The 57671-nt window shown below is 38.3% G+C and carries 50 protein-coding genes and 1 pseudogene (2 of these 51 cut by a window edge); 18 read left to right on the top strand and 33 right to left on the bottom strand.

Translation table 11 applies throughout. From position 1 onward, the window contains the following. The 3 genes from ABJH90_RS07730 to ABJH90_RS07720 form a co-directional block, all read left to right on the top strand. Positions 1-1367, top strand: the 3' portion of a protein-coding gene (locus ABJH90_RS07730) for an aryl-sulfate sulfotransferase (RefSeq protein WP_348143085.1). 196 nt of this gene lie to the left of the window's left edge; the window shows 1367 of its 1563 coding nt (coding positions 197-1563); its start codon lies off the left edge, out of view; its stop codon occupies positions 1365-1367. A 136-nt stretch (positions 1368-1503) separates the two neighbouring features. Continuing rightward, the gene (locus tag ABJH90_RS07725) at positions 1504-1632 is read left to right on the top strand and encodes a hypothetical protein (RefSeq protein ID WP_348143082.1); all 129 of its coding nucleotides are present in this window, start codon (positions 1504-1506) and stop codon (positions 1630-1632) included. Positions 1633-1658: 26 nt separating this feature from the next. Beyond that, positions 1659-1850: a hypothetical protein gene (locus tag ABJH90_RS07720; RefSeq protein ID WP_348143079.1), complete on the top strand. Its 192-nt coding sequence runs from the start codon at positions 1659-1661 to the stop codon at positions 1848-1850. A gap of 31 nt (positions 1851-1881) precedes the next feature. On the opposite strand, the gene ABJH90_RS07715 is transcribed toward ABJH90_RS07720, so the two are convergent. The 9 genes from ABJH90_RS07715 to ABJH90_RS07675 form a co-directional block, all read right to left on the bottom strand. Further along, on the bottom strand, positions 1882-2544 hold the full coding sequence (locus tag ABJH90_RS07715; RefSeq protein WP_348143076.1) for an ABC transporter ATP-binding protein: 663 nt from the start codon (positions 2542-2544) through the stop codon (positions 1882-1884). Positions 2545-2579: 35 nt separating this feature from the next. Beyond that, on the bottom strand, positions 2580-4985 hold the full coding sequence (locus ABJH90_RS07710) for an ABC transporter permease (protein ID WP_348143073.1): 2406 nt from the start codon (positions 4983-4985) through the stop codon (positions 2580-2582). Between the two features lie 24 nt (positions 4986-5009). Further along, complete coding sequence (locus tag ABJH90_RS07705) at positions 5010-7442, bottom strand: ABC transporter permease (RefSeq protein WP_348143070.1); 2433 nt, start codon at positions 7440-7442, stop codon at positions 5010-5012. 10 nt (positions 7443-7452) lie between these two features. Beyond that, on the bottom strand, positions 7453-9885 hold the full coding sequence (locus ABJH90_RS07700; protein WP_348143067.1) for an FtsX-like permease family protein: 2433 nt from the start codon (positions 9883-9885) through the stop codon (positions 7453-7455). A gap of 70 nt (positions 9886-9955) precedes the next feature. Further along, positions 9956-12355: an ABC transporter permease gene (locus ABJH90_RS07695; RefSeq protein ID WP_348143064.1), complete on the bottom strand. Its 2400-nt coding sequence runs from the start codon at positions 12353-12355 to the stop codon at positions 9956-9958. A gap of 45 nt (positions 12356-12400) precedes the next feature. Further along, entirely contained in the window at positions 12401-13096 is a 696-nt protein-coding gene (locus ABJH90_RS07690) for an ABC transporter ATP-binding protein (protein WP_348143061.1), read from the bottom strand. Between the two features lie 85 nt (positions 13097-13181). Continuing rightward, on the bottom strand, positions 13182-13958 hold the full coding sequence (locus ABJH90_RS07685; RefSeq protein ID WP_348143058.1) for a type II CAAX endopeptidase family protein: 777 nt from the start codon (positions 13956-13958) through the stop codon (positions 13182-13184). Between the two features lie 124 nt (positions 13959-14082). Next, the gene (locus tag ABJH90_RS07680; RefSeq protein ID WP_348143055.1) at positions 14083-15333 is read right to left on the bottom strand and encodes an efflux RND transporter periplasmic adaptor subunit; all 1251 of its coding nucleotides are present in this window, start codon (positions 15331-15333) and stop codon (positions 14083-14085) included. 6 nt (positions 15334-15339) lie between these two features. Further along, positions 15340-16698 (bottom strand): TolC family protein, encoded by a 1359-nt coding sequence (locus tag ABJH90_RS07675; protein WP_348143052.1) that lies wholly within the window; start codon positions 16696-16698, stop codon positions 15340-15342. Between the two features lie 203 nt (positions 16699-16901). Between ABJH90_RS07675 and ABJH90_RS07670 the strand changes: the two genes are divergently transcribed. The 3 genes from ABJH90_RS07670 (at position 16902) to ABJH90_RS07660 (ending at position 21196) form a co-directional block, all read left to right on the top strand. Then, a complete protein-coding gene (locus ABJH90_RS07670) occupies positions 16902-18266 on the top strand; it encodes a sigma-54 dependent transcriptional regulator (RefSeq protein WP_348143049.1) in 1365 nt (454 codons plus the stop codon). 68 nt (positions 18267-18334) lie between these two features. Next, positions 18335-19615 (top strand): ATP-binding protein, encoded by a 1281-nt coding sequence (locus tag ABJH90_RS07665; RefSeq protein ID WP_348143047.1) that lies wholly within the window; start codon positions 18335-18337, stop codon positions 19613-19615. A 165-nt stretch (positions 19616-19780) separates the two neighbouring features. Further along, positions 19781-21196: a transporter substrate-binding domain-containing protein gene (locus ABJH90_RS07660; protein WP_348143045.1), complete on the top strand. Its 1416-nt coding sequence runs from the start codon at positions 19781-19783 to the stop codon at positions 21194-21196. A gap of 50 nt (positions 21197-21246) precedes the next feature. Here the strand turns inward: ABJH90_RS07660 and ABJH90_RS07655 are convergent, their stop codons facing one another. From ABJH90_RS07655 to ABJH90_RS07635, 5 genes are all read right to left on the bottom strand, one after another. After that, positions 21247-21891: a hypothetical protein gene (locus ABJH90_RS07655; protein WP_348143042.1), complete on the bottom strand. Its 645-nt coding sequence runs from the start codon at positions 21889-21891 to the stop codon at positions 21247-21249. A gap of 233 nt (positions 21892-22124) precedes the next feature. Beyond that, positions 22125-23993: an adenylate/guanylate cyclase domain-containing protein gene (locus ABJH90_RS07650; protein ID WP_348143039.1), complete on the bottom strand. Its 1869-nt coding sequence runs from the start codon at positions 23991-23993 to the stop codon at positions 22125-22127. Positions 23994-24017: 24 nt separating this feature from the next. After that, positions 24018-24512, bottom strand: coding sequence for a hypothetical protein (locus ABJH90_RS07645; RefSeq protein WP_348143036.1), 495 nt, complete (start codon positions 24510-24512; stop codon positions 24018-24020). Positions 24513-24802: 290 nt separating this feature from the next. Then, on the bottom strand, positions 24803-25636 hold the full coding sequence (locus tag ABJH90_RS07640) for an MBL fold metallo-hydrolase (protein WP_348143034.1): 834 nt from the start codon (positions 25634-25636) through the stop codon (positions 24803-24805). Continuing rightward, the gene (locus ABJH90_RS07635) at positions 25633-26031 is read right to left on the bottom strand and encodes a PAS domain-containing protein (protein WP_348143032.1); all 399 of its coding nucleotides are present in this window, start codon (positions 26029-26031) and stop codon (positions 25633-25635) included. The genes ABJH90_RS07640 and ABJH90_RS07635 overlap by 4 nt, the downstream gene beginning before the upstream one ends. Positions 26032-26387: 356 nt before the next feature. Between ABJH90_RS07635 and ABJH90_RS07630 the strand changes: the two genes are divergently transcribed. Together ABJH90_RS07630 and ABJH90_RS07625 are read left to right on the top strand one after the other, a co-directional pair. Next, positions 26388-27137 carry an SGNH/GDSL hydrolase family protein gene (locus ABJH90_RS07630; RefSeq protein WP_348143029.1) on the top strand — a complete coding sequence of 250 codons (750 nt, stop codon included), beginning with the start codon at positions 26388-26390 and terminating at the stop codon, positions 27135-27137. A 203-nt stretch (positions 27138-27340) separates the two neighbouring features. Further along, positions 27341-29578 carry a M1 family metallopeptidase gene (locus tag ABJH90_RS07625; protein WP_348143026.1) on the top strand — a complete coding sequence of 746 codons (2238 nt, stop codon included), beginning with the start codon at positions 27341-27343 and terminating at the stop codon, positions 29576-29578. 111 nt (positions 29579-29689) lie between these two features. Here ABJH90_RS07625 and ABJH90_RS07620 read toward each other — a convergent pair whose 3' ends face one another. The 8 genes from ABJH90_RS07620 to ABJH90_RS07585 form a co-directional block, all read right to left on the bottom strand. Beyond that, entirely contained in the window at positions 29690-30019 is a 330-nt protein-coding gene (locus tag ABJH90_RS07620; protein WP_348143023.1) for a YegP family protein, read from the bottom strand. Between the two features lie 238 nt (positions 30020-30257). Further along, the gene (locus ABJH90_RS07615; protein ID WP_348143020.1) at positions 30258-30995 is read right to left on the bottom strand and encodes an outer membrane lipoprotein-sorting protein; all 738 of its coding nucleotides are present in this window, start codon (positions 30993-30995) and stop codon (positions 30258-30260) included. 44 nt (positions 30996-31039) lie between these two features. Then, positions 31040-32314 (bottom strand): FtsX-like permease family protein, encoded by a 1275-nt coding sequence (locus ABJH90_RS07610; RefSeq protein ID WP_348143017.1) that lies wholly within the window; start codon positions 32312-32314, stop codon positions 31040-31042. Beyond that, a complete protein-coding gene (locus tag ABJH90_RS07605) occupies positions 32311-33471 on the bottom strand; it encodes an FtsX-like permease family protein (RefSeq protein ID WP_348143014.1) in 1161 nt (386 codons plus the stop codon). The genes ABJH90_RS07610 and ABJH90_RS07605 overlap by 4 nt, the downstream gene beginning before the upstream one ends. A 110-nt stretch (positions 33472-33581) precedes the next feature. Then, complete coding sequence (locus ABJH90_RS07600) at positions 33582-34739, bottom strand: FtsX-like permease family protein (RefSeq protein ID WP_348143011.1); 1158 nt, start codon at positions 34737-34739, stop codon at positions 33582-33584. Positions 34740-34770: 31 nt separating this feature from the next. Beyond that, positions 34771-35487 (bottom strand): ABC transporter ATP-binding protein, encoded by a 717-nt coding sequence (locus tag ABJH90_RS07595; RefSeq protein WP_348143008.1) that lies wholly within the window; start codon positions 35485-35487, stop codon positions 34771-34773. Between the two features lie 11 nt (positions 35488-35498). After that, positions 35499-36632, bottom strand: a complete 1134-nt coding sequence (locus ABJH90_RS07590; RefSeq protein ID WP_348143005.1) for a hypothetical protein — start codon at positions 36630-36632, stop codon at positions 35499-35501. Continuing rightward, on the bottom strand, positions 36629-37225 hold the full coding sequence (locus ABJH90_RS07585; protein WP_348143002.1) for a TetR/AcrR family transcriptional regulator: 597 nt from the start codon (positions 37223-37225) through the stop codon (positions 36629-36631). The genes ABJH90_RS07590 and ABJH90_RS07585 overlap by 4 nt, the downstream gene beginning before the upstream one ends. A gap of 473 nt (positions 37226-37698) precedes the next feature. On the opposite strand from ABJH90_RS07585, the gene ABJH90_RS07580 reads away from it, so the two are divergent. Further along, positions 37699-39159: a YiiX/YebB-like N1pC/P60 family cysteine hydrolase gene (locus ABJH90_RS07580; protein ID WP_348142999.1), complete on the top strand. Its 1461-nt coding sequence runs from the start codon at positions 37699-37701 to the stop codon at positions 39157-39159. A 126-nt stretch (positions 39160-39285) separates the two neighbouring features. Here ABJH90_RS07580 and ABJH90_RS07575 read toward each other — a convergent pair whose 3' ends face one another. Further along, positions 39286-40734, bottom strand: a complete 1449-nt coding sequence (locus tag ABJH90_RS07575) for an adenylate/guanylate cyclase domain-containing protein (protein ID WP_348142996.1) — start codon at positions 40732-40734, stop codon at positions 39286-39288. Positions 40735-40983: 249 nt separating this feature from the next. Between ABJH90_RS07575 and ABJH90_RS07570 the strand changes: the two genes are divergently transcribed. Together ABJH90_RS07570 and ABJH90_RS07565 are read left to right on the top strand one after the other, a co-directional pair. Continuing rightward, positions 40984-41169, top strand: a complete 186-nt coding sequence (locus ABJH90_RS07570; RefSeq protein WP_348142993.1) for a hypothetical protein — start codon at positions 40984-40986, stop codon at positions 41167-41169. 150 nt (positions 41170-41319) lie between these two features. Continuing rightward, entirely contained in the window at positions 41320-41448 is a 129-nt protein-coding gene (locus ABJH90_RS07565; protein ID WP_348142990.1) for a hypothetical protein, read from the top strand. A 67-nt stretch (positions 41449-41515) separates the two neighbouring features. Here the strand turns inward: ABJH90_RS07565 and ABJH90_RS07560 are convergent, their stop codons facing one another. Continuing rightward, positions 41516-41659, bottom strand: coding sequence for a hypothetical protein (locus ABJH90_RS07560; RefSeq protein ID WP_348319796.1), 144 nt, complete (start codon positions 41657-41659; stop codon positions 41516-41518). A gap of 292 nt (positions 41660-41951) precedes the next feature. Here ABJH90_RS07560 and ABJH90_RS07555 point away from each other — a divergent pair, with 292 nt between their 5' ends. From ABJH90_RS07555 to ABJH90_RS07535, 5 genes are all read left to right on the top strand, one after another. Beyond that, complete coding sequence (locus ABJH90_RS07555; RefSeq protein ID WP_348142988.1) at positions 41952-42698, top strand: DUF6090 family protein; 747 nt, start codon at positions 41952-41954, stop codon at positions 42696-42698. 53 nt (positions 42699-42751) lie between these two features. After that, positions 42752-43639: a LytTR family DNA-binding domain-containing protein gene (locus tag ABJH90_RS07550; protein WP_348142985.1), complete on the top strand. Its 888-nt coding sequence runs from the start codon at positions 42752-42754 to the stop codon at positions 43637-43639. Between the two features lie 114 nt (positions 43640-43753). After that, positions 43754-44701, top strand: coding sequence for a hypothetical protein (locus tag ABJH90_RS07545; RefSeq protein ID WP_348142982.1), 948 nt, complete (start codon positions 43754-43756; stop codon positions 44699-44701). Between the two features lie 70 nt (positions 44702-44771). Continuing rightward, on the top strand, positions 44772-44903 hold the full coding sequence (locus tag ABJH90_RS07540) for a hypothetical protein (RefSeq protein WP_348142979.1): 132 nt from the start codon (positions 44772-44774) through the stop codon (positions 44901-44903). A gap of 239 nt (positions 44904-45142) precedes the next feature. Further along, on the top strand, positions 45143-45958 hold the full coding sequence (locus ABJH90_RS07535; protein ID WP_348142976.1) for a hypothetical protein: 816 nt from the start codon (positions 45143-45145) through the stop codon (positions 45956-45958). 345 nt (positions 45959-46303) lie between these two features. On the opposite strand, the gene ABJH90_RS07530 is transcribed toward ABJH90_RS07535, so the two are convergent. The 7 genes and pseudogenes from ABJH90_RS07530 to ABJH90_RS07500 all read right to left on the bottom strand — a co-directional run bounded on the left by ABJH90_RS07530 (position 46304) and on the right by ABJH90_RS07500 (position 53674). Then, entirely contained in the window at positions 46304-48079 is a 1776-nt protein-coding gene (locus tag ABJH90_RS07530) for a tetratricopeptide repeat protein (protein ID WP_348142974.1), read from the bottom strand. A 319-nt stretch (positions 48080-48398) separates the two neighbouring features. Beyond that, positions 48399-49277, bottom strand: coding sequence for an MBL fold metallo-hydrolase (locus ABJH90_RS07525; protein WP_348142971.1), 879 nt, complete (start codon positions 49275-49277; stop codon positions 48399-48401). Positions 49278-49374: 97 nt separating this feature from the next. After that, positions 49375-50496, bottom strand: a complete 1122-nt coding sequence (locus ABJH90_RS07520; RefSeq protein ID WP_348142968.1) for a VCBS repeat-containing protein — start codon at positions 50494-50496, stop codon at positions 49375-49377. Between the two features lie 39 nt (positions 50497-50535). Continuing rightward, a pseudogene (locus ABJH90_RS07515) lies at positions 50536-50616 on the bottom strand (hypothetical protein); the annotation flags it as partial. Between the two features lie 156 nt (positions 50617-50772). Next, positions 50773-51048, bottom strand: a complete 276-nt coding sequence (locus tag ABJH90_RS07510; RefSeq protein ID WP_348142966.1) for a hypothetical protein — start codon at positions 51046-51048, stop codon at positions 50773-50775. Positions 51049-51502: 454 nt separating this feature from the next. Further along, positions 51503-52234, bottom strand: a complete 732-nt coding sequence (locus tag ABJH90_RS07505) for a DUF6090 family protein (RefSeq protein ID WP_348142963.1) — start codon at positions 52232-52234, stop codon at positions 51503-51505. A gap of 216 nt (positions 52235-52450) precedes the next feature. Continuing rightward, positions 52451-53674: an acetamidase/formamidase family protein gene (locus tag ABJH90_RS07500; protein WP_348142961.1), complete on the bottom strand. Its 1224-nt coding sequence runs from the start codon at positions 53672-53674 to the stop codon at positions 52451-52453. 475 nt (positions 53675-54149) lie between these two features. Between ABJH90_RS07500 and ABJH90_RS07495 the strand changes: the two genes are divergently transcribed. Together ABJH90_RS07495 and ABJH90_RS07490 are read left to right on the top strand one after the other, a co-directional pair. Then, positions 54150-54560, top strand: coding sequence for a nuclear transport factor 2 family protein (locus ABJH90_RS07495; RefSeq protein ID WP_348142958.1), 411 nt, complete (start codon positions 54150-54152; stop codon positions 54558-54560). A gap of 95 nt (positions 54561-54655) precedes the next feature. After that, entirely contained in the window at positions 54656-56353 is a 1698-nt protein-coding gene (locus ABJH90_RS07490) for a TIR domain-containing protein (protein WP_348142955.1), read from the top strand. Between the two features lie 269 nt (positions 56354-56622). Here ABJH90_RS07490 and ABJH90_RS07485 read toward each other — a convergent pair whose 3' ends face one another. Both ABJH90_RS07485 and ABJH90_RS07480 read right to left on the bottom strand, forming a co-directional pair. Beyond that, positions 56623-57645: a hypothetical protein gene (locus ABJH90_RS07485; protein WP_348142953.1), complete on the bottom strand. Its 1023-nt coding sequence runs from the start codon at positions 57643-57645 to the stop codon at positions 56623-56625. After that, a protein-coding gene (locus tag ABJH90_RS07480) for an ATP-binding protein (protein WP_348142950.1) crosses the window boundary here: on the bottom strand, positions 57642-57671 show its final stretch. The gene runs 480 nt beyond the window's last position; only the last 30 of its 510 coding nucleotides appear in the window; the start codon falls outside the window, past its right edge — the gene reads right to left on this strand; its stop codon occupies positions 57642-57644. The genes ABJH90_RS07485 and ABJH90_RS07480 overlap by 4 nt, the downstream gene beginning before the upstream one ends.

The raw sequence follows: 57671 nt of genomic DNA, 5'->3' as shown, positions 1-57671 counted from the left end.
CCTTCACCTACCTTGTAAACAGAAATGGGGAAGTAGTACATGAATGGAAGGGGAATTATGCCGCCTTTAATGCCTATCTCATGGATGACGGCTCTATACTACAAGGCGCTAATGATCCCGATTATCCGGTTTTTGGTTTTGGTGGACCCTATGGGAGGATACAGAAAATTACCTGGGAAGGAAAAATTTTATGGAACTTTGAATACGCAGATACTACGCAAATTATACATCATGATTTTGCTGTAATGCCCAATGGCAATATCCTGGCGATTGCCTATGAAACCTCTACCTATGAATATGCTCTTGACCTGGGCCGTAAACCAGAACTGATTCCAAGATCCGGGCCATGGATGGAGAAAATTATAGAAATAGAACCTAAAGGTTTCAGCGGGGGTAAAATTGTTTGGGAGTGGCGTGTGGAAGATCATTTGATTCAGGATTACGATGAAAACAAGCCCAATTATGGCAACCCGCAAGAACATCCTGAATTATTCAATTTTAATCTCGGTGATTCCATACCAGCTCGTATAACCCAGGACAGTTTGGACATATTAAAAGCCATGGGACGGGGTGGAAGAAACCTTACCCTTGATAATCCTCATTCGGATATTTATCATTTTAACGCTATAAATTACAATGCAGAGCTGGATCTGATTGCTTTTAGTTCTCCTGAATTGAGTGAAGTTTATATAATTGATCACAGTGTTTCCACCGAAGAAGCTGCGGGTCACCAGGGTGGAAAAAGTGGAAAAGGAGGAGATTTACTGTTCAGATGGGGTAATCCTGAAAATTATATGCAAGGCGACTCTACGGATAGGAAGCTATATTACCAGCACGATATTCGCTGGAATGAAAAAGGGAAACCCGGTGCCGGAAATCTTACCCTCTATAATAATGATGTCCCCATGGGACCCGATAGCCTGAATTATTCCGCTATATATGAAATTAACCCTGTATTAAAGGAAGATGGTACATATGAAATGATGTCCAACAACCGTTTTGCTCCAGAGGAACCTGTATGGAGCTATGTGGCCAAAGATACCATCTCATTTTACGGGAGTTTTATTTCAGGGGCACATCGTATGGAAAATGGTAATACGTTCATTAACGAGGGCCCTAAAGGCCGTTTATTTGAAGTGACTCCGGACAGGGAAGTTGTTTGGGAATATTTAGTCCCATATCGCGGTAACATTCATAAACCAAATGGGGATCCAACAGATATGATGCCCATGACCTATAGTACGTTCCGGGCCACTTTTATTCCGGCGGATCATCCTGCTTTGGAAGGAAAGGATTTAAAACCCTTGGACCCTCAACCCGAGCCATTTGTGATGCCACCGCCATCTGAAGAGGACAAGAAAGAATGATTAAATGCCTTTTAAAGAAGTTAAGGTATTTCTTAAATGAAAAAGGTTTGGCAGGTCCTGCTAAATTTAATAATTGTAGTGTTTATGCTAACACCCAAGCTTAATTAAAAGGTTCAAAATATTTTAAACTTAGACTATGAATGGATTTGATATAGTGATGGTAATTGCAATAATCCTTTTCGCAAGACTGGGGGTGCGTTTACTTATGGGCTATCAAAAAATGAAGAAAGACAAAAATAAGGATTCCAATAAAGAGGATTCCTAAAAATCAGTTAACTATATAAAAAAAACATGGGGATATTTTGGGATTTACTGCAACAGGAAGAACTCGATAAACAACAGGCACAGGCCGATAGCGTTGAAGACCGGGTGGCTATTCTAGAGACTGAATTGGAGAACACACGACTACTCTTGAGAAAAACTCTGGAAGCACTTGAGACTCATCTCAACCAGGATATTGATGGGGATGGAGTTACAGGCTAATAAGTTAGTTTCATAAGATATTCACTTAAAACTAAACCCTTCTACCATCGAGTAAATTTATGATTCTGGAACCATAGGAAGCATTCTTTTCTGAATGCGTCACCTGGATGATGGTCACCCCTTCATTATTCAATTGCTTAAAAAGTTCCATTATCTCCTCACTCTGTTTTGAATTCAGGTTGCCGGTAGGTTCATCTGCTAATATTAGTTTTGGATTGGAAATTAATGCTCTGGCCACTCCCACCAATTGCTGCTGCCCCCCGCTAAGTTGAACAGGAAAAAGGTCTTTTTTGCCTACAATATTAAAACGGTCCAGCATATCAGCCACCATGGCCTTTCTTTCAATAGATTTAAACTTCTTGTATAAAAGCGGCATTTCCAGGTTCTCCTGCACCGTTAAATCATCCAGTAAATGATATGACTGAAAGACAAAGCCAATATATTGCTTGTACAATTGAGCGCGATGTTTTTCTTTTAAAGTATGGACAGATTCATTCAGAAAATGGTATTCTCCCTCATCAAATTGATCGAGCATGCCAATAACGTTCAACAAAGTAGATTTTCCTGAACCTGAAGGGCCCATGACAGAGATAAACTCACCTTGTTCAACTTCAATATTAATATCCTTAAGCAAAAAAATAGGTTGTCCTCCCGACTGGACCCACTTAAAAACGTTCTTTAATTTTAATAGCATATTTTAATAATTATTCTAAATCGGATTGTACAGATTTATTCTGAGCGCAAGCTTTTAACCGGGTTAGCTTTTGCAGCCTTAATTGCCTGAAAACTAACCGTTAAGATGGTAACTCCCATAGCGCCTACCATGGCTAAAGCAAAAATCCACCATTTAAGTATAACCCGATAAGGATATTCCTGCAACCAGCCATTCATTACATAATAAGCAATAGGTATTGCAATAAAACTTGAGATGACCACCAATTTTAAAAAATCTTTCGAAAGCATATTCCAAACATTAAACACTGAAGCCCCTAACACTTTTCGGACTCCGATTTCTTTGGTGCGTTGTTCGGCTACAAAAGAGGTAAGGCCAAACAGCCCTAAACAACTAATTAAAATAGCAAGAGCAGTAAAGATCCCAGATAAGGTTCCTATACGTTCTTCCGAAGCAAATTTTTCACCATATTGCTCATCCACAAATTCATATTCAAAGGGAATATCCGGAAAGTGTTCTTTAAACACTCTTTCTATTATCGAAATATTCTCGCTGGCACTTTTCTCAGGATTCAGCCGCAGGTTATAATAACTAGAATAATTAAACCTGTCATAAGCATAAAGTCCTTGCTTTACAGGTTCATAGGGAGATTGAGCAATCATATCCTCTACCACACCAATAATTTTCAAACCCGAGTTTGGGTCCTCGTCAAAATCATCCTTTAAAAATTTGCCAACAGGGTCTTGCATCCCTAAATACTTTTTGGCCGATTCATTAATTAGCACTCCCAAAGAATCAGAAGCAAACTCCCTTGAGAAATCCCTACCTTCTACAATTTTAAGATTAAGTGACTTTGCATATTCGGGTGAAACCACGGTCCATGTGAAATCTTCCTGAAAACCTTCAGGTTTTCCTTCCCAGCTAAATCCGGACCTGTTGGACCAGATTTGGGTAGTTGGACTGCTTGATGAGGACATTTCCACAATTGCATTGGAAGCTAAGAATTCACTCCTCATCAAATCATATTTCCCTTCAAAATCCTGGCTAAAAGTAGGGATCTGTATAAGGCCTTCCTTATTGTAACCTACCGGCCTGTTCTTTGCAAAGTTAATTTGCTGCATTACGATAACGGTACCGATTATAAAGGCTACTGAAACAGTAAATTGCGTCACAACCAATATCTTTCTTGGAAGACCTGCATATCTGCTTACATTAAAGGTCCCCTTTAAAACCTGGACAGGCTTGAACGACGAAAGATATAATGCAGGATAACTGCCAGCCAATAAGGATGTGAAAATTATAAACAGAATAGACATTATCCAAAAGTTGATGCTATCCCATGGAAATTGGATTTCTTTGCGTGCCAGCTCATTAAACCCATTTAGTGACAATAACACTATTCCCAGGGCTACAATAAAGGCGAAAACTACAACAAGAAATGACTCACTTAAAAACTGATAGATTAACTGCCCTTTTAATGACCCCAGAGTCTTTCTTATACCAACTTCTTTAGACCTCTTTTCAGAACGCGCTGTACTTAAGTTCATAAAATTGATACAGGCCAACAGTAACACAAAAGCACCAATAATTCCAAAGAGCCAGACATATTTAATACGACCTCCAACCTGTTTTCCATTTTCAAATTGCCCTTTCAGATGCCAATCTGCCATAGGGAAAAGGAACAATTGTGGATTAAATTCAGCGGTGTCTTCGTGCAAGTTCTTTTTTACATTCTTAATCTTGGCAGTAACACCTTTCATAGTTGTATTTTCAGCAAGTTGAACAAACATTTGAAAAGAATTGTTATCCCACTGTTCCTCAGTCGCAGCCCTCATGGCCCACTCGTTCGAGGCAAGGTATTGATTCCATGGTATGATGTATTCTGTATCGTGGAAAGTATTGTTAAAAGGGATATCCTTATAAACACTTGTAACCATTAAATCATATTGATTACTGACTTTTACAATCTTGCCAATAGGATCTTCCTTACCAAACAACGCTCTGGCAGTAGATTCCGAGAGCATGATTGAGTTAATCTCACGAAGACCGTCTTTTTCTCCATTTAATATTTGCAGTTCCAAAAGCTCTGGTGCCTCCCTTTGCATGTAATTTCCAGGTCTGGAGAGATTTGTCTCGCCATATTTTAAATAAAGATCATTGGGCCATGAGGCCATGATCAAACGCTTAAAATTATCTCCGTAACCTTCTCTTATGGCTTTCTCCAAAGGTATAGGGATAGCTGGGTAAGTATCTGTTTGGCCATTCAAGGTCTGCGACTGGTACACCTGGGCTATCCTGTCCTTACTTATAAAATAATCATTATGGGAAAGCTCATCCTGTATCCAAAGCCCTATGGTAAGCGAGACAGCCATACCTAAAGCAAGTCCACCTATATTTATAATGGAATAGGCCTTGTTCTTGGTAAGGTTTCTCCAGGCAATTTTAAGATAGTTTTTGAACATGGTTCTCGTTTTTTATGATTGATTTTATTCTGTGCGCAAGCTTTTTACAGGGTTAACAATTGCCGCTTTAATACTCTGGTAACTTACAGTAATGATAGCGATGGCCACAGCTAAAAAAGCAGCCAGAACAAAAACCCACCATCCAATTTCGATCCTATAGGAGAAATCTTCCAGCCATTTGTTCATTACATACCAGCCCAGGGGTATAGAAACCAGAATGGCGACACCAACAAGTTTAAGAAAGTCAACAGTAAGTCTATAGGTTATTTGACCTACACTTGCTCCCAATACCTTTCTCACACCTATTTCTTTTGTGCGCTTTTGCGCGTTGAATGCCGCTAAGCCAAATAAACCCAGGCAGGCAATTAAAATAGATAGGATGGTAAATACCATAAAAATTTTTCCCAATCTTTGTTCGGCTTCAAAGGTGGTATTGAAAGATTCATCCATGAAACGATAACTGAAAGGTTGTCCCGGTGCAACTTCATTCCATATTTGTTCGATATTTGCAATAGTATTAGGAAAATCTCCGGCATTTAGCCTAATTGCCATATTGCCTGTAGAATTGTTCAGGAAAAGGGCAAGGGCTCCAATATTTTCGTGCAACGACTCGTAGTGAAAATTTTTAACTACTCCAATAATGGTATAGAATTCTGCTCTATCTAAATCTAGATCCTGTGAAAGTCGCATCCCTATAGCTTCTTCGCTCCCTACGCCCATTACGGACAAAGTTGATTCATTTATTACCACCGCCGTTGAGTCTGTGACAAACTGACGGTTAAAATTGCGTCCGGAGAGTAGCTCCATCCCCAGGGTTGAAAGGTAATCGTGATCAACATCCCATACTTGCATCTGAAGTGCATTTTCCTGGTTCATGGCACCCTCTTTAAAGTAAGAACTGCTGGAACGGGAAGAGGGTGTGGGTAAGAAGCTACTCAATGTAGCATTTTCCACCTGGCTCAAACCGATTACTTCTTCTTTAAATGCTTGAATTTGATTTCCTGCTGCAAAGGCATCATCTATAAGAAGAACCTGATCTTTGGTATAACCGAGGTCCTTACCCTGAATGAAATTCAATTGTTGAAAAACAACTAAAGTGCTTACTATTAAAAATACGGAAATCGCAAATTGAAAAACAACCAGGGAGTTCCGAATATTTCTTCCACCAACATTACTATTTCCAACGCCTTTGAGAACGGTAACCGGCATAAAGCGAGACATAAAAAATGCCGGATAGCCTCCTGAAAAAAGTCCTAATACAATTGTAGAAGAGACTAAAATTAACCAGAACAGTGGATTTGAATAAGGTATTGCTACCAGCTTTCCCGAAAGTTCATTGAAATATGGAAGTGTCAGAATGGCTATTAGCATGGCCATTAAAAGTGAAATAAAGGCAATCAGACCTGATTCGGTCAAAAATTGCCGAACTAGTTCAAGCTTATTAGATCCCAAAGTTTTTCGAATACCCACTTCTTTTGCTCTTCTTAGGGAATGCGCCGTAGAAAGATTCATAAAATTTACACTTGCCAATACAATAAGAAATAATCCAATAAACGAAAGAATATAGACATTTTGAATACTACTATTGGGGCTCATTTCAGACTGACGATTGGAGTACAAATGGATATCGGTCAACTCCATAGTGTGATATCTCACATAGTTACCTGCCGCCTTGAAGGATTCCTCCGTTATTCCCGGAAAATAATCTTGTGCCCAGGGGAGCATATACTTTTTGAACATCCCTTGTAAGGGTTCATGAAAATCTTCGATATTGGTCTCCGGGATCAATTTAATTAACGTATAATAATTGGTATTACCCCAATGATTCTCACGAGAGTCTGCATATCCGGCCATTGCCATAAATACACTATGATTGCGAAGAAAAGAGTTCTTGGGTAAATCATCAATAACTCCGGTAACCGTATAGTTATCTGTGTTGTTCAATACCAAATTCTGGCCGAGTGCATTCTGGATTCCAAAATGTTTTTCTGCCGCCGTCCTGGTCAGCACCAGGGTATTGGGTTGCTTTAAAGCGGTATTAATATCACCAACAAGTAATTTAATGCCAAACATATTAAAGAACGTGGAGTCAACAAAAGTAGCATTGAGTTCCTTGGCATTCATGTCTGTATCGCTTTTTCTAAGAAGCATACTTCCGCGATCCCGAAACCTGACGGTCGTTTCCACATACGGAAAATCGCTTTGCATGGCACCAGCCATGGGAGCGGAAACTTCAGTGGCCTTTATTTCCGCACCTCCAAATTTAATATCCGTGTCAATTCTGTAAATTCGGTCCGCGTCGGTAAACATTTTGTCATAACTCAGTTCATCATTAATGTACAGAGCTATCAATAAACCTCCGGCCATTCCTATGGCCAGGCCGAAAGTATTCAAAAATGTATAAAAGGGCTCCTTTTTAAGGCTTCTCCAGGCGATTTTGATATGATTTTTTAACATGATATAGCTTTTATTCTGTCCTCAAACTTTTTACAGGGTTTACAATAGCTGCTTTAATACTCTGGTAACTTACTGTGATGATGGCGATGGCCACTGCTAAAAAAGCAGCCAGAACAAAAACCCACCAGCCAATTTCAATCCTATAGGAGAAGTCCTCCAGCCATTTATTCATGGCAAACCACCCTACGGGAAGGGAAATGAGGATAGCCACACCAACCAACTTGAGGAAGTCTGAAGAAAGCCTGAAGGTAATTTGACCTACACTGGCACCCATTACTTTCCTAACACCAATCTCTTTAGTGCGCTTTTCTGCATTAAATGCTGCCAGACCAAATAATCCCAGACAGGCAATTAAAATGGAAAGTATTGTAAATATGATAAAGATCCGACCCAATCGCTGCTCGGATTTGTAGGTATTGTTAAAAGAATCTTCCATGAAATAATAATCAAAAGGTTGACCCGGAGCCAGCTTATTCCAGATATTCTCAATACGTTCTATGGCATTGGCAAAATTTCCTTCCTCCAATTTTACGGCCAGTGCATATGTGTCGTCTCCTAAATGCAGACTCAAGGATTCAATTTCATCCCTAAAGGGAGAGAAATGAAAATCTTTTACAACGCCGATAATTGTAAAATACCTGGGGTTTTCCTCCCCAAAATCAGGGGTATAGCGTAATCCAAGTGCATCATCAGGGGTGACCCCCATTACTGCAATTGCAGATTCATTTACAATTATGCTAGTTGAATCATTTTTAAATTCCCGGTTAAAATCTCTTCCCGCAATGATTTTGAAATCCATTGTGGAGACATAATCATAATCCACGGCCCATCTTTGCATACTAACCGCATTCTCCTGGTCTGTTGCGCCCTCTTGTGGCGCAAAAGTGCTATCGGATCTGCTTGAAGGTGTTGGAAAGAAGCTACTTAGCGTGGCATTCAAAACAAAACCCAGTTTTTTAACCTCTTCCTTAAAGGATTCTACTTTGCCTCCAACGGTATATACGTCATTAACAATAAGTACCTGATCTTTGGAAAAACCGAGGTCCTTATTCTGAATATATTCCAATTGCTGATAAACTACCAAAGTGCTAATAACTAAAAAAACAGAAATTGCAAATTGAAAAATAACCAGGGCATTTCGAACCTTCCCCCCTCCAAGGCTGCCTGTATCACCTTTGAGTACTTTTACCGGAATAAATTTAGACATAAAAAAAGCCGGATAACTACCAGATAATAGGCCCAGAACACTTCCTGAAGCCAGTAAAATCAGCCAGAAAAACGGGTTGGTATATGGCATGGAAATACTTTTGTCTGCCAGATCATTGAAAAAAGGTAGTGCAATTACTGCGAATACTAATGCCAGCAAAAGAGAGCCAAAGGAAACCAAACCAGATTCTATCAGAAACTGACGGATAAGTTCTCCTTTATTGGAGCCTAATGTTTTTCGAATACCTACTTCTTTAGCTCTTTTAAGAGAATGCGCTGTTGACAGATTCATAAAATTTACACATGCCAGAACAATAATAAATATTGCAATAAAAGAAAGGATATATATGCTTTGAATATCGTTATTCGCACTAATTTCAGCTACCCTGTCAGATTTCAAATGAATATCCGTCATAGGTATAGTGCTATATATTAAATGGTTGCCCGCCGCCTTAAACTGCTCTTCTGTAATTCCGGGCATGAATTGCTGTACTCCGGGAATTACATATTTGCCCAAAAAATTCCGTAATGGTTCTTGTAAATCATCAATATTCGATGAAGGGATAAGTTTAATATATGTTTGGTAGTTATTGCTTCCCCAATTAACTACCCGCGAATCTTCATAACCTGCCATTGCCATAAAAACAGTATGCTCCCTAAGGAAAGAATTATCAGGCAAGTCATCAATTACACCAGTCACTGTATAGGTTTCTGAATTGTTCAATAAAAGGTTTTGACCTATAGCGTCATTGATACCAAAATGTTTTTCAGCAGCTGTTTTAGTCAGGATCAGCGTATTCGGTAACTTAAGCGCTGTTTTTAAATCCCCTACCAAAAGATCAATTCCAAACATTTCAAAAAAGGTAGAATCTACATAGGTAGACTCCTGTTCCTTTATGTTTACCTCCGTATCCACTTTTCTGATTAAAGCGCTACCTCTTGTTCTGAACCGCGTTGTTAATTCAACTTCTGAAAAATCATTGTCAATTGTTTCCGCGATGGGAGCTGGAGTTACTGCAAATTTTCGGGCCTCACCACCAAATTTAATATCCGCATTAACTCTGTGTATACGATCTGCATCGGCAAACATTTTATCATAACTTAATTCATCATGGATATATAATGATATAAGAAGGGCCCCTGCTATACCCATAGCAAGTCCAAAGGTGTTTAAAAAGGTAAAAAAAGGTTGTTTTTTAAGGCTTCTCCAGGCAATTTTAATGTGATTTTTGAACATGATTTTTTGATTTTTGATTGATTCCTGATAGTTCCTTCTCCATAGCATTACGAAGGAGAAGCTATTGAGTTTATTCCATACGTAAACTTCTGACTGGGTTTGCTCTAGCTGCTTTTATGGACTGAAAACTTACCGTCACAACAGTAACCAGCATAGCACCGACAATGGCCAGAGCAAAAATCCACCACTTGAGTATTACCCGATAGGGATATTCCTGAAGCCATCCATTCATTACATAATAGGCTATCGGAACCGCAATAAAACAAGAGATGACCACCAACTTTAAAAAATCTTTAGAAAGCATATTCCACACATTAAACACGGAAGCTCCCAGAACTTTTCTGACCCCAATTTCTTTGGTGCGCTGCTCTGCTACAAAAGAGGTTAATCCAAAGAGTCCTAAACAGCTGATTAGAATGGCCAGGGCTGTAAAAATCCCCGATAAGGTTCCTATTCTTTCCTCGGAAGCAAATTTTTCTCCATATTGTTCATCAACAAATTCATACTCAAAGGGTATGTCTGGAAAATGCCCTTTAAAAACCCTTTCTATAACCGCAATATTCTCGCTTGCGCTCTTCTCAGGGTTTAACCTTAGGTTATAGTAACTTGAATTATTAAACCTGTCATAAACATATAGTCCTTGTTTAACCGGTTCATAAGGAGATTGAGCAATTATATCCTCTACTACTCCTATTATTTTTAAGGGTGGCTTAGGGTCCTCCTCATTATCATCCTTTAAAAACTTCCCAACTGGGTCAGGCATGCCTAAATACTTCTTAGCTGTTTCGTTAATGAGTACAGCCAAAGAATCAGAAGCAAATTCCCTTGAGAAATCCCTTCCTTCTACAATTTTAAGATTAAGTGACTTCGCATATTCGGGCGAAACCTCCGTCCATGCCATATCTTCCTGAAAACCTTCAGGTTTCCCTTCCCAGTTAAATCCACTCCTGTTAGACCATATTCGGGTAGTGGGGCTACTGGAAGATGACATTTCCACAATTGCATTGGAAGCTAAGAATTCACTCCTCATCAAATCATATTTACCCTCAAAATCCTGGCTAAAGGTGGGAATCTGTATCAGGCCTTCCTTATCGTAACCGACTGGCCTGTTTTTTGCGAAGTTGATTTGTTGCATAACGATGACGGTACCAATAATAAAAGCCACTGAAACGGCAAACTGCATCACAACCAATATCTTTCTGGGAAGACCTGCATATCTGCCTACATTAAAGGTTCCCTTTAAAACATCAACAGGTCTGAAAGATGAAAGATACAGTGCGGGATAACTCCCAGCCAATAACGAAGTAAAAATTATGAAACCAATCGAAGCCATCCAGAATTGGATATTTTCCCATGGAAATTCAATTTCTTTTCGGGCCAGCTCATTAAAACCATTTAATGATAATAACACCATTCCCAGAGCTACAATAAAGGCAAAGACAACAACAAGAAATGACTCGCTTAAAAACTGATAGATTAACTGTCCTTTTTGTGACCCAAGGGTCTTTCTTATGCCAACCTCTTTAGACCTCTTTTCTGAACGCGCTGTACTTAGGTTCATAAAATTGATGCAAGCCAGGAGCAATACAAAAGCACCAATAATTCCGAAGAGCCAAACATATCTAATACGTCCTCCAACCTGCTTTCCATTTTCGAAATTGCTCCTTAAATGCCAATCTGCCATTGGAAAAAGGAATAATTGCGGATTAAATTCAGCAGTATCTTCGTTTAAGTCTTTTTTTACATTTTGAATCTTAGCCGAAACTTCGCTCATGTCTGAATTATCAGCAAGTTGGACAAACATTTGAAAAGAATTGTTTCCCCAGCTGTCCTCTGCCTCTTTGACCCATTCACTTAAAGTAATATATTTATCCCAGGGTATAATGTAATCTGTATCGTTGAAAGTGTTGTTGAAAGGAATATCCTTATAAACACCGGTAACCATTAAATCATACTGATTACTTGCCTTCACGATCTTTCCAATAGGGTCATCTTTACCAAAAAGAGCCTGGGCAGTAGATGCCGAGAGCATGATGGAGTTAATCTCCCGAAGACCATCCTTTTCTCCATTTAATATTTGCAGGTCTAATAGTTCGGGTGCCTCTCGCTGCATGTAATTCCCCGGCCTGGAAAGATTGGTCTCACCATATTTTAAATACAGATCGTTGGTCCATGAAGACATGATCAAATACTCAAAATTATCCCCATATCCATCTCTTAAAGCTTTTTCCAAAGGTCTTGGGATAGATGGCCCTGTTCCTGTCTCGCCATTAAAAGTCTGCGACTGAAAGACCTGCGCAATTCTATCCTTATCGGTAAAATAATCGTTATGGGATAACTCGTCTTTCATCCAAAGACTTATGATCAAGGCAACTCCCATCCCTAATGAGAGTCCCCCAATATTTATCATGGAATAGGCCTTGTTCTTAATAAGGTTTCTCCAGGCAATCTTTAAATAATTCTTTAACATGATTTGTGTTTTGATGATGAATAAACTCAGGCTAAGGGAATAATGCTATAACAAGGCGCCCACGGCTCTATTCTGACTTTCAGTAACAATCTGACCATCAAATAGATTCACAATCCGATGTGCAAAATGGGAATCATGGTCTGAATGCGTTACCATTACAATAGTGGTGCCTTCCTGATTTAGTTCTGTTAGCAGGTTCATTACCTCCAGGCCATTCTTGGAATCTAAATTACCTGTTGGTTCATCTGCCAAAATTAGTTTTGGATTAGTGACCACGGCCCTTGAAATAGCGACCCGTTGTTGTTGCCCGCCTGATAACTGCTGCGGAAAATGCTTTTCCCTATGTGCAATTTTCATCCGTTCCAATACAGCCATCACCTTTTTCCTGCGTTCACTTTTACTCATTTTCAGATAAATAAGTGGCAGTTCCACATTTTCATAAACTGTTAATTCATCAATAAGATTAAAGCTCTGAAATACAAAGCCTAGATTACCTTTACGCAATTGTGTGCGTTGTCTTTCTTTTAAGCCCGCTACTTCATGCCCGGCGAATTGATATCTGCCTTCTGTAGGGTTGTCCAACATTCCTACGATGTTCAGCAAGGTGGATTTACCACAACCTGAAGGCCCCATTATTGCTACAAATTCTCCCTCTTCTACATTGATGTTTACATTGTTTAAGGCAAGGGTCTCTACTTCTTCGGTTCTAAAACTCTTTTTTAAATTCTGGATCTGTATCATTTTTTGATTGTTTGTCATTTTATTTTAAACTTTGAGTTATTATTTTTTATAGTGATTCAAATTGATGCATTTTAAATGGCGTTTATTATTTGTTATGAACTTTTATTAAATCTTTTCTCCTAAACCAGTAGACGAGCATCATCAGAACCAACAAATAGAGAATAAACAACCAGAATGTATTCATACTACCGGTAAACTCTGGCAAAATAAGCAGATAATTAAATGCGGCATTAGCGCTGATATGAATCAGTATTGATGTAAGTACGCTTTTGGTATAGTAATATATCCAACTCATAAATAGTGTTCCTATAACAACCCATAATAAAAACACCAGGAAATGCATGTTCAAGGGAACACCTGTTTCAATAAGATATGCTGGAAAATGCCAGACCCCCCAGATCAAACCAAGTATTATGCTTGAATAAAAAACATTTAATTTCTTCATCAATCTGGGGAGTAAGAATCCCCTCCAGCCATATTCCTCTCCGATTGCAATCAATACTATTACAACAATCTGTGGTAGCAATTGAGTAGTTCTTAAACCAAATTTGGAAATATCGAAGCTTAAAGATGTAAGTATAGCTAGAGATACAAGGACAGGAATTCCAATCACTGAAAGGAGAAGCCATTTGAACGCTGTTTTCTTCACTGTTTGTTTAACGAACAATTCAAGAACACCTTTCTTCCCTTTTGTAATGGCAGTAAGAACCAATGCAACTAATGATGGTGTAAAAACAGCTAATATCGAGAGATTTGAATTATCTAATTTATACGAGATAAAACATATTAATGAACTCAGGGCTATTACAATAACCGAGAATATGATGATTTCCTTTTTTTCTATTGAACTATTAATTTTCATAATTGGCTATATTGGTCAAATAAGCATCCTCCCGTTTGTTATCTTTTTGAACTGTAAAATCTTCATATTTTAAAAGACTTGCCTACTGTTCTATTGTTACATTTATTTGTTCTTAGCTCTTTAATTATTTTAAGACCACCCTTTCTGCTTCGCCAAAATTGTCATAATTGCTGGTAATAACACTTTCACCATCCTGCAACCCATCCAGGACTTCATAGTACCTGGAGTTCTGTTTCCCAATCCGTATATCTCTTTTGATGGCCTCGCCTCCATCAGGGTTTACCACAAATATCCATTGTCCTCCTGTGCTTTGAAAAAAGCTTCCTTTGGGTAGAAGAAGGGCATCTGAAGACTCCCCCAACTGCAATTTAATGTTATAGCTCTGACCTGTTCTGATGGTTTCCGGTTTCTCCCCGCTGAAAACAAGGTCTACTTTAAATCTTCCGTTCCGTACTTCGGGATATACCTTTCTTAACCTTAGTGCATATTCATTGTTATTACGCTCCAGGATGGCGGTCAGATCCCTGGTAACCCTGTCTATGTAATGCTCATCAATCATAGCCTCAATTTTATAATCGGTCAGTACATTAATCTGTCCTATTCGTTCTCCTTGTGCAATGCTTTGCCCAATTTCAGCATCTAAAAATCCTAATTGACCATCTGCCGGGGCCCTAACATTTAATTGGTCTATTCTTTCATATACCATGGACAAAGTTTGTTGCATGCGAGCCATATCGGTATCCAAACCAGCTAAAGAAGTCTTTCTTAACTCATCATCCCGTACCGTTTGCAGCTTTATAATATCATATTGCCTTTGGGAAAGCTCATAATTTTCCTTAGCGGTGAGGTAGTCCTCACTTGATATTAATTCTTCCTTGTACAAGGCCTCGTTCTGCGCAAAATTTCTTTTTAAACGTTGCAACTCATATTCAGCAGTCGCGAGAGATTTCTTCCCCTCCACCTGTCTGGTGTCGAAAGCCAGTTTAGTGGAACGAAGATCATTTTGTTTTAAAGCCAGGTTACTTTCACTAGCCAAAATTTGTTCATACAAACCTCTATTCTCTAATTTCAATATAATATCGCCCTTTTTAACCGTTGCTCCTTCTTCAATCAATTTTTCAGTCACACGCCCGCCCTCATAGGCATCCATATAAATAGTTGCAATTGGCGCTACATTTCCATTAATGGTAATATAATCATCGAACTTGCCCTGTGTAACCTCAGCTATGGATAACTTTTCCTTTTCAGTTCTAAAGGTGGATACCTGAGTGCCAAATAGCAATTTCCATCCCGTAAAAAGCAATAGCAAGCCCAATGCGATGTAGCCATAATGCTTGGGTCGTAATCCTTTTTTCTTCTCCAGTTTTATATCCATGTTATTCTAATTATTTTGATTGATATTAAATACAGGCAATCCATTGTAAAAATCCAAAGTGCTTTTGTTTAAATAAAAGCGCAGAAGAACTTGCAAATTTTCGTTCTGGGCTGTAGCAAAAAGATTCTTAGCCTGTGTTAGATCCAGAACACTAACCAATCCTTTGTCATAACTTTTCTGGGCTATTGTAAATGCTAATTCCTGTGCCTGTACTTTTTTTGCACTTTGAGCTTTCTCAACCTCCAGCGAAGTATAATCCTGAATGAGTTGTTGAATAACAAGATACAACTGCTGTTCCTGAAGATCCAGGTTGTTATCTGCCCTAAGGATTTCTATCTTTTGTTGCTTTACTCTGGAACGTGCAGACCATCCATTAAAAATGGGTATATTAAGGGCGAGTCCAACATATTTGGATGCATTATTTTTAATCTGTTCACGGAATGGAATTACAATTCCGGCATCATTTATAAACGTTTCAAAATAACCGGTACCATATCCTGCCACCAAAGAAAGGGAAGGATAAAGGTTTCCTCTTGCCACAGCTAACTGTTTCCTGGCGGCTACTGCCCTTAATTTCTCTGCCTTAATTATGGGTATGAAACTCATGGCATTGTTGTATACTGAATCTTGTTGAACCACAGTAACCCCAAGTTCAGTTCCTACCTTATCTCTAAAAAAGGGTTCAAGAAAAATAGTTGATTCCCCTATAAGATTCATTTCCTGAATTAATTGCAGCTGCGCTTTCTGAAAATTATTTTCACTCTGAGTCAGTGCCAGTTCATCTGTTAACAAAAGTGATTCTGCCTCATATACATCTGCTCCCGCTTTTAGTCCCAGTTCGACTTGTCTTTTAACCAAATTAAAATTATCTCTTGAGATTTGCAGTTGTTCTTGTGATATGACCAATAAACCCTCAAAGAACTTGATGTCGTAATAGGCCTTCATGACCCTAAATGCCAATAGAAATTTTTGCTGCTCTACATCTTCCAGGGAGGCATTATAAATCAATTTCGAAGCCCGTATAGAGTTTATTTTTTGAAAACCCTGAAACAAATCTATGCTTGCTGTTAGGGAATAGTTGTTCGCAAAAAAATCTGAATTAACAATAATGTTACTATTTGGATCTGCTGCACGTCCAAAACTTTGGAAATAATCAGTGTAGCCATTTATTGATGGTAACAAGTCCCGTTTAGACTGTTTGAAAGTTTCTTCATTTGAAAACTCTGTATATTCAAAATCATTAAGGGAGAGGTTATGCTCTATAGCATAAGATACACATTTGTCCAAAGACCAGGTTTCCTGCGCAAATGCCTGCCATGAAACTGTCAAAAAAAATAAAACTATTACACTAAACTTCAAGTTCATATAGTATTGGTATGTCCTTTTTATAGCCACAGTTGTGCCAAAATTCTAATGTGTTGCTAATCAAGTAGTTTTAGGTTTGTCTATTCGGAGCAAGTTTATATATCGTAAAATATTTATACAGTATTTGTCCATTTTTTGGACACTCCTGTTTTAATTTAATTTTGAAATCGTAGCTTTAAACCGTTGAATTAAAAATTTGATTTGTGCTCGACGGAAAAATTTTAGTGATAGATGATAACAAAAGTGTTTTGAGCGCTTTGGAAATCTTGCTGCAGTTTGAGTTTAAAACGGTGGACAGTATTTCCAATCCGAATCAAATCTCTACATTTCCTAATTTAAAGCATTTTGATATTATTCTTTTAGACATGAACTTCTCCGCCGGTGTTAATACAGGTAATGAGGGAATTTATTGGTTAAAAGAAATCAAAAAAATTGCCCCGGCTACTTCAGTAATCATGATGACAGCCTATGGTGCTGTAGAATTGGCAGTAAAAGCTCTTAAAGAAGGGGCAACCGATTTTATCCTCAAACCCTGGAACAATGATAAGTTAATAACAACTTTAAAAACCGCCTATTCTTTGCGCAAATCGCAGAAGGAAGTCGAACAACTTAAAGAGAAGGAGAGTAGTTTAAAACAGCTCATCAACCAAAATAAAAATTATATAATTGGCAATTCCAAAGCACTTAACGCTGTCCTGAATCTGGCCCGGAAAGTGGCAAAAACCGATGTTAATGTCTTAATTACAGGTGAAAATGGCACCGGTAAAGAATTAATTGCACGTGAATTGCATCGTATTTCAGAAAGGAAAAATGAAGTTTTTATCGCAGTCGACATGGGCTCCATTTCCGAATCCCTTTTTGAAAGTGAACTATTTGGTCATGTAAAAGGATCTTTTACGGACGCGAAGGAGAATAGGGCTGGTAAGTTTGAAGCTGCAGACGGCGGCACACTATTCTTAGATGAAATTGGAAATTTGTCTCTACAAACCCAGGCCAAACTTTTATCTGCCATTCAAAATAAGCTTATTGTCAGGGTAGGGTCTAACAAACCCATTTCAGTAGACATTCGGTTAATATGCGCTACCAACTGTGATTTGGATAAAATGGTTAGTGAAGGTCTCTTCAGAGAAGATTTGTTATACCGTATTAATACTATTCGGATGGAAATTCCACCGCTGAGGGAAAGGGAAAACGATGTTTTAATTCTGGCCGAATTTTACCTGAAAAGATATGCGACCAAATATGGCAAACAAGGTTTGCGAATAAACCAGGCTGCTTATGATAATTTCCTATCCCACAAGTGGCCGGGAAATATTCGTGAGTTGGTACATACTATTGAAAGGGCAGTGATATTAGCGGATGGCAACGTTTTGAAGCCTACAGATTTTCTCCTGAATGAGAAGACAGAGATTACTAATGACAGCGGGCCCGACACTTTGGAAGAAATGGAACAACTGATGATAAGCAAGGCACTTCATCAAAACGATGGGAATTATAGTGCGGCAGCAGAACAGTTAGGTATTTCAAGGCAAACACTATACAACAAAATGAAAAAAAGAAATATGTAATGGTAAGCAGGAACATTTATTTTCAGTTGGTTGTGCGGATTTGCCTTATTTGCCTTACAGCCTTGCTCATGGCCTTTTTATTTTTCTCAGATCGCTATATTTTAGCGGGTTTGATCCTGGTTTTGCTGATAGTTCAGACGGTTTCAATGATTAATTATACCAACCATACCAATCGAAAAATTGCCTATTTTTTTGATGCTATAAAGAATGAAGATTTTACACTTCGGTTTCCTGAAAAATTGAGTTTAAAATCACTGGAAGAATTAAACCACAGCCTCAACATGCTGAATTCCATGATACAGGATATCCATATTAAAAAACAAATCCAGGAACAGTATTATCAGGAAATTATAAGACAGTCAGATATTGGTATTATGACAATAAATAATAAAGGGCATATCCTTTTTGCCAATAAAAAAATTGAAGAGCTTTTAAGTTACAGGCCCCTGAACCATATTAAACAACTGACTCAGGTAGATCCTGATCTTTATAATTTGTTCTCAAAATTAAAACCTTTTGAGCGAAAACTGGTCCAACTATCCAATGAAAGGGAGAAAAAACAGCTGGCTTTAAAATCAACTGCCTTGACCTTAAATGAAAAAGAACTTCTTTTGGTTGTAGCACAGGACATTCATCAGGAACTGGATGAGAAAGAGACAGATTCGTGGGTGCGTCTTATTAGAGTTCTTACCCATGAGATTATGAATACGATTACCCCAATCACTTCTATTTCGGAATCCATTTTAAAATATTATAAATCAGAAAACGAGCTATTAAGCCTGGAAGAATTTGATGAGGATCACATTAAAAATACGGTCAGGGGTCTTGAAGTTATCAAAGAACAGGGTGGGGATTTAATGCAATTTGTGCAATCGTACAGAAGTTTTCTCAATGTACCTCCGCCTGACAAGGCCCTCGTTCCTGCCCACAAAATGTTGGATAAAGTAAAGGTCCTATTGGAACAAGAGAGTCAAAATGGAAGTATTGTGATACAGACCGTTATAAACCCGGAGGAAATGGAACTATATATTGATGAAAAACAAATTTCACAGGTGTTGGTCAATTTAGGTAAAAATGCTGCCCAGTCTCTTGGGAATCAGGAAAACGGTCTTATTAAAATTACGACAGGAACGAATAAAAAAGGAACCAAGTACATAGAAGTATGGGACAATGGTCCTGGCATTCCCCCCGAATTAATAGATGAAATTTTTGTCCCTTTTTTTACTACTAAAAATTCAGGGACTGGCATTGGGCTGAGTCTTTCCAGACAAATTATGCATTTACACGGGGGCAACTTAAAAGTACACTCTGTGCAGTCTGATTATACCTCTTTTGAGTTGTCTTTTTGAGAATTATTCTTAGAACATTTTAACAGAATGTGCTGTTGGGTTTATTAATAAGAATTAAGGTGTAATGCAGCTTTATATAATAATTCTTAGTATTAGGTTAACCAGGCCCTACTTCCGCATGATCAAATTCTTTTATATATTTAGGCAATTCAGGGATAGCCCGTTATGACCAAAAGAATAAGAATTCTTATTATCTGTTGCCTTTGCCTGAGCGCTTGCCAGACGAAAAAAACAGACCTTAAAGAGGCTACGATAAGCAGGGATTTTGATGAAATTGTGGCAGACGGTAAACTTAAGGTGTTGATTGCCTATAGTGCCACGAGTTACTTTTTGTATCGCGGACAAACCATGGGCTATGAGTATGACTTGCTAAAGCGTCTTGCCAAACAATTAAACCTGGAACTGGAATTAAAGGTGTCCAGGAATCTGGATGAGATGTTGGATGAACTAAAAAATGGTAACGTAGACCTTGTGGCGCACGGACTGGCTATTACACAAGAGAGAAAGAAGAAAGTGGCTTTTACCAGTTATTTATATCTTACAAAACAGGTATTGGTGCAAAGAAAGCCCGACAATTGGCGTCAATTAACTGTTGACAATATAAAGGCATCCATTATCCAGGATCCTATTGAACTTATAGGAGATACTGTAAGTGTAAGAGCAAATTCATCCTATTTCAAGCGAATGATTAATTTATCCAAGGAAATTGGAGGTAACATCATTATAGATTCTCTTGAAGGTGGTCTCTCCACTGATGAAATAATTAAGCAAGTGGTAGATAAAAAGATAAAATATACTGTCGCCGATGGTAATCTGGCGAGGATCAATGCCTCACATTACCCCATTTTAGACGTAAGTATCCCGGTGAGCTTTTCGCAGCGCATTTCCTGGGCAGTCAGAAAAAATTCTCCTGTATTACTGCAGGAAATAAATAAATGGATCGAAGAAGAAAAAAAGGGCTCTGATTATTATGTTATCTACAATAAGTATTTTGAAAATAAAAGGAGCTTTAAGAGGCGGGCGAAAAGTGAATTTTACAGTCTTAATAATAATCAGATCAGCGCCTACGATACGCTCATAAAAGAACATGCCAAGGAGTTGGGGTGGGATTGGCGCTTACTGGCTTCTTTAATCTATCAGGAATCTCAATTTCAACCCAAGGATACCTCCTGGGCAGGTGCTAAAGGTTTAATGCAGATGATGCCATCAACAGCAAAAGAGCTCGGAATTAAGGACAGGGAAAACCCTGAGGAAAGTTTACATGGAGGGACTGCCTACCTGGAACGATTATATAAAAATTTTGAACCCGTTACGGATTCCGTGCAACGCATTAAGTTTACTATGGCTTCCTATAATTGCGGATATCAGCATGTTAAGGATGCCCAAAGTCTGGCAGAATTTCGTGGACTTGATAAATACACCTGGGATGGTAATGTAGATAAAATGATACTTGCGCTCAGTAACCCTGAAAACTACAACAATGAAGTAGTCCAATACGGATATGTGCGTGGAACTGAAACCTATGATTATGTTTCGGAGATCTTCAAACGTTATACTTTGTATAGTACTTTAATAAACTAATCCTGCAATTTCGGTAACATATTGTGTTGTATTTACTGGCCTTTCTTGTCTTATTCCTCATATTGGTATAAATCGGCCAGTTTATAGATCAGAAAATTAATGATGTCCTCATCACTTTCTCCATTGAGATACATTGTAAATGCGGAAGCAGCCTGCTCCTCTTTAAAAAATTCCAAATCATCTGAGCCATAATCACTAAAGGCATTCCAGGACCTTAGGCCCTCGAGTATCTCCCTGTGGGCAATATATCTTCTCTTTGCAAGCTCCAAATCATTTCTAAAACTTTTATTATTACGATTACCAATTTCTCCCTTTTGAGAATCTAATCTTAGAAATTCTTGTTCAATACGATAATCTGCTGCTTCTGCCTCTGCTATTATCTTAAAATATGCCCGGGAAATTAAGGAACTATACTTTTCCTCAAAATAAGCATACTTAACGGTTTCCGAATAACTATCCCCTTCCAGAATTCCGGTATCTTCTGCGCTTGAATAATACTCTTTAGTTTCATTCGCTGCCAAAAACTCATCTTTTTCCAAAGATCTGTTCCACGCTTCAGATTTTATGGTTTCCTTCCATATTTTCCTGTATTCTCGTTTAAAATTAGTCTGTGATGAGGTACATCCTTCAACTAAAAAAACTAAAAGAAGAAAGCCAAACACCCGAACAACGCTATGAACTCCTGCTTTTCTCATAATAGGGTAAAAACTATTTATGCAAGAGCAGATTTATGAGAATGCATGATAAGGAAAAGGGGAAGGCTATAAACCTTTGGCAATATAAGAAAGAATTACCGTCTCTCATATTAAAATTAAGCCAAGAAGACACATAAAATAGATTACATACCCAATGGCTTAAATGATAGTTGCATTTCGCAAAATGCAAATAAGATAAACGACCATAATTCTAAGAAGAGTAACTTGTGTTGTCAGGCTACTTGGAGTTTGGGCTTATTAACATAGTACATTTTCATCATACCCTTATTTTTAACTTTCATTTTACCTCTGTATTCGCATTCAAATTCATCTTTTATCAGTTCATAGGTGTTTTCAGAGATATTAATTTTGCCAGTCTCTGAATTGGTTTCCATACGGGCAGCAACATTTACAGTATCTCCCCATATATCATAGGCAAATTTTTGGGTGCCCACTACGCCTGCTACTACCGGGCCGGTATTAATGCCAATACGGATCTCATAAGGCATAATATTGTCTTGATCATTAATTTTGACTTCTTCAGTGATCTGGATTATTTCAAAAGCAGCATGCACCATTCTGATTGCATGATCTTCTGTATTCAAATGTAAGCCTCCGGTGCACATATAGGCATCCCCCATGGTTTTGATTTTTTCCAATCCGTGTTTCTCCATAACTTCATCAAACCTGGAAAAGTAATAATCTACGCTTCTAACTAGATTTTCCGGACTTAAGTCTGCCGAGGACCTTGTAAAATCTTTGAAATCTGTAAATAAGACTGTGATCGATTCAAATTTTTTGGCTTCTACCTGTCCTGTTTCTTTAAGTTCCTGGGCTGTTTCTTTAGGAAGGATATTGAGTAACAGGCTATCCGACCTGTTTTTTTCCTCCTCAATGATAGTATTGGTTTCCTTTACAAAACTATAGCGCCTGTAGAGAAAGAAAAGAAGTACAAAGATGAAAACCAGGGCCAGGATAGTTGCATAAATTATAATCCTTTGTCTTTTATCCTTTAAAAGTTGGATTTCTGACTCTTTCTGCAACAGATCCACTTCAGTTTGAGCCTGTGAAACTTCAAAATCTGCCCGTAAATTGGCCATTTCACGCACTTTTTCAATATTGTTTACACTGTCCCTATATGTGATATAATTCTGGAAATATTTAAGGGCTTCTGAGGTATTTCCTCTCTTCTCATAGAGTTCTGAAAGCTTTAGATAGGCATCCCCTATCTGTTCCTTGAGTCCATGTTGTTTTGCCAGGTCCAAACTTTTTTGGGCAAAACCAAAGGCCGAAGGCCAATCACCTTTATCCGCATAGATGTCGGACATAAAGGTAAGATATACACTAATAGGATAATTATCGCCTAGTTCCTCCAACATTACAGTTGCCTGGTTTATGTTTTTTTCGGCCAATTCATTTTCTCCTTTTAAGGCATAAGCAAGGCCAACATTACCCAGGTTGTATGCAATTCCAGTTTTATAGCCCAGGGCTCTATAAATATCTCCGGATTGTTTGAAAAATAATAAAGCTGAATCGGGCTTGGCCAATTTCAGGTTGTAGAGATCTCCTAAATTTTCTAGCACCGCTGCAAAGTTGGTAGAATCATTTTCTGCCTTAAGAATAGGAATAGCGTTCTGATAGTTGAAGATTGCTTTCTGATCATCACCCCTACGGGCATACAATATGCCAATGTTTAAATATAAAATTCCCAAATCCCCCTTATTTTTCTGTTTATCGGCAATTTTCACACCTGCTAAGAAACTTTCCAATGCATGACTGTGATCCCCTTTAAGCCTAAAGGCACTTCCCCTTTCCTGATATGCCTCAATGATGCGTTCAGTAGAATCTGTAGCTTTAGCCCTACGCAGAAGTTCATCACCGTATTGCAGTTTCTTTTCTGGATCGGAATGAAATTCGGCAAGATCAGACAACAATTGTAATCGGTCCTTTTCTGCAAAGCGTCCTGAATGGTATATCAATTCGAGGCTATCAGCAATAACCTGATTCTGCCCATAAATGGAAATGGCAAAAAAACAAAAAAAGCCCAGTGTTAAGCAGGCTTTAATTTTGAATAATCTTATTCTAAAAAAACGGGTTGACATCAGACTTGGCAAACAGTTAATAATTTATTTTTTTTTATGCCCCTGGACCTCAGGATCAATTTTAAATATTTCCCCTTTGCCCGATACGGTAAACCTCAAAATATATTCTTCTTTTATATACGCTTCTCCTTTACCAGGCCCTAATGTAACTTTTCCTCTAACCAATTCGTCACTACCCTTTATATTAACAGGATCTCCATTTACCTTTATAGGTTTAAAGGGCTTTAGTTCAAAAATTTCTTTATCTTCTTTGTGTTCTATGGAGGTGATCTTGACAATATGATCAGGATTTCTAGTAGACTGTCCCCGCCAGATAATCAGGTCTCCCTTTCTTACAAGTGTTGTGTAATCTTTGTTGGTAATCCCCGTAGGTTGCCCAAAATGAACATGGTCATTTACGTTTTCGTTTGTTATATTAGCCGTGGTGTCGACATAAAGGGTTACTACATGCAATTGGTTTTTGCATCCTATAAAGCTTATTACTGCCAGTAAAATTAAAATTTGATTAGTTGTTTTCATAATAGTGTTCTTTTGTTGATTAATTAAATGAAAATTATTCAGTTTTCTGATCAGATCTCAAAGTACCTGAATTTCGGGAACTATCGTGATTACTTTTCCAACTTCAATTGTCTTATATCACATGGGTCAAAACGCCATCCTTAATATAATGAATTTAAGCAACTTGGTAAAATTATCGTGGATGAATCTGCACTTTTATTGTCTGAAAGTAGTATTTTTCTTATTCGTAGAATTTCAGATTTTCATACAATTAGATTTAATATTTCTTTCAAAAGTTCGGCTGCGTCTTATCAAACCTCTATTTCTTGCCCCTGAACAGCCAGTTCAATGGGGAAATCATAGGTATGGGTGCTAATAAATTTTTTAAATTTTTGGGATCTGTCTGTATCCGTTTGTGCCGGGTCGTGATGAAACATTATCAAACGTTTAGCCCTGGCTCTCTCCGATAATTCGGCGGCAATTTCCATGGAACAATGACCCCAACCCACTTTGTTTTTATATTCCTCCCGACTGTATTGGGAATCGTGTACGAGTAAATCTGTATTGCTGCAGAGATCAAATCCGGAAATCCAATTATCCTCCTTAAATAAATACGGATTACCTAACATGGGCTCATGGTCAGGGATATAAGCAACGGATTTGGATTCAAGCTCAATTCTAAAACCCACAGTTGGGCCGGGATGACAAACAAATTTGGAAGTGATTCTAAACTTCCCAAGCCGAAATGGCTCATTTGGCAATTCGTGTATGACCAATTTACTCGGGATATCCCTTAGTACAACCGGGAAAAGAGGTGGAGACAAAAAACTGTTCAACCTATCTTTTAAAGGATAAGAACTTCCGCCGGGACCCCAAATATGAATCTCTTTATTAGGATCAAAAATGGGTTTAAAAAAACCCAACCCCTGAATATGATCCATATGTAGGTGAGTTAGCAGGATATCTATCCGATCTGAGGTATGATAGCTGTCAAAATCTATATTCAAAATCCCCGTACCAGCATCCAGTATTAGCCTTTCGTTCTCCTCTATGATTTCAATACAGGGGGTATTGCCTCCAAGTTTTTGTGTCTCTTTAGAGGAAGTGGGATATGCCCCGCGGGTTCCATGTAGTTTAATTCTCATACCTTGAGATCATTATCCCAAAAAATAGCCAAGGCCCCGGCAAACTCTTTAGATCTTCCAATGATAGGGATGGAAGTAACGGAGATTTTAAAAGACTTACCTTCCAGACTTTTTATCCAGAAAGTCTTATGAGCGGGTACATGCGTTTTTATTGTGCTAACAAGCGGAAGCTCTTCCGGGGGAATTTCATTCCCGTTTTTGTCATGCGGTTGAAATGCGTTACCCCAGTCGCCCACTCTCATTTCCCCTGTATCCTGAAAACGCTGGCCCAGAATTTGTTCCGCGGGTTCGTTATAAAATATAAGGGTCCCCTCAGGATCTACTATAAAAACCGGGACGGTAAGACAATCTGCCAATTGCCTGCTTAAAATAATTTCAATTTCGTGTGCTGACATAGACAGACAAGTTTTACAGGAGAACTCTCTTAAATATATAAAAAATAAATCGATTTTGTTCTATATAGCGCGCTAGAATAGGTTGTTCTTAATTTACTATTACGCACAAAAAAGGAATCATTACAAGATAGTAATTTCATGATTTTATCACTAAGTAAAAACCATAGAAAGTTTATGGCTTCTGTATATTTTTTTCACTTGCCCCAGTAACTTTGTATAACAAATCTATACCTTAGTAAGAACAAAAAACCGCTTCCTAATTACAATCAGTCCCTGGTATAATTTTGTCAAGCTTAGGACATTGATTGGATTCATTTCCTCCAGTTTATTTCAAATAACACTACCTTTAATTTTAAATGGAAGCCTCAAGCAATTTTCTTAAAAGATCAGGGTTTTTAACCCTTCTGATGATTTTTGTGCTTTGTTGCTCAAAGGAAGTGAACATACCAGAGCCAGTGCAAGCTTATGAACCACATACTTCCAAGATTAGGGAAATTCTATTTATCGGCAACAGTTTCACCTCTTTCAATCTGGGAATTTCATATCACTTAAATCTTTACCTGGCTAATGATTCGTTGTCCTATAAGCCTTTGATTCAAGAAGCTGCGTTCAGCGGTTATAGTTTAGCTGTGCATTTGACAAATGAACAGACTCTGGCAAAATTAAATGAACGCTCCTGGGATGTTATTATACTACAAGAAAATACAGACATTGCCGTAAATGATACTATGGCAACTTTAGAATCTATAAAAGCATTTCAAGAGTTAGTGGGCAATAAAGGAACCTTAATTTACCTTTTAATGTCCTGGCCTTATAAGGACCAGCCAGAAATGCTTATTCCAATAATAAAGACTTTTGAAGAGGGATCTCAAGCTATCGGAGCAACTATTATTCCTGTAGGGGAAGTTTGGACGGCAATAAATCAGGATGGAAACCCCAATATCGATTTATATAATGCTGATGGCATGCATCCATCTTTACAGGGTACTTTTTTGGCGGCGTCAATGTGCTACTCGCATATCTATAATCAAAATCCTTCTGAAAATCCATATTTGGCTGGCCTGGAAAATACCACCGCACTTTATCTTAAACAAAAAGCTAATTAATTTAATACTCCTGTACCATATTCGTCTTTGAGTGTCTCATATAATTCACCAAATTATTTTCATGGGGTATCAATATAAAGCACAACTACAGAGGCATAGGGTCCTCTATCTTTTAAATCTTATATGTATCTTCGACATACTAAAATTTAATCCTTATAACATAGCTGCACCTGGCAGAAAATTATACACCTTAAAAATTTGATATGGCAATGACAAAAAATATCGTATTGCTTTTTACTCTTATCCTTTTTCATAATTTATCTTATACTCAAACCCAACCATGGCAGGGAAAATTTGAGCCCATTGATAATATGATCTCGCCACCCAACAGCTACAGAACCGCAAGTGGGGCTCCGGGAAAAGCTTATTGGCAGCAGCGTGCCGATTACAAGATAAAGGCGACTTTAGATGAATCAAATAATACAATCACGGGAGAAGAAACTATTACTTACTACAATAATTCCCCTGATGATTTAAGCTATATATGGATTCAATTGGAGCAGAATGTAAACAGAAAAGGAAATGAAGATTTTGGTTCCTTTTACAATGATATAAAAGACTCTATAAATGCACGCCAGATGCAGTTTCTTACCAGAGCTATTGACTTTCCTGCAGGCTATTCTATTAAATACATAAAGGATGTTAACGGTAACTCTATGAAATCATTGGTTAATAATACCATGATGAAAGTATTGCTAACAGAACCCCTTAAATCTGGTTCATCTTTAAGTTTTTCTATTGCATGGTCCTACCCAATTACAGACAGGAGCATGTATTTTTTATCAAGAGAAGGTTATGAATATTTCCCTGAAGATGATAATACTGTTTACCTTATTGCCCATTGGTTTCCCAGAATGGCAGTTTACAATGATACCGAAGGCTGGCAAAATAAACAGTTTCAAAGACTTGGGGAATTTGCATTAGAATTTGGAGATTATAGTATTGAAATAACTGTTCCCGAAGATCATATAATTGCATCAACCGGTATTTTACAAAATAGCAGTGATGTACTTACCAAGACACAACAAAATAGATTGAATGAAGCACGTGGGTCTTTTGATAAACCCGTAATGATTGTCACTAAAGATGAGGCTGAAAATAACGAAAAAACTAAATCCGCCAAACAGAAAACCTGGAAATTCAAAGCTTCTAACGTTCGCGACTTTGCTTTCGCATCATCTCGTAAATTCCTTTGGGATGCACAAGCTGTAAAGTTGTCAAGTAATACAGTTATGGCTATGTCTTTTTATCCTAAAGAGGGGTTGCCTGTGTGGAAGGAAGAATCTACAAAAGCAATAAAAAATGCGCTCGAAGTGTATTCTGATGCTACCTTTGATTACCCTTATCCGGTGGCCATTTCAGTGAACACCTCCAATATAGGTATGGAATTTCCCATGATTAGTTTTAATGGCGGCAGACCTAAAAATGGCAAGATCAGTAATGCTGCAAAACAGGGTATGATTGGTACAATTGTTCATGAAGTGGGTCATAATTGGTTTCCCATGATTGTGAGTTCTGATGAGCGTAAATGGATGTGGATGGATGAAGGTTTAAACACATTCCTTCATCAAAGAACTGTTGCAGAAAGATACCCTGGATTTAGAAGTACAACACCAAAAAGTATTGTGCCTTTTATGAGTGGTGATAAAAATATTTTGCGCCCTATTATGACAACATCCGATAGCGAATTACTGACTCAGTTCGGAAATAATTTTTATATGAAACCTACGGTTGGATTGCAGATGCTAAGAAACTCAATTGTTGGACGCGAGTTGTTTGACCAGGCATTTAAAGAATATGCCAATCGCTGGAAATATAAACATCCAAATCCTGCAGATTTTTTTAGAACACTGGAAGATGCAAGTGCAGTAGACTTAGACTGGTTTTACAGAGGATGGTTTTTTACAACAGATAATGTTGATATGGAACTCACTGATGTAAAATGGTTTAAAGTAAATGAAGAAGAGTTCAATAATAAGGATCAGAAAAAGACCGTCAAATTAAAGATTGAAGGTGAAAACTCCGGTGGAAAAGCAAAGGATTTTTCAAGCGGTCCCGAAGCCATAACTATGACCTCAACCCCTGATGGAAGCTATGGTGGGTTTTTATCTAGAATAGATGAGCCCGAACTTCGCAAACAGCTTTCAGGTAAAAATATTTATGAAATTACTATTAAAAATATAGGTGGATTGGTAATGCCTGTTACCATAGAATGGATATTTACTGATGGATCTAATGAGATTGATACGTTGCCAGCTGAAGTTTGGCGTAGGAACGAATACGAAATTAAAAAGACTTTTTTAAAAGAAAAAGAAGTTTCAAAAGTGAATTTAGACCCTAATTTTGAGTTTGCCGATACGGATATGAAAAACAATACCTTTCCTAAAGTAGAGACTCCATCAGAATTTGACGCTTTTAAAGCAAAGAAGACTAATAATTAGTGTTAACAGAAGTAAATAAACCCATTTACAAGGAGTGAAAAGCACAAAAAAACAGCCCGATAGGCTGTTTTTTTCATTCTAATCACTCTAAGATGTGATTAAACAGAATTCTTAGGAGTTGTCTTGAATCGTGGCTTTAGGTGCATTTTTTTTGACTGATGCAATCCCATTTGCCATAGAGGAAGCAGACGCATACATCTGACTATCACCTATCACCTGACCGTTAGACGCTTTTAAACTGAAATAAGGGCGTCCGTCCTTTGCCTTTTTCTTGTCGAACATTTTATCATTTTGTGAGTTTTTTCTAACGGATTCTATCCCGTTATCACATGCAGATTTAGAATTATAAGCTTCACTGCTTAGAATTACCTGTCCGTTTGATGCTTTAAGATTGAATCTTAGCTTTCCGGCTTTGTCTTTTTTAACTTCAAATTTTCCCATGGGTATATTTTATTCTGTTAATAATCGTAATATACAAAGATATTCAATAACCGTTTTACTTTTTCAAAAACGGCCATATTTCATTTAGTTTTTACATAAATAAGTTATCCTTCTTTTTATTTTTAAATTAATGCATTAGAACCCCAACTTCACATCCTGTGTCAATGAATTTAAATATTTATCCTTATTCAACCGATATATATTTGGTGGCCTGTTTTTGGTTTTTTGATTATAATTCCTATTGTTTTAATGATGCTTTGCTAAAGATATATTCGGGGATCTCTACATCGAACTCCATGCTTGTAACTATAAAATCGGTGCCTTTACCATCTTTCAACATATCTTTAAAGTTCATCTTCATGGGATACCAATGACCATCTATCTTTTGAACATTCTCCAAAATCACCCGTTTTAACAACTGCCCGCTTTTGGCGTACATTTCCTGTTTTAGAGGAACAAACCGTTCCTGGTCTACCCACATTTTTTGCTTTTCATAGGTTACATTTTCTACCTTGGCATTGAGTTCCATGACCCAGACTTTTCGGTCATTAATGCTTTCCTCGCCCGTAACTTTTGCATTGTACATCCTGTTTAACCTACGATCCTCCATAGCATCTTCGTAAGACATATCGGAGCCCATGACCGATTGCCTCAGCATGTGGCCGGAAAGCTGTATGGTACGGTCTGTGGAAGGGGAATAGATCCATAATCTATCTTCCAGTTTCAGCATTTTAGTGCCTTTTTCCCTTGCCGGTGACAAATACTCGGTAAAAGCTGTTATCTCACCCCTGGCATAGCCCTTAGAAGTAATGGTTCTGCTGTTCCGCTTTCCATTGATCACCATCTGTGATTCTGATATGCTGGTTTTCGCAATCATATTGTCGTCCACTTTTTGGAGAATACTCTCAGGGCTCGGGGCCTTTTCCTGTGCCAGAGTTATGGCTGGCACCAGGAGAAAATAAATCATTTTATACATGAAAACATATTTTATATTAAATCTATTTTTTAACTATACAAAAACTATACCTCCATTTCCTTGAACAAGGTAGCTGTCTCTCGTTTGTAAATTCCTATTCCCGACAGCAGTGTGCCTAAAACCATTGCGAACAGGCCCGGTATAAAACCGATATAGAACAAGGATGGGGTTACCTTGGCTCGGATGACTGAGGGCATCATCATAGTGGAGTTGCTTAGGTACTCCCCAATATCAATGCCTACTACCTGTAAATAATAGGTTGCACCTATCCCAATTACAGAGCCTATTACAGATCCGATGATCCCGATTAGTACAGACTCATAGAACAAGCTGCGGTATATATGGCCTTTTGATTCGCCCAGGGCGAGCCTTATACCAAATTCCTGATACCTGCGTAACCCGCCTAACAGGCCTGTATTCCATAGTACTATTGACATGGCGAAAACAAAGATGCCTACAAAAAGGACGGAAAAAACATTCACATAATCCAGATAGCCCGCCAAATTGTTCTGTGCCTTTAAGGGTTGCATCACAGGGGCATATTCATCCGTGCTGTTCGCATATTTTAAATTAAATGTATTACTAATCTGGTGTGCTTTATCATCATCATAGACCTCATCGTTCAGAAACCCCAGGATTTCGCCTGCACCGTTTTCCATATCCATCATCTGCTGGGCATCACCAATATCGATAATGATGGCGCCCTTGTCCATGGCCGCTGTACCGAAGCGGACAGTGCCCGTAACGGTAAAGTTTTCGAAAGACATTGCACCGTTCATTGTAGAGCCAATATAGGTAATCTCATCTCCGACTTTCAGATCTAACTTCTGTGCAAAATCATGGCCTATCAAAGCTTCTCCAGTCTCTGAAGGTATTTTTCCTGATACCAATGAATTGGCAATGTTTAGCCGTTCAACTTCCCCGCTATTTTCTGAGAATAATTCCAGCGCCATGCCCATGGCCGGGCCCTGGCCTTTGGTTTCACCGGAGGCATCCGGGGCATCCATTAATCCGCCGAAACGAATTCGCTTTACCCATTTCATTTGTGGGATTTGTGCACTCAATGATTGCATTAAAGTATCGACTCCCAACAGCGCTAAGTCATTAGGCAATTGATCCTTGTTCTCTGCATATGCCTTTGACATCACCTTTACGTGCCCTGTATCAAAACGGGCATTCTGATCTATAATATCGCCCATGGCCCCTTTCAGGTAGCCGCTGAGCAATACGGTTAGGGCTACGCCAATGGTGATGATTATAATTGGCAAAATACTTCGATTCTTGTCTCCTAAAATTCCTTTTAACAAAAATTGTATCATTGTAATTTTCCTTTTAATGCGTCAACAGGATCCATTTTGGATATCTTTCTGGCGGGTAAAAAGCTCACAAGCGTTGCCAAAGAGACCAACATAAAAACGGTACCAAAAAATAATTGTGGGCTATAGGCCGGATAAATAATGTCTGCCATGGGAAACCCCATCTCGTCTGTCCCTTTCGGCATGCTAATGCCGTTCATTGCAGTGGGAACAAAGAGGCCCAAACCTAAAATTCCCCCAACTAAAATGGCCAGAATACTGTACATACTGCCTTCAAAAGTGAAGATACCCGCCACTTTGGCCCGCGTCATTCCCAGAGAAATCAAGGTTCCAATTTCCTTTTGCCTCCTGAAAACAGAAAGTACCTGTGTATCGAATATTGCCAATAATGCAATGAACAAAAGTATCCCATAGATGAAATACGAACTTATTGTTTCAATTTCCACCATTGCCCTGATATCTTCCAGAAGAACATCTCGATTTAGGAATGTCCAGTTGGGTGGATTTTTTTCAGGCCTGTACCCTTCGCTGGCGATAAAAAGGCTGGCGTGCTGGTCAAGTCCGGTCATTTCCCATAATTTATCTAGTTCCACCCATATTTGTCCATTGTCTACATTAGGTACCGTGGTGTTGAAAATGCCGGTTATGGTAACTTCAGAGGCGTCAAAGGTGCCGTTCTTATCGCGCCACCGAAGTATAACCTGATCCCCAATTCCCAGATGTGAAGAAGCCGCCATCCGTTTTCCAATGATGGCGGGAATGTTGGCATCACTTGTTTTGAGTGCTTTAGTGGGAAGTTTAAGAACGTTCTGATCTGCCGGTATCCCTTTCAGAAGGATGGATACCATTCGCCCATCAGGATAAATGGAAGCTTGTCTGATTAGCAGGGGCTCTAATCCCTTTTGCTCATCTTTATTCAAAATCCCGTGACCATCCAATAAGGTAAAGGGATCATACGGGTCGTAGTCGGCATGCTGTAATTGACCGTATCCGTATTCCCATTCTGTGGCATCTTTTTCGGCCTGTTGATTCCACCCTTCAAGAAATGCTTTGTAGAAAATAATGACGACAAAAGTAAATGCCAGTACAAGTACATTAAGCCAGGTACGTAGCCCTGCCCCCATGATATTCTTGAATGCCAATTGCATTGCTTGTTTCATTACTAATCTGATTATTGCATTCTTTGGTTACTATATAATCTACTCATAACTCTCTATCCTTAACTTCTTTATTCATTCACTTTTATGCACTTCCTAAAACGCACAAACTTTCACTGCAACTTCCCCTTCAACGCATCGACAGGATCCATTTTAGCAATTTTTCGTGCGGGTAAGAAGCTTACGAGTGTCGCTGATACCACAACCAGTACTATCGTACTTAATATTAATCCAATCCCATATACAGGGAAAATACGTTCCGCTACCGCAATGCCCATATCCTGGGAGGCCACGGGCATTCCGATACCCTTTTTTGCCAAATAGACAAACAGCGGAACACCGTAAATACTGCCTAAAATGGTGGCAAGAATACTATACATACTGCCTTCAATGGTAAATAACCAGACCACCTGCCAGCGGGTCATCCCCAAAGAAATATAGGTGCCAATCTCTTTCTGCCTTCTAAAAATGGATAATACCTGCGTATCAAAAATTGCCAAAAGGGCTATGGCCAACAACAAGAAATACATAATGGAACCACTTATTTTCTTCATAGCAATGATGTCGTTGAGTTCTTTTAACAGATCCTCCTGACTTCGGAAATTCCATTCTTCCTGTAGCTCGTGCTGATATGCATTTCCGGCTATAAACATGGTAGCATGTTCTGTAAAACCCGTCATTTCCCAGAGTTTTTCTATAGGAATCCAAATTTGTCCGCCATCTACCGTGGGTACATCCGTATCAAAAATTCCGGCAATGGTAATATCTGCGGCATCAAAAGTGCCGTTTTTGTCGCGCCATCGCAGCAACACCTGGTCGCCCTCTTTTAAATTTGCCGATGTTGCCATTCGTTTCCCGACAATTCCCGGAATAGCGGCCTTACTCTGTTTAAGTAAATTTGTTGGAAGTTTTAAGATGCTTTGTTCAGTCGCAATTCCTTTTAGGGAAACAGATATCATCCGCCCTTGCGGATAAATAGATACCTGTCTAATCAAAATTGGTGTCAGGTTTTGGGATTTATCTTTAGGCAACGTGCCGTGCCCTTCCTGTAAAGTAAAAGGATCATAAGGATCATAATCCGTATGCAGTAAATGACCCCTACCGTATTCCCATGCAATGCTATCGCGTTTGGCTTGTTGATTCCAGCCGTCTATCATCCCGTTATACAGAATGATCACTACATAGGCAAACGAAAGCACCGCTACGTTGAGCCAGGTACGAAGACCGGACCCAATCAGGTTTTTATAAGCGAGATGTAATGCAAGTTTCATTTGTTCTTATCTCCTGGTTTTGACTTCTTCCTTAAATATTATATTTAGTCTTTGTAACATATTCATCCTCCGCCACTTTGCCATCCTCCAAATGGACAATGCGTTCCAAATACCCCATGACCTTCTCATCATGGGTGGAGAACAAGAAGGTGGTATTTAATTCATTGTTCAGTTGCTTCATGGTTTGCATAATGGCATGTGCGTTGTTGGCATCGAGGTTGGCTGTAGGTTCATCGGCGAGCACAATTTCGGGCCGTTTTACCATGGCTCGGGCAATAGCAACACGCTGACCCTCGCCACCCGAAATTTTTGCAGGTTTTTTATCAGCCATGTTCTCCAGGCCTACCCATTCCAAAGCATCCATTACCATTTTTTTCCGTTCCGCCTTTCCTATATTCTGAAGAATCAGGGCAAACTCTACATTCTCAAAAACAGTATAGACGGGCAATAAGTTATAGACCTGAAAAACAAAACCGATATGTCTGTTACGCAATTCCGCGGCCTGTTTGTGCGACAGGTCTGAGATATTCTTCCCCATAACAATGGCCTTTCCTTCTGTTGGGCTGTCCAGCGATCCCATAATGTTCAGGAGGGTGGTCTTTCCCGAACCACTGGGACCAACCAGTCCTGCAAATTCCCCGGTTTTGAATTTAAGGTTTATGTCGGTTAAGGCCTCAAACTCACCCTCACCTACCTTGAACCGCTTGGTTACATGTTCTATGTTAATAATATTTTTTTTGTCTTCCATTAGAATTTGTTTTAATGATTATAGACCAGCATTAACCGAAAACCAGGACCTGCAAAAACGTTGATCAGGTCGTTTATCTGTATGCCCCGTTGTATCTTCGGATTATAATAGGCCATCACATAGCCGGTAAGTTTTTTAAATTGATGTTCATAGCTCATAAAAAAGGTTGTATTACTAAGGGTCCAGTCCTCGTAGACTATAACGCTTAGATTATCAAAAAGCCCTAGCGGATAGGTAAGGTGCAAAGCTGTAAGATTGGTATTGTTCACAAATTGAAAAGGATCTGTGTCAAAGGAGGTAATAAGATGTTCAACTACTGCATTAAGGCCTGAACCAATTCCGAAAGTATAATCCATGCCCAAATTCAAAAGGGTCTGATTGGTAAGAATGCCAACATCTTTTGATTTATGAATATAAGAAGCCTCGAACCACAATCCAATTTCTACATCCCACTTCCCGTCTAGCGCTATACGGTTTTCAGGAATTTTTTCAAACTCGGGAGTTCCCGGAAGATCTTCCGAATCTGCAGTCCTATGATGGTAGGAAATTCCCAATTCTCCTTTGGGTACCGGAAACTGAACTCTTCCCCCAAATTCAGGGTCGTACTTGTAGGTCTTTAGGGTGTCAAAACCTCTTGTGTTTTCGTTGCCGTAAAGACCCCAGATCCAAATATTAGCATTGTTTAGAAAATAGTAACGGCCCAAAACAGCATAAACACCATCTGTAAGTCCCAGAGGATCACGCGGGTCTATCTCATTAAACCATTGTAATGGGCGCAATAGGGTAGCTACCCCAAAATCTATTTTTTGGAGGCCGGCACGTATTTCAAACTGACGCCCTTTATACCTGGCCCATATTCGATAAGGATCTATATAGCCATCGGCCTCCCCTTTATAAAACGGACTAAATAATGTAGCTCCGTAAATATCGGCAGATACCTGAAAATCCAAAGTTTTGGTTGAATCCAGGGGAATGGCATAATCTAATTTGGGAATATAACGCGCTCCTATCAGAATATCAAGTTCACTATCCGGGCTATAATTACCAAAAGCAGATAATTGGCCATCGAACACCAGTCCTTTTTGCCCATAAGTCTGGACAACTAACAGCATTAAAATCCATACGATTCTTGTTAGTGCTGTCATTTCTTATCATTTGGCATTACTCCGTAAAAAATAAAGTTGGTCAGTTCTACTGCAAGTTCCTGTGCACTGCCGTACATGGAGGTCAGACGTTTGTCCAGCAACTTTTCATTCAGGCTATTAATCATATATATTACGAAGTCAATCTTCAGGTCCTTTCGGATCTCCCCTTTCTTTTGTGCTTTGCTCAGGTCGTCATGTAAGGCTTGCATCGTGGTTTTTTGCCCTTCCTCCAGGGTATTTTTCAACCCGGTTTCAGTTGCGCCATATATATCGCGTAAGAACTCCTCACTAAGGTTTTCACTATTATCATGTTTCATCCGGACCAGGAGATGTATCTTTTCATTAAAAGGTAAATCGGCATCCATAATTCTGCGGTAATCCAACATTCCTTTTTCCTTAATCTGCACCAGTACTTTCCGGGCCACATGATTTTTGTTCTCAAAGTTGCGGTAAAATGTCATTTTGCTTATTTCGGCCTTTTTGCAGATTTCCTCAACGGTTACTTTGCCGATGCCATATTTCCAGAAAAGGGCCTGTGCAGCATTTAGTATCGCTACATAGCTTTTGCTCCTTTTCTCTTTTGACACTTCCATAGATGGGACAAATATAAGCAATATGTTACTATTATTGTAACTTTATGATATAATAGTAACTTTTTTTAAAACCTTTGATGAGATATTGACTCTTGAAGTCTTAATTTTCCAGGATAGCCAAAAAATCTAACCTAAATTAAAAGACCGGAAGCTTACTAATGTGGCCCATTCACAAAACACATTTTCATTTTGCCCCGTTTCTTAACTGCAACTTCTCCCCCTGTACTCACAGTTAAATTCACCTTTTACCAATTTGAAAGTGTGTTCACTGATATTGATCTTCCCTGTTGCGGAATTTCATAAAGCAATTTGTTAATTCCTTTAGGGAACTTGATGGATAATTAATTGCAATGCGCATTTAGCCTGTTAAAAAGCGATTACTTTAAGGAATGGGATATGATTGAAAAGATTGGTATAGGAATGATATATATTTACACAATGGATAGCATCTAACCCAAATTTTTTAAAATAGCATGAAGAAATTTATTACATTTTTACTAATCATTGCCGGGCTATATCTATTACTTCTTATCCCCATGCACGAAAATAAAAGCGCCCCTCAAAAGGCCTCACAAATTCCTTTTATTTGGGATCAGGATGCGCTTTGGGAGAATTTGGAAATAGCCTTCCTCCGGGCTAAAACAATTCCATCTGAAGAATTGGATTCTATAGTGCAACTTATGGCTTTTAAAAATGATAGTATCCTAAACGCCTATGAAGATAAAGCTATTGGACCTGAAGATAGTTTTTACCCGTTGATAGAAAACAGGTTTTTCCAGATTGCTCCGATGATTGCGGCACAGGAAAACAAATCTGATTGGCATATCCGGTTTTATAACAGAGTAAGAAAAAAGATAAAATTAGATTCTCGTTTTTGGGATATGAACAGCGCCAACGCCCGTAATACCTCTTACCGTATTCTATATGGTATGAGAGCTGCGGTGGAGGAGATTTTATTGCAATCCAGTGAGGATCAGTTTGTCTCTACAACCTTTGTTTTTGAGGAACCTTCCGCCACTCCTTCTGTAGAACTCCTGGGAATAAAAGTACACAGTGGTGATTTGCTCGTGAGCCGGGGCGGAGCAGAGGTCTCGGCTTTTATTTCAAGAGGAAATGATTTCCCGGGGAATTTTTCGCATGTGGCAATTATTCATATAAACAAGGAGACCAGCGAACCCTATTTAGTGGAAGCTCATATTGAAAAAGGTGTGGCAATAGCAACAGTTGATGAGTATTTAAATGATAAAAAACTGAGGTTTATGGTAATGAGGCCCCGGGTTGATTTGGAGCAAATGATAGCAAATCCTATGCTCCCCCATGAAGCGTCCTTATATATTTTTAATGAATCTCAAACCAGACATATTCCTTATGACTTTAAAATGGACTATTACGATTCTTCGGCCATGTTCTGTTCAGAAGTTGGATCATATGCCTATAAGGAGTTTGGGATTAATTTATGGGAGTCTGAATCTACCATCTCGTCGAATGGGATTATTGAATGGCTGAACAATTTTGGTGTAGAGCACTTCGTAACCCAAATGCCATCTGATCTTGAATACGACCCAATGCTTAGCGTTGTAGCCGAATGGAGGGATAAGGAAATTCTTTTTCAGGATCATGTAGACAATGCGGTTATGGACGCTTTGATAAGCCGTGCCAATGAAGGTGAAAAACTCGATTACAATCTTTGGATGCTGCCTGTGGCAAGAGTTATTAAGGGGTATTCATTATTTCTTAATAGTATAGGAAGAGAAGGGATAATTCCGGAAGGTATGGGAGCTGTTACGGCTTTGAAAAACAATAATTTTGTAGACCGATTTAAGAAATGTAAATCCCTGACAGAATCAAAAATAAACGTTTTTAAGGAAGAAAATAAATATCCCCCTCCATACTGGCAAATGGTGAGAATTGCCGAGGAGAGTTTAACAAATTAGGTTATTCTTATTAGGTTGTTCTTATAAAGAATAATTCTTGTTTCAACCCAGATAGTCACCCGAGGTCTTTGCCGGTCTTTCATTTATTATAGCCAAGTCAGTTATTAGATGTAAACATTTTGGATTTTATTTCCATGGTAAAACTACATCGCTCCCAGTTTCTCCAGAAATATACCTCTGCAAATGACGGGCAGCTAATTTATCATTGGGATATTTTTTAACCAGATTTTTAAGAGCTTCCAGGGCATGATCAGATTTTTGTTCCATCTCTTTATAAACTTTCAAATATTCCCCGGTACTTTCTAGTTCCATATCAGTTTGGGTAAGCGGTTCAAAGGTAGCTACCGGTTTCGTCTTGCCTTTTAATAAAAGAGACCCTATAGGCCTTCCAAGAAAATTACTGCATTGGGAAACGGTTGTTTCACTAATACATACGCGGGTACCTAAATATTTATTGGCGCTTTCAAGGCGTGCCGCCGTATTAATAGCATCTCCAAGGGCCCGATAGTCTAATTGATTTTTACCCCCAATGCTGCATAGGATTACGCTTCCGGTATTGACGCCTATTCTGGTTCTGCCTAAATCCATGCCCTGCTTTTGTTTTTCAGCAGCAAATTTTTGCGCGTATATATCCAGATCCAAAGCACAGGCTATGGCCCTTGAAGCATGGTCTTCTTGTACTAGCGGTGCAGAAAACATTACAGCTATAGCATCCCCTACTATCTTTGACACAGTACCTTCATGTTGAAAAACAATGGCTATCATTCCTTCAAAATATTCATTTAGGGACGTAACCAGAGTGGCAGGATCTGAATGTTCCACCAAAGTAGTAAAACCTACCAAATCCGTAAAGATGAAAGAACACTCCCTTCGTTCCCCTCCCAGATTTAGATCACTCGCATTGGCAATTAAATGGTCCACCAAATTAGGAGAAACATATGCAGAAAAGACATTTTTTATCCATTCGTTCCTTTTGCCAAGCAGCGTTAGGGCCAAGTTTTTTTCTCCAACAAAATATCGAACTATTATAAATGATGTAAGTGATGTTCCAATTATGTTCATGGCAAAGAAACCATTAATCACGCCCTCTTTTAAGCTATTACCATAGGTATACATTCCTTCCAGAAATGCAGAAATAATTACAAGAGCCAGAAAAGCAATAAACCAACGCATAGCTTCAATGCGGCCTTTTAAAACCAGGGCGCCCAGAGGGGAGGTTAAAGACCACATAACAACAGCTCCGGAGGCGGCAAAGCCACCCAAACTAATCATCAATAAAAAAGGGAGGAAAAGACTAAAAACTAACTGACTAACTAAAAAAATTGTAAAGCTTTTGGTCCTGTTAAAAATTATTAGACTCAATATGGATATTAAAGCGTACGAAAAAGGTATGCTTCCTGCCAAAGTTTCCCCAAAGTAAAAATAGAGCAAACCCCACAATAGAGCCATTAAAGCCATACTCCCCGCAAAATAGATCAAAAGGGTTTTTTGAAGACTCACTTCCTCGCTATCACTGGGATCGGATCCGATATCTCCGATATGGACTAAAAACGATTTTAGTGGATAGTTAGCCAAGGGAAAGAGTGGTTTAATTTTTACCTAATGTGAATATACTAAAAATATAGGCAAGGTTTTGGCGGGTATTTCCGGGCTTGTTTGTTGTTTTGTTTTTAAAGAAAATCTTAATCGGGAACTTACACCGGTAATATTCCAATAGCAAAAGAATTAAAGAATTTAATGAATACCACTCCAGTTTGTTAAGTTCGGCTAAAGTATAACAGTAAGTATTCAAAAAAACGTTCATTAATCTTCGACAAGCCCTATATGTTTAATACTAAGGAATTGGAATATATCAATGACCCTACTTCAGAAATATTTAGAGAACAGGAATGGATAAATGCCATGTTTCTTGTAAAACATATGGAAGCTATGGAATTTCATAAGGACCTTCTGGCCAAAATTGAATTTTTGACTGCGCTAATTAAAGAAGAATTAGATCAAAGAAAATAACCTCGTTTTTAACCCCTAAATAAGATTTTCTCGATAAAATGCATAAAAAGTTCGGTCAAACCACAACTTTTAGCCCTTTCACAACAATTTGGTCTGCGCTCACCACACAAATTCGTAACTTATTAGAACTTAATCTAAAAAATAATTGCTATGAAATCAGATTCAAACAAGCATCCCATTTTAAATTCAATTCTTTCCGTTTTGAATATTAGCTTAGAGGTATTACTGGCATTAATAGCCCTTGGTTTTCTTATAGGCCTTTGGGGGGTATTAAGCTAAATCCACTCAACATTTGCAACAGCAGCTTCAAAACGTAATAGGACATCACAAAGATGTTCTCACTTCGTTATGTCATAAAAGCTGCTTTTTTATTACTTTGAGGCTTCACATAAATCCTAGTCCAAATACTAAAATAAAAATCCTTCCATTTTGGAGGGTTTTTTTTATGCCTGGTTAACTCGTTTATCAGCATTCCTAAAATCTTCTTCATCCCCCCTTCTTTTTCCATACAATCTTCCTAAAATAGTCCGGCGGAAGCTTTATCCCGGAATGCCTCAATATTTCCCTATCTTAGTAAGAACTACCAACAATGTTTCATATGATCAACTTCTTTAGAGGACAGAGCGTTAAGAAGGCAGAATGAAAAAGCCAACGATTTGACTTTTGAGTGATGAGCCAGCTGAGGCGAGGCAAAGTAGACATTTTTAGTGAATGGGCCACCTTGCTCTGCCATAGCGGCTACGCGAAGGCGTGGATGGCACGTTGGCAGTAATAATTAAACTATGATTAATTTTTTTAGGCGAATACGCAAAAAACTGGCAGACGATAATCAGTTCTTCAAATACACCAGGTATGCAATTGGAGAAATCTTACTGGTTGTAATTGGGATTTTGATAGCGTTGCAGATCAATAATTGGAATGAAGTTAAAAAAACTGACGTCAAAATTAAAAACTCGCTGGTAGCATTAAGAAACGATTTAATACAAGACACCTTATTAATTACCGAAAGACGACCGTTTATCATCGAGCAATATCAATTAAATGAATCTTTGAGAGCTAGAGTAGCAAAACCGAAAGCAACAGTTGACACATTAGTACACGTAATGCGCCATGAATTTAACCCAAATTGGAGTGTTCAAATTATTTACAACACAAACGCCTATAATAGCCTAAATCAAACGGGGCTGATAGAAAACGTCTCTGATTCACTCAAGGCAAATATTAAGAATTTTTACAATAAGAAATTTTCTCTTCATGACAGGATAGAAAAAACCACGAATGATTATAGAGAAAAGATTACTTCCTACGTCGACACCTATACTTTTGGTTCGACTCAAATTCATGACCAAGGACCATTGATAGATTCGCTGGTTTGGGAGAACATCAATCCCAGCCATCTTGCAGCTACATTTCAGGGGATAAGTAATTTTAAGAGAATTCTCTTTACAGAAACCAAAGAAGAGCTGGATTATTCTCTTACAAATTCTCGAAGTTTATTAGCACAACTCAACATTTATTTAAAAAAATGATAGTAAAGTTCATAAGAGAAACCTGTTTTAGTAGTCTGCATTAGATTACTGCCATGTCAAAGACAGCTCCCGGAAAAATTTATCTTTGTGGAATTATGCATCAGGAACTAATATTCTTTAACACCGCTCGTTACAAACTGGTATTGAGCATTGCCATTGGTTTATTTCTGTTCCTTTTTTTAATTGCTTTCCTCCCTTTTGGAGTCAGCAACTATGATCCAAACCACACATATACTTTCGAATTTCTCTACGAGATAGCCCAATACATTCCAATAACCATCCTAAGCTCGCTTATTAATGAATTTGGTATTAAATCATTGTTCAGGGGGCGCTTATCTTATACTTTTATTATTGGGTGGACCATCTGGAGCCTCATATTCCTGGGTCTGATCATCTTCATTACCTATAATTACCAGGGCGATTGGCATGACTGGAAACTTTCCAGTGTTTTTGGCTTTGTGTTCGATGTTTCCAAAGTATTAATTTTCCCCTTGGTTGGCACATTCTTCTATTTCAGGTATAAAGCCCTGCAAGAAAAATATGATGCTTTCCTTACCAATATTGACAGCAGTATCGACGACAAGCAGATGATACTTTTCACAGGCCAGGGTACAAAGGATAAAATTTCCATGATGGTGGTCGACTTTATTTATGCAAAAGCGCAGGACAACTATATTGAATTGCACTATCTGAAAAACGGACAAATTTCAAGGTTCCTGATACGTTCATCTCTTGCAAGTCTGTACGATTCCCTGGATTATGATTTCCTCGTCCGCTGCCATCGCTCTTTTATTGTAAACCTTTACAATGTTAGTTCTATCAAGGGGGGCAGGAACGATTTGAGGATCACAATGAGTCATGCAGATGAAATGATCCCTGTTTCAAAAACGTATGTGGATGCCACTTTGGAGGGGCTAAAAAAATACAAGCGGTTCCAATAGGGTATTCATTTACCACAAATAATCAAATTTTACCACAAACGAGATAAAAAGCTGACGGACTTAAGTTATGGCTCTTACATTCGTTCCATCATCAATCATTAAATCTCAATTAACATGAAAACAAAAATGAAAACAACTAAGAAACTTAGAGCCTCCATTTTTTTGGGTGTCGTATTTTATCTCCTGGTATCCCCGGTGCAATCACAGGAAAACAATGCAATTTTACAATCTTTTGCAGATAGTTATAAAACAGATCCCATGGCCAGGTCTGTTACTTTCGGAATTACTGTAGGTGAAGAATGGTGGCATGTTATTTCGGAACGAAAAGAGGAAGGTTATAAAGTAGGTAAAAAGAAACAATATACCTTTCATAATTACGGTCCGCATCAGGTAACGCTTCATCCGGGGAAACCTAAAGAGCCTACCTGGTATTTTAAATTTGCGGATGCCTCGGTTTTGGAAAAAATAAATTCTAAAGTCTGGACTGCCAGTACGGCCAATGCGCGTTCTACAGCAGCTGATGAAGTGGGTCTGGATATCATTGCCATGGATGGCTTTCAAAATACACAGAAGACCGACGATATCTCCTACCAGGTGCTGGAGCATTTTTGGAAGAAGGATGCCATAGAGATTACCCGTTTTACCCGTGATAATACCCTGCCCAGCCATGGTGCAGAGTTAGTTTCTCTGTACACTATGAAAGACAAGCGTATAGGGTGGTTTACATTGGGCACGGATGAGACGGCTAATGCCGACAGACGATTAGATAAAGGACAAGTACCCAACCTTATGATTTTTACCAAGGGTAAGGGAAAAGGCCTTTTTGGGGAGGAAGAATTTGATATTGAGCCCGGGATGAGTGTGTTTATAGGGCCCTATGTAAAACACGTGATCTACAACCCGTACGAAGAACCACTGGAAGGAATCCTGGTGCTCTTTGGAGACAATATTGATTTCGCCAAAGGGCAGTCCTACCTCGAATTTTTGGAAAAGCAGTCTGACTTCCTGGAAAGCAATGAAAAAAATGTTCGGGACAGCTCCGGAGACTTAAGCAGCAATTAGGTTTCATTATAAAAAAGCTCCTTCAAATTGAGGGAGCTTCCCAATTTCGAAACAAATTTCAGTTGCCCCTTTGGTATTTAGGTTTATTGATCTGCCCCAGGATTTAGGCCTCGTATCCACTCCGCTGGTGGTAGACGGGGTTTTGTATTTTACAGGAACAACGAATATGAAGCGCACGGTGGATGCAGCCGGTGGGAGTTAGCTTGCACGACGATGCGAGCAAAGGTTCAATGGGGGAGATAGTCCAAAGGAATAGCCCTGAGTAGGCCATTGCCATAAGAAAGAAATAAGGGGGTTTACAATTTATCTTTAATTTTTTAAAGGTTTTCTATGAACTATTACAAATGCTTATAATACTTTTGAAAGCATAAAGTTAGAATGTTAATTCCTAAATCTTTATGTTTATAAAAACTATCAAGTGTTATTATAATCTAACCAACAATGGGGCCTAAAAGAAAATACAACGTCATCTTCAGGGCTTGTGATATTGTCAATGCCGTTAACAAGAATCCCAGACCTTTTAATTTGGAGAAAGGGCAGCTGATTAAACTATGTTTTCTAAGTTTGGTTGAATCCTTAAAAGATTTAGATTTTAAGATCATCGTTCTGGGTGATAAGCTCTCTGAAGACATGATCGCCTTTTTTAACAGTTTCGAAATTGAATTGCATCTCGGAAACTTTGGAAACGATGCCTCCATCAGGGAAACTCTAAAAATCGCAAGTACAATTCCAGACGATGAATGGATTTACTTTTGTGAAGATGACTATTTGCATGCTCCTAATGCCTTTAGAATTATTGATCATTTTTTAAATGAAAGAGATTCCCTTTTTAACCAAAAAAAGAAACTCAACAACTTATCCACCCTCGTAAATTTAAAAGATAAAGACCTATTTATTTTTCCACCGGATTATTCGGATCGATATGACCCAGAATACCGCCAGCATTCTTTAATTCTTTTGTCGAGCGATTGTCACTGGAGACAAGTGAACAGTGTTACCTTTACGTTTCTAACAAAATCTTCCACCATTAAAAAACATTTCTCCCTGTTCAAAAAATCCTCTGTTAAAGCCAGAGATCGATTGTTTAGCAGAAAGCTTTTCGGACGAATTGGTTTTGGTTTCTGGACCAGTTCGGTGTGCTTCTCCCCCGTCCCGGGATTATCCACTCACATGCACCGTGACACCATGACACCCCTGGTGAACTGGGAGAAGTTAGTGCTGGAATACAGTGCTAAAGTTGAAGCATTAGACTATTGATTTACAATTCGCAGTTTTATTTTGATTGTAAAAATCTTATCAACCCTATTCTGCTAACGCAAAAGCTAAATTATTCAGAGAACGGCTGTTGGTCCTGATAGCTCCTATTTAGTACCCTATATTTATTGTAATATCAGAATCGGTATTTCGGAGGAGTAATTCCATTGAGTCGTAAATATGTTGTTGCCTGACCAACATGATGGACAGTATGATTGTAGGCTAACATAATCATATCAAAAACTGAGAACTCCTTCCAGGGTTCCATATCTGGATAGAAATGGTTTTTAGTATTAAGTTAATTGTTGGTATTCATTAATCTACTTTTAAGGCATTGCAGATTTCAACTCAAAAAAACATTTTTTTAAAAGCGTTATGTTTTTGCTTTGCACTCTCCAGGATTTTGTGGAATTCCGGTTCGTCTCGGACAGAGTCCAGGAAAAAATCGGTTTGTATTAAAGGATAATTAAAAAACCCGCCATCGACGGCTCTTTGCAGGCATCGAATACAGCCATCTCTATCGCCCAGCAATCCATAGTTGCCGGCATTCAAATACCAGGCTTCTGCATCCTCTACATCATATTGTTCAAACTTGCTTGCAATAGCTATGCCCTCTTCGATTTCATCTTCTATATATGCCTTGGTTGCAGCTACCATTAATGCTGATAGCCCTTCTGGTTCCAATTCTATTACCCGTTCAAAATATTTGATTGCTTGTTCCTTCTTGCCCTCGCGGAAAAGTGCTAGTCCTTGAATCCCAAAATATGTTCTTGCACTTGGTGCGTAGTTCTTCAATACTTCAAAGGCCTTTTCATATTCTCCGGCCCACATATATGTGATACCAATTGATTGAAATCCTGGATTCATAGGATCTATAGCTATCGCTTTTTCCATTTCTTGAATTGCATAAGTATTCATTCCGGCATATCGATAAATATATCCGAGGGCAAAATGGGCATCTGCATTGTTGGGATTGATTTCCAACATTTGTTTGGTAAGTTCCACTGCTTTTTCAGTTCTTGCGGTCTCTGTATAAATTTTTGCCAGATGACCAAGGGCGCTAAGTAATTCTTCATTTATAGACAACGCCTTTATATAGGCGGTTTCTGCTTTTTTGGTTTCTTCCGGATCGAGTAATCCATATTGAGCTAAATTATGAATTCGGGTACCAAGGTTGTCGTAAGCAGGCGCATAAATTGAATCCAATTCTATAGATTTATTAAACATCTCTATTGCCATTTCATCTCCCTCATTAGTATGCGGATAGGAAACACCTCGCAGATAATATTCGTACGCTAAAGGATTACTTGATAAATCTTTGCCAATTCTGCTTATTTCCTTTTCGGAAAATTGAGCATTCATCCCTTTAACGACATGTTTTGCTATAATATCTTGAAGTTCAAATGCGCTTTCGAAATCAACTTCAATTCTATCCCGCCATTTTATTTCATTGGTAGATACTTCTACAAGTTCAACATTCATTCGGATAATGTTGCCTTCCATTAAAAAATTACCAGTTAGAATGTAATCTACATTTAGTTCATCCCCTGCTGTTTTTGAATCAATTACTTCTTTTTCATATTTACGAATGGAACTGGATGGCCTAACTATAATGTTTTTGAGATAGACTAAATCTCCAATGATCTGATCAGCAATAGCGAAGCCAAAGTAATCGGTTTCAAGATCGGGCTTAGTATTAGAAAAAGGGAGTACGCCAATAAATTTGGTTGAAATTTCGTGAGAATCTGTATCAACAACATTACCGGACGAATTATTCCCAAACTGATTGAATAGTAAAATAATAACCGCCAAAGACAATGAAGCAATGATCACTTTATTGAGCCGACCGCTTTTTAAGTTTGAATTTTCATTTTTATTTTCGAGCGATTTAGTTTTCTTAATTCCTTCCGGGGTAACATCATAGATCCATGCAAACACTAAATTAATCGGAAAGCCAATAATCAAAATAAAAAGAAGCGTTTTCATTACAAAAGGAGGCGCTTCAAAAGTAGGTAGTACAATAGAGGCTATTTGAGCAATAAGCCATGCTACTACTAAATAGGCTATCCCCGCTTTAAAGACATGGCGTCGTTTGAGTTCCGCTATGTATTTTTTTATGTTCATGTATCACCCTAAGATAGTCATTTATACGATAGATATCAGGAGGTGAAATGAATTGGTTTAATTGCAATCTTTTGAATGTACGCATTGTAGAGAACAATAGAAGCAGGAGCGGGTGGTCCAATCCCGATAACTATCGGGAGCTCCTTCTCTATAGTATTACGAAGGAGAAGTCAATTGATTAAAACAATTGGATATAGTAATTAACAATTTATCTTTTATACGAACTAAGATAATGAATGAATATCTAATAGTATTAGACCAATATTATCAGTACCAATAAAGGTTAGAACAGGAACTAAGCAACTATGAATTACATCCTTTAATTAATAGTTATTGTGCCCAGATGTTTTGGAATAATGACCTTTGTTTGTGGGGCCAGCTTTTTTACATCTTCTTGAAAGGGAATTAGCTTTGTCTCAACACCGGTTTGCTGTGAAAATCTGTAGGGCAGTCTAAAATTGTCCCAATGAGTTGGTATAATTACCTCAGGGTAATTTGTAATGGCAAGAAGGCGTTCGTTATATTTATAGAGGCCAAGTTGTGAACGATTAACACCTGCCAATAAGATATCTGGTTTAATGCCTAATAGTTCTCTTTCAACAAAGTTCATAGAGCCCATAGTTAATACATCATGGTTTGCAAACCTGGCAAGAAACATTAATGAACCCCCTTCTATAAATTCAGAAACCTTAAGTGGAGCTTCAGGTATTGTAGAATAAACTCTGTTATCGATATAATGTTTTTCATTTAATGCGGAATGAAGTGTAGGAATTACTTTTACAGCAAAATTCTTAAACTGATAATCTTCTCCTCCTTTAACGGGATATAATTGCTCATCCGGGATTCCATAAGCGCGCAAAATATTGCATGTGGTTTCAGTGCCAATAACCTTGGCTCCTGTTCTCTTAGCAATATAGGGTACATCGGCAAGATGATCAAAGTGAGAATGATGAACCAGAATAAAATCGGCCCTGCTGATTAAACTATCTATACTTACAGTATCTGAAACTGCAATATCTGAACGTTCAACGGTTGCTCTTTTATCATCCGGACTTATACCGGGACCGGTACCAAGTTTGAAACGCGATATATAAGGATCTACTAATACGGTAATTTCTCCATCGGTTATTTCCCAGCCTGCAGTTCCAAGATACTTAAGTTTTATGGGATCAGTCTGTGCATTTGTAATAAGAGACATTAGAAAAATAAAAGAATAAACTAGTTTTAGTAGTTTGCTTTTGCTGAAAGCTCTAGGCTTCATTTTATAAAAGTTGCACATATTAGTTAGTTTGAATTTATTTCTTTTTTCGATTAAAATAGTAGCGATTAATGTCATCGGAGTTGGCTTCAATTATATCAATATAGCCATCATTGTTTAAATCTGAGGCAATTATATCATAGGTTAGAAAAGCTTCATCAGACAATGCAGAACTTGTCCAGTTTTTACCATCCCCCGAATTCCAAAAGATAGCATTTGCGTTACCGGAATTCCCTATAATGATATCTTTATCATTATCTAAATCGAGATCAGCAACGGTAACTGCATAACTGTTCATTTCAGAGGAATCAAAGACGACAGAATTTGTATAGGGTGCTGTGTTACTTCCGAAGTAGATGGCATTAGCTTCGCCAATATTGGCAACAATAATGTCTGAGTATCCGTCATTGTTTATATCCGTAACACTTACAGAACGCGTATTGTCGTTTCCTGTTCCAAAGACGATTTTCTCATTAAATTCAAGTTTGCCATTATTCAGATACACGTAATTGGATTGCTCGTCTCTGTTGGCCAAAATCAAATCCAGATCGCCATCATTATCCATATCTGCAACCTTAACATCTATAGTTGAATCCTCTTTGTTACCAAAACTCAGGTTTTTCAAATAATTTCCTTCGCCATCGTTCAAACAAATTTCATTGGCTCGACCTCTATTTGTTATAAGAATATCGAGATCGCCATCCTGGTCGAGGTCGGTTAATGTTACGTTTCTTGTAGGTGCATATTCCACTCCAAAGGAAGAGCTCCTTGAAAAGTTCCCTTTGCCGTCGTTTTTATATATATAATTGGGAGCCATATCGTTTCCTACTACTATGTCTAAATCACCATCCTTATCAAGATCTCCCAATTCCGCGGCGTAGGTAGTTGATCTTTGTTCACCTAAATCCTTTTCAACTGTAAAAATACCTCTCCCGTCATTTAGGAAAATACGATTCTGGCCCGGCCAGTGTCTTCCATTAGCTACAATAATATCTTTATCGCCATCGGCATCTATATCTCCACTGGCAACCGATGCAGTTCGTTCTTTGTAGGTGCCCAAAATAAGGCGTCCATTAGATTGCATTTCATATTCTTGTGTAAAACAAAATTGGAACAAATAGCAAAATATAAGGGTTGCAAAAGTTGTTTTATTTCCCATTAGGAAGTTATTAATTATACAATTTGTTATCGGCTGTTTTTATTTTGGTTTTATTGTCACGATTACTCTTTTATAACTGGATAATTGAGGTTCGCCTTTATCCGTTACTTTTAAAATAAAGTGGGCGGTTTCTTCTTACATTGCCGCGAACAAATGGATATGGTTATTCCCTATATCTCTTTGCTTTAGACTAAGATAATATAACTACTTATAAAAGTACTATAGTTAAAAACAAGATCCCCACATTAGATGGTTAGACGGAAGTAGTGGCTGGTACTAATGATTGTGTTTATATTTTACGTTGCAGGTTGTACATTCGTATGTATCTTCTTTTAATTTTATTTCATCCAATTTGGATGCAACTTCATTAATAAAATTATTATAGGTATTCGATTCAGGTGTAATGTTCTTCGCTTTTATTTGCTTATAGTATTCCCCTTCCCATTCTTGTCTTCCCCAACAATTTGGGCATACACCTTCAGGCGAAACTTTTGTTTCATCACCCTTGTCTTTATCCTTAAAAAAACGCTTTAAACTCTCTGCCAAATTCATTTTTTACTTTTTTTATACCTTTCTTAAAGATATCAAATATCTAAATAAAATAATAGGATATTCTTCAAATCTTCTTCCACCTCACAATTTTGTCAAAGCAATGTTGTTCAAGTAACTACAGTATTCAAGAAGACTTTTTGAGGAAATCTTAAAATTAAAACTTCAATTGCTTTACCCCGGCAAAGTTCCATAACACGGAACATTATGAACCAAATTTTAATTGACCCGAGAGTATATCAAAACCTCCGCCACACTAGATAGCGTCATAGAAGTTTTGAAGGTTGGACATTTAGACCGCCGTGTTATTGAACTTTAGTATCTTGATAATCCGCATCGCACAATTACTGATGTATTAGTGGTTGGAGATAATGAAGGTTAACGTTCTGTATATGAGCCGTCCCGATAGCTCTCGGGATAATGGCTTATATATGTTGTTAGCCTTTCGTTATTTTATTTATTGGTCCGCATCAGATTCACCCAATTCATCCTTGATGAGTTGGAGAATTCTCTTGGTCTCAACAAGTGCTCGCTCATATTGCCCCATATAAAAACTTCTCTGGCGCTCTGCTATATTGATTAAGCCATAGAAATATTGATCTTTTGCTAATTCATTAAAATTTACCGGCATATAGCTTGCGTCTTCGCCTCTGATAAAATGATCAATTAAATAATTATTGGTATCAGGATTAAGTTCTCCTCCCCATTGCTGAGAAACACTCAATTGTAAATAGGTATTCTCATAAAGGTTGACAATCTCTTTTTTTAATATTTCATTTCTTAATATTTCAAAACCTATATTCTTTAAAGACTCATAGCCAGCTTTGGATAATGCTAAATTTGAGTGGTTTACCAAAGCCCAATGAAAATGCTGACCTAAGGTGTCTACAGTTTGTTCATTGTTTTGAATGGCAGCAAGGACTATTTGACCCGATATGTTATCTTTTTGGATACGTGCTATCTTACGTTCAACTTGATTGATGTTTAACTCCATATTCTCGGCAAGGTTTATAATAGCTTTTTTTTCTGTTTCCCGATCTTTCTTAAATTCATTCCAATTATTGACGCTCAACGCAATCAATATCCCCACAACCACCAATACAATCTCACCAATAGCATACCTCATATATTTTAGGGGCTTGTTGTCATCAGCAAGTTTTCTGCGGATTTTTCTAAAGAAGTTAATCATATTAAGTAGTTGGTTGTTCTTCCTAAGATACTGAATTAATATAAGAGACTTAAAATCAGCCTAATAATACTCAAATAGAAGACCACCACATTAGACACTATCACAGATGTAGTAGTGGTTGGGGAAAGAGTTAAAAAGTAAGGGAAGGGAAAACTATGTTTTTTAACTCAGTTCTTCTTAAGTTTACTTCTCAGTTTTAATCTCTCCATTTATTCTTTAATCTTTTACAAAGATATCCAACGGAAGAATTGCCGTTGCACCAACATTCGGAACATCAACAAGCTGGCCTATTCTTATATCAACAGCTACTGAGGCAATTAAATAGGCTTCTTCTCTGCTGTACCCATAAGTCTGACTTATATAATCTATCATTTCAAGCAGTGCATTTTTAGCAGCTAAAGAAATGTCTTTGGAAAGATTCTCAAGTTGTGGAATTTTTTTAGAGGCCAAATATGCTAAATCGGAAGGAACTTCTTCCCGGTCCTTAAGCGGTAAGCCTGTAGTTGCATAAAAACGTTCGGATGGGATGTTTAATAAACTTGATGAACCTTCATAATGTGGCCCTCTACCAAGCTTTGGGCCATCTTTCAGTATTTCTGTGGTGACAATCACCGTTGCGTTCATTTCAAGAGCTGTTCCTGAAACTTCTCCATCACCTTGAATATAATGCACGTCTCCAATTGCAAGGCCACAGCCTGGGAGGTAGCAGGGTAGGTACATAGTAACTCCTGCCTGAAGATATCTAATGTCCAAATTACCCCCGTGTTCCCTCGGAGGAATTGTCCTTAAACACTCTTCTGAAAATGAACCTCCTTCCCCACAAAGTTCAACAGGCGATGCATATTTTGCATAAGGCATCATTACAGATCCACCGGCATTTAGGAGTTCGGTTTCTCTGGAAAGTATTTTCGCATGTTGCTCAACTCCAGGTAAAACAGTCACAATTCCCGGAAAGCTACGGTTGGGTAGTCTAATTCCCGGAAGGTCATCGGATGTTGCATATTCGGAATTTAACTTCCACTTTACGGAAAGTGTATTTCCAACTTCATCAGATAAAAAACCACCATCTGTTAACGTAAAGGCCCATTCTCCCGGAATAATTTTTTGAATAGTCACCATTAACACATCTCCTGCTTCGGCACCTTCTATATAGACAGGACCAGCCAATGGATGAACGGTTCCCCATTGAGGGTCACCTATTCGTGGATCTTTTGGAGCATCTGGATTAAGATCAATGTCATCGCAATTCCGACTATTAAAATAGATTGTGTCTCCCGGTTTTGCTAAAGACGTCATGGGAATTGCCGGATGCAGTCTGTTTATACAATTAGGATCCTCAAGACAATTGAGAGCGTTGTCACCAACTTTTATTACATCCTGTGCCTGTACAGAAAATTGATTCAGACCTATTAATAAAAACAAAATTGGTAGTTTCTTCATGTTAATTCATATTGAGCACAACAATGGGATATAGTTATTGATGAACTCCTGCTTATGTAAACTAAGATAATATATCCTACTGATACCCCAAGATAATTCATGGTTCTAAGTTATGTAGTACATTATGCTAAATATGTACACATTAAATAGAGTCACAGAAGAGTTTGTGTGATGTAAATACCTTAATTGTCAATGATATGTATATTTCAATTTCATATTTGAAATCTTCCTAAATGATTATTAATGGTCTATTGGTATTTTTCGTAATACAATCTTACAGTATCCGGCCTATGACATGACTTATTAGTTGAGTTGTTGGATTATTTGTTTTGAGGTTTGTTATAAATGTATTACCTTTTGGTTAATTACCCACCCCTGGCTCGTTTTAGCGCCCCCTAAAGAGTTATAACCAAGGAAAACTGTGGTTTGTAAAGAGGAATTTCAAATTTAAATTAACCTTTAATCAATAATTCATATGAGTAATGTAACTGTAATTAAGAATGCCTACGAGGCATTTGGAAGGGGTGACGTACCTGCCGTACTTGGTGCCATGGATCCTGAAATTGAATGGCATGAGGCCGAAGGAAATCCGTATATGCCCAGTGGAGATGCTTTTGTTGGCCCTGACGCGGTACTGAATCAACTCTTTGCTCGTTTGGCAGCAGAGTGGGACGGTTTCGAGGTGCATCCGAATTTGTTTTACGATGCGGGAGAAACCGTAATTATTGAAGGCCGATACACTGGAACCTATAAGGCAACGGGCAAGGAGCAAGATACACAGTTTTGCCATATCTGGCACTTTAAAGGTGGCAAGATCATTAAGTTTCAGCAATATACAAACACCGCAGCACTCCAGGAAGTTATGGGGGTAAATGCCAACAGCTGATCTCGACGCTCTCGCCAGCTGGGGAAAAAATTCAGACACTCATCCGCTGCAAAACATGTCATGATTTTACTAATGATGACTAATTTGTCAAAAAAATGAGCCGGAAGATAAATATATTTGTGATTTACGCCTTGGCAGACAAGGATATAATGCTTCGTCTTTTGCGTCATTTGAACCCTTTGAATGAAGTTTTCAATTTATCTATTTGGCACGATGATCCAATTATTCCCGGGCAGCCTTGGAAAACTTATTTTGAATCACGCATACATCATACCGATATATTACTTCTCCTGGTCAGTGATGATTTCATGAATTCTCAATTTATCGAGCAGGTTGAATTAAAAGCTGTCATTGACAAGCATAAGGAAAACAAGTCTGTTGTCATCCCTGTAATTATTGATAATTGTCAATGGGATATTGATCTTAAAGTAGAAGACTACGTATTTAACCTCAATGAATTACAGGTATTGCCGGAGGAAGGAAAGCCCATAGCAGATTGGAATTCAGCAGATCAGGCATATAACAATGTTACGGCAGGAATAAAAAAAGCAATTACGCCAATTGTAGATACGCTTAAACAGGAGGAATCCGAAAAGGATGAGGAAAAAAAAGTAGCGGATGCCAAAGAAGAAGACCATAGAAAGATAAGTTTTACAGAAGAAACAGAGGTCAATAAATTGGATGATGAAGGGCCAAGTAATAAGGAAGAAATAACAACCGAGCAGGAAGAGCATAGACTAAGGGAAGAAGCTGAAGCCAAAAGAAGGGCAGAAGTGGCAAAACGAATCAGGGAACAAGCGGAGGCATCAGCCAGGCGAAGAGAGGAGGAGGATAGATTATGGGAAGAAGCTTTAGCCAAAAGAAGAGCCGACAAGGATAAAGGAATCAGGGAAGAAGCAGCATCGGTTTATCCTGTGGCCGAAGAGCATAGACTTAAGGAAGAAGCCGAAGCAAAAAAAAGAGCAGAAAAGGAGAAAAAGATTAGAGAAAAAGCAGAGGAGAAGAAAAGAGCCGAGGAGAAGAAAAAAAGAAAGAAAGAAGAAGAATTCAAGAGAAATGCCGTGGAAGCAGCGGAAGCGGCAACTACCCAAAGAGCCGAACAGGAGAAAAATTTTAAGGCAGAGGTGAAGGCTAAGCGTTATGCCGAAGAACGAAATAGAAAGAAACTTACCACTGAAGCCAACAAAGAAGTTGAAGAAGCGCTACCGGAAAATAACACCAAAACAAAAAAAAGAGTGCTTGGCGGATCCTTGGTTGCACTACTTGCTATCATTGTAATATGGGCTTTTTCAATGGTTAATTCAGGCTCTGAAAAACCATCAACCACTTTGCCGAATATTAAAGCAATAGATGAAAAGGATTCGATTGGTTCGGCCAAAACTAAAATTGAACCCCCGAACAGGGTTGCAGCATTTTCTGAGCTCGAGGTCGGCGACACCTTTGAAGGAGGGATTATATTCACAATTGATCAGGCTGGTAAAAATGGCAAAATAGCTTACCACAAAGATGCTGGCCTAATGCCCTGGACAAATGCCATGAAAATCCATGAGCAGTTGGGAGACGGATGGAGATTACCCACTTTCGATGAATTAGAAATAATGTACAGGACTATTGGGCAGGGTGCAACGAATAGTGGTCAATTTGCCGATGAACTGTATTGGAGTGCCACTGCTTTTGATGAATCCCAGGCACGACTTTTAAGATTTCGAGATGGCAATACCTCTTATCATTACAATAGAAATGTAGAGCATCGGAAATTTCAGGTTAGAGCTGTTCGGGGTTTTAGCCAATAACTGGCAGGAACATTTAGCTTTGTACAGTCTACCGGCAGATAGGTATGAAATTCGAAATACAAAATAAGAGGTATAAGATACGTACCTTATCCTTTCTACCTCTAGCCCCGTTCTGCTGTTAACTTAGATAATATATCTTACTGATACCCCAAGATAATTCATGATTCTAAGTTATGTAGTGCATTATGCTAAATATGCACACATTTAATGATTTACCGGGTTTTAAACTTTTTTACTTAATGCTCGTATGTGTCTCAACAAATATATCCTCACCTGTTTTTAAAGTCTAAATAGTATTGCTTATACAATTCCAAATATTGGCTTATCAACGCCATTTCTTTTTGCCGTTTATTCTCAGTGATATCATCTGCCTGGGCATTAATTGCATGCACTTTCAACCTGACATTTGCCCGGTATAATTTGTAAAAACAGAATATTTGTTCATCCTTTTTATTTTCAATACAGTGTGTTTTAGAGAAGTAACGTTCACTGAATATTTTAGATAAATCTAAACGGCCAAACCTCTCCAGGTCCATACAAAGGAAAGCAACTTCATTCAATAAATCCAGTTTTCTAAAATCATCGTTAAACTCTATACAATCAAAAATGACCGGGTCGTCCAGAAGAAAGATATTCCGGGCATGAAGATCACCATGTCCATCAATGACAAACCCCTTTCTGTTTCGATCAGCGATTCTCTCCTTATTAGAATTTAAAAATTGGTAAGCCCATTTATTGACTTCTTCCAGCAACTGCCCTGTCTCTTTATCAAAATTCTTCACCAAAAAGTTTTTTACACTCACTACATCTTCAAATTCCTTGTAGAGTTCCCTCCAATCTTCTCCTTCCGGCACAATTACCGCTTCCTGATGAAAAGACACCAGCACATCTGCCAACTTAATAATAGACGCTGCTTTAACTGTTCCATGAGCCAGAAGTAAATCCAACTTTTTTGTTTCATCCATCCTCCTCATCAAGACCGCATAATCTATAATTGTTCCTTCGATATCGAGGATATGATACTTTCCGTTACTCTTTTTGATGGGTAGCACCTCGAGATACATCGCCGGTACAAGCCTCTTATTCAGTGTCACCTCTTTTTCACAGTATTCTTTTCTCTTTTCCAGAGTTGAAAAATTCAGGAAGCTGAACTCGATCGGTTTTTTTATTTTATAAACATACTGATCAGTAAGTATGACCCAGGAGATATGGGTCTCAATAAGTTTTACCCCATCTGTTTGGTAAGGAAAAGTTTTGTTGTCAATAATAGAATCGACCTGATCTCGCGTCATTGTTTTATGAACTTGATAGCTTTTTC

Origin of the sequence: Eudoraea sp., from assembly GCF_039969275.1 — a bacterium.
In the GTDB taxonomy this organism is placed as follows: domain Bacteria; phylum Bacteroidota; class Bacteroidia; order Flavobacteriales; family Flavobacteriaceae; genus Eudoraea.
The sequence above is the reverse complement of the archived record's forward strand: the minus strand, read 5'-3'. Positions and strand labels throughout refer to the sequence as shown.

Bases quoted from the DNA above. Each gene is read 5' to 3' on its own strand.
- ABJH90_RS07725 (WP_348143082.1), top strand. From the start codon at position 1,504: ATGAATGGATTTGATATAGTGATGGTAATTGCAATAATCCTTTTCGCA.
- ABJH90_RS07720 (WP_348143079.1), top strand. From the start codon at position 1,659: ATGGGGATATTTTGGGATTTACTGCAACAGGAAGAACTCGATAAACAA.
- ABJH90_RS07715 (WP_348143076.1), bottom strand. From the start codon at position 2,544: ATGCTATTAAAATTAAAGAACGTTTTTAAGTGGGTCCAGTCGGGAGGA.
- ABJH90_RS07710 (WP_348143073.1), bottom strand. From the start codon at position 4,985: ATGTTCAAAAACTATCTTAAAATTGCCTGGAGAAACCTTACCAAGAAC.
- ABJH90_RS07705 (WP_348143070.1), bottom strand. From the start codon at position 7,442: ATGTTAAAAAATCATATCAAAATCGCCTGGAGAAGCCTTAAAAAGGAG.
- ABJH90_RS07700 (WP_348143067.1), bottom strand. From the start codon at position 9,885: ATGTTCAAAAATCACATTAAAATTGCCTGGAGAAGCCTTAAAAAACAA.
- ABJH90_RS07695 (WP_348143064.1), bottom strand. From the start codon at position 12,355: ATGTTAAAGAATTATTTAAAGATTGCCTGGAGAAACCTTATTAAGAAC.
- ABJH90_RS07690 (WP_348143061.1), bottom strand. From the start codon at position 13,096: ATGATACAGATCCAGAATTTAAAAAAGAGTTTTAGAACCGAAGAAGTA.
- ABJH90_RS07685 (WP_348143058.1), bottom strand. From the start codon at position 13,958: ATGAAAATTAATAGTTCAATAGAAAAAAAGGAAATCATCATATTCTCG.
- ABJH90_RS07680 (WP_348143055.1), bottom strand. From the start codon at position 15,333: ATGGATATAAAACTGGAGAAGAAAAAAGGATTACGACCCAAGCATTAT.
- ABJH90_RS07675 (WP_348143052.1), bottom strand. From the start codon at position 16,698: ATGAACTTGAAGTTTAGTGTAATAGTTTTATTTTTTTTGACAGTTTCA.
- ABJH90_RS07665 (WP_348143047.1), top strand. From the start codon at position 18,335: ATGGCCTTTTTATTTTTCTCAGATCGCTATATTTTAGCGGGTTTGATC.
- ABJH90_RS07660 (WP_348143045.1), top strand. From the start codon at position 19,781: ATGACCAAAAGAATAAGAATTCTTATTATCTGTTGCCTTTGCCTGAGC.
- ABJH90_RS07655 (WP_348143042.1), bottom strand. From the start codon at position 21,891: ATGAGAAAAGCAGGAGTTCATAGCGTTGTTCGGGTGTTTGGCTTTCTT.
- ABJH90_RS07650 (WP_348143039.1), bottom strand. From the start codon at position 23,993: ATGTCAACCCGTTTTTTTAGAATAAGATTATTCAAAATTAAAGCCTGC.
- ABJH90_RS07645 (WP_348143036.1), bottom strand. From the start codon at position 24,512: ATGAAAACAACTAATCAAATTTTAATTTTACTGGCAGTAATAAGCTTT.
- ABJH90_RS07640 (WP_348143034.1), bottom strand. From the start codon at position 25,636: ATGAGAATTAAACTACATGGAACCCGCGGGGCATATCCCACTTCCTCT.
- ABJH90_RS07635 (WP_348143032.1), bottom strand. From the start codon at position 26,031: ATGTCAGCACACGAAATTGAAATTATTTTAAGCAGGCAATTGGCAGAT.
- ABJH90_RS07630 (WP_348143029.1), top strand. From the start codon at position 26,388: ATGGAAGCCTCAAGCAATTTTCTTAAAAGATCAGGGTTTTTAACCCTT.
- ABJH90_RS07625 (WP_348143026.1), top strand. From the start codon at position 27,341: ATGGCAATGACAAAAAATATCGTATTGCTTTTTACTCTTATCCTTTTT.
- ABJH90_RS07620 (WP_348143023.1), bottom strand. From the start codon at position 30,019: ATGGGAAAATTTGAAGTTAAAAAAGACAAAGCCGGAAAGCTAAGATTC.
- ABJH90_RS07615 (WP_348143020.1), bottom strand. From the start codon at position 30,995: ATGTATAAAATGATTTATTTTCTCCTGGTGCCAGCCATAACTCTGGCA.
- ABJH90_RS07610 (WP_348143017.1), bottom strand. From the start codon at position 32,314: ATGATACAATTTTTGTTAAAAGGAATTTTAGGAGACAAGAATCGAAGT.
- ABJH90_RS07605 (WP_348143014.1), bottom strand. From the start codon at position 33,471: ATGAAACAAGCAATGCAATTGGCATTCAAGAATATCATGGGGGCAGGG.
- ABJH90_RS07600 (WP_348143011.1), bottom strand. From the start codon at position 34,739: ATGAAACTTGCATTACATCTCGCTTATAAAAACCTGATTGGGTCCGGT.
- ABJH90_RS07595 (WP_348143008.1), bottom strand. From the start codon at position 35,487: ATGGAAGACAAAAAAAATATTATTAACATAGAACATGTAACCAAGCGG.
- ABJH90_RS07590 (WP_348143005.1), bottom strand. From the start codon at position 36,632: ATGACAGCACTAACAAGAATCGTATGGATTTTAATGCTGTTAGTTGTC.
- ABJH90_RS07585 (WP_348143002.1), bottom strand. From the start codon at position 37,225: ATGGAAGTGTCAAAAGAGAAAAGGAGCAAAAGCTATGTAGCGATACTA.
- ABJH90_RS07580 (WP_348142999.1), top strand. From the start codon at position 37,699: ATGAAGAAATTTATTACATTTTTACTAATCATTGCCGGGCTATATCTA.
- ABJH90_RS07570 (WP_348142993.1), top strand. From the start codon at position 40,984: ATGTTTAATACTAAGGAATTGGAATATATCAATGACCCTACTTCAGAA.
- ABJH90_RS07565 (WP_348142990.1), top strand. From the start codon at position 41,320: ATGAAATCAGATTCAAACAAGCATCCCATTTTAAATTCAATTCTTTCC.
- ABJH90_RS07560 (WP_348319796.1), bottom strand. From the start codon at position 41,659: ATGAAGAAGATTTTAGGAATGCTGATAAACGAGTTAACCAGGCATAAA.
- ABJH90_RS07555 (WP_348142988.1), top strand. From the start codon at position 41,952: ATGATTAATTTTTTTAGGCGAATACGCAAAAAACTGGCAGACGATAAT.
- ABJH90_RS07550 (WP_348142985.1), top strand. From the start codon at position 42,752: ATGTCAAAGACAGCTCCCGGAAAAATTTATCTTTGTGGAATTATGCAT.
- ABJH90_RS07545 (WP_348142982.1), top strand. From the start codon at position 43,754: ATGAAAACAAAAATGAAAACAACTAAGAAACTTAGAGCCTCCATTTTT.
- ABJH90_RS07535 (WP_348142976.1), top strand. From the start codon at position 45,143: ATGGGGCCTAAAAGAAAATACAACGTCATCTTCAGGGCTTGTGATATT.
- ABJH90_RS07530 (WP_348142974.1), bottom strand. From the start codon at position 48,079: ATGAACATAAAAAAATACATAGCGGAACTCAAACGACGCCATGTCTTT.
- ABJH90_RS07525 (WP_348142971.1), bottom strand. From the start codon at position 49,277: ATGTCTCTTATTACAAATGCACAGACTGATCCCATAAAACTTAAGTAT.
- ABJH90_RS07520 (WP_348142968.1), bottom strand. From the start codon at position 50,496: ATGGGAAATAAAACAACTTTTGCAACCCTTATATTTTGCTATTTGTTC.
- ABJH90_RS07510 (WP_348142966.1), bottom strand. From the start codon at position 51,048: ATGAATTTGGCAGAGAGTTTAAAGCGTTTTTTTAAGGATAAAGACAAG.
- ABJH90_RS07505 (WP_348142963.1), bottom strand. From the start codon at position 52,234: ATGATTAACTTCTTTAGAAAAATCCGCAGAAAACTTGCTGATGACAAC.
- ABJH90_RS07500 (WP_348142961.1), bottom strand. From the start codon at position 53,674: ATGAAGAAACTACCAATTTTGTTTTTATTAATAGGTCTGAATCAATTT.
- ABJH90_RS07495 (WP_348142958.1), top strand. From the start codon at position 54,150: ATGAGTAATGTAACTGTAATTAAGAATGCCTACGAGGCATTTGGAAGG.
- ABJH90_RS07490 (WP_348142955.1), top strand. From the start codon at position 54,656: ATGAGCCGGAAGATAAATATATTTGTGATTTACGCCTTGGCAGACAAG.
- ABJH90_RS07485 (WP_348142953.1), bottom strand. From the start codon at position 57,645: ATGACGCGAGATCAGGTCGATTCTATTATTGACAACAAAACTTTTCCT.